Here is a 57671-nt window from a genome sequence, read left to right as displayed (position 1 = left end):
GACAACCGTTTTGAGAATCACCCATCGCAATACCTTCTTTATCATTCCAGAATTTCATAGCATCATAAAAAACCTTTTCTCCTTCTTCTTTATAAACAAGCTCCATATTTCCTGTATCGCCCGTTTTATACAACAAAGCGGGATTAGCGATACTCAACATAAAGAAATCTGTCGCAGTATGCGCAACTGCTCTAAAGGCCGGCGTGATGCTATCATATTGTTGCACTTTTGTATTCCAAGTCTTTGTTTGTAGATTGTATAAACCAAATTTCCCATCACTTCCTGCAAAAGCAAGACTACCGTCATTCAATAATTCTATCGCGCGTATACTTACAGAATCTTCATAAATGGTCTCAATCTCTACAGATTGCACGGTCAGTTTAGGCAACTGTTTCTCTTCTTTATTTTTACAGCTTATCGCAAAAAGGACTACAACAAATAAAATGATGCGTTTCATAAATCTAATTTTGCGCTAAAATAAACCTAATGTCGCACAAAGCCTTACCTTTGCAGACCTTAAAATTATCTTATGCGCTTACATCGTAACCTTGTATTTGCCGTTGTTGATGGACTTCTTCAAATTTTTAATGAAGGAGAATATGCTGACAAGGTCATTGAAAAACTACTTAAACGTGATAAACGCTGGGGTTCTCGCGACCGCAGTTTTATTGCAGAAACCACGTACGACATCGTACGCTGGAAAAGACTTTATGCAGAAATAGCAGAGGTTAAAGAACCTTTTGAACGCAAAGATATTTGGAGACTTTTTGCCGTTTGGGCAACGCTTAAAGGCATTCATTTACCAGACTGGCCACAGATCGAAGAAACGCCTACACGCCGTATTAAAGGCCGTTTTGACGCGTTATTGAAGGAGCGTAAATTTCGCGAAAGCATACCAGACTGGATGGATGAGCTTGGTGCAAAAGAACTAGGCAAAAAATGGGATGCAGAGATCGCTGCACTTAACAAACAAGCTCCTGTAGTTTTACGTGTTAATGCGCTTCAAGCGAAAATCACTGAGCTACAAAAAGATCTTAAGGAAGCAGAGATCATAACTCACACCATTAAAGGTTATCCTGAAGCACTTGAACTTGATGAACGTGCAAATGTCTTTATTACTGAAGCCTTTAAAAATGGACATTTTGAAGTTCAGGATGCATCTTCTCAACTAGTTGCTCCTATGCTAGATGTAAAACCAGGAATGCGCGTTATTGACACATGCGCTGGCGCTGGTGGTAAAACCTTACATCTTGCAGCTTTAATGGAAAATAAAGGCCAACTGATCGCTCTTGACATTTATGCAAATAAATTGAAGGAACTAAAACGCAGAGCACGCCGTGCTGGCGCTCATAATATTGAGACTCGCGCAATAGATTCTACAAAAGTAATCAAGAAGCTTAAGAACTCTGCAGATCGTGTTTTAATTGATGCTCCTTGTTCTGGTCTTGGCGTTTTAAGTCGCAATCCAGATGCAAAATGGAAACTAGAACCAGAATTCTTAGAGCGTATTAAAAATACCCAACAAGAAATTTTGCAAAGCTACTCTAGCATGGTAAAAAAAGGTGGAAAAATGGTTTATGCCACATGTTCTATTTTACCTTCAGAGAATCAGCAGCAGGTTGACTTTTTCTTAGCTTCAGAAGCTGGTAAAGATTTTAAAAAAGCAAACGAGAAGATTGTTCTTAGCAGCGAGTCTGGTTATGACGGCTTCTACATGGCTTTGCTTGAGAAGGCTTAAGATATTATCCTGTTTTATAGATCACGGTTTAAGAAATTAACAATCGTTAAAAAAACACGGTGCGCAGCGATTTAAGAAGGTAATTTTTAGGGAAGAATTCCTTAAATTTGCAGCTTAATCAGCACACCGTCCATGATACATTTTTTTGGGGCAAAAGACAGTAAAGTCTTTGCCGTTCAAACTACACAGGAACTATCACAAGAAGACATTAGCAAGCTCATCTGGCTCTTTGGCGGCCAGCCAAAAATACAAGCGTCCACTCTCGACGCTTTTTTTATTGGTCCACGCGCCACAATGATCACGCCTTGGAGCACAAATGCCGTTGAGATCACTCAAAACATGGGGATTTCAGGCATAATTCGTATTGAGGAGTTTATCGCTTCCGCGAAAGATGCTCAGGATTTTGACCCTATGCTTTCGCAAAAATATGCAGCGCTGGATCAAGAGATCTTCCTTATAGATATCAAACCAGAAGAAATTCAACAGATCACAGATATCGCAGGGTATAATGAGCAAGAAGGTCTGGCATTGAGTGAGGAAGAAATAGGATATTTGAACTCGGTTGCAGAGCGCATCGGGCGACCGCTAACTGACTCTGAAGTTTTTGGCTTTAGCCAAGTAAACTCTGAGCATTGCCGTCACAAGATCTTTAATGGAACTTTTGTGATCGATGGTGAAGCAAAACCTTCTTCGCTTTTTAAATTGATCAAGCGCACAAGTGAAGAAAACCCTAACGAGATCGTATCTGCTTACAAGGACAACGTAGCCTTTGTAAACGGACCAAAAGCAACGCAGTTTGCACCAAAAAGTCCAGAAAAACCCGATTTCTACGAAGAAAAAGAATTTGAGAGCGTGCTTTCGCTTAAAGCGGAAACACACAACTTCCCAACCACTGTTGAGCCTTTTAACGGTGCGGCGACAGGTTCTGGAGGTGAGATTCGTGACCGTCTTGCTGGTGGTAAAGGTTCGCTTCCACTTGCAGGAACTGCGGTGTATATGACAGCCTATTCCCGCCTTGAGGAAAACCGCCCATGGGAAAATGGTATGGATGCCCGCAAATGGTTATATCAAACCCCTATGGATATCTTGATCAAAGCTTCAAACGGAGCGTCAGATTTTGGGAATAAGTTTGGACAACCATTGATCGCTGGTTCTGTATTGACGTTTGAGCATGAAGAAGATGCTCGTTTGCTAGGTTTTGACAAAGTGATCATGATGGCCGGCGGCGTGGGATACGGTAAGAAAAACCAAGCCTTAAAAGACACTCCAGAAACTGGAGATAAAATTGTTATCCTTGGCGGCGAAAACTACCGAATCGGGATGGGTGGCGCTGCTGTAAGTTCGGCTGATACAGGTGAATTCAATTCTGCAATTACCTTGAATGCTGTGCAGCGTTCTAACCCAGAAATGCAAAAACGTGCTGCTAACGCCATCCGCGGGATGGTAGAAAGCGACCATAATGATATCGTTTCAATTCATGATCACGGTGCTGGTGGACACTTAAACTGCCTATCAGAACTTGTTGAAGAAACTGGTGGATTGATCGATCTTGATAAATTACCTGTGGGTGATCCTACCCTTTCGGCAAAAGAAATTATAGGTAACGAATCGCAAGAACGTATGGGTCTTGTGATAGGACAAAAAAGTATTGAAAAGTTAAAAACTATCGCTGATCGTGAGCGTTCGCCCATGTATGAAGTGGGCGATGTAACTGGCGACGACAGATTTACTTTTAAATCTGCTAGCTCTGGAGCTTCACCAATGAATCTAGAGTTGAATGACATGTTTGGCAGTTCACCAAAGATGATCATGAACGATACAACCGTAGATCGCAAATATGCTGATGTTGATTATCAACTTCAAAACTTCAACGATTATCTAGAGCAAGTTTTACAGCTTGAGGCTGTTGCTGCAAAAGACTGGTTAACCAATAAAGTAGACCGTTGTGTGGGTGGTCGCGTGGCAAAACAACAGTGTGTGGGTAGCCTGCAAATCCCGTTGAACAATTGCGGTGTAATGGCGCTAGATTACAAAAGCACAAACGGTATCGCGACTTCTATCGGGCATTCGCCTGTAAGCGGATTGATCGATCCTGTAGCGGGTAGTAAAAACTCAATTGCAGAGTCTTTGACAAACATCGTTTGGGCTCCACTTGAGAAAGGTTTAAAGTCAGTTTCCCTGTCTGCAAACTGGATGTGGCCGTGTAATAATCCTGGTGAGGACGCACGTTTATACGAGGCTGTGCAAGCGGTTTCAGACTTTGCAGTTAACTTGGGCATCAATATCCCAACGGGTAAGGATAGCCTTTCTATGAAGCAAAAATATCCAGACAAAGAGGTGATTGCTCCGGGAACGGTAATCATTTCTGCGGCTGGTCATTGTGATGATATCAATAAAATAGTTGAGCCTGTGCTTGACGTTGAGGAAGGTGCAATTTACTACATCAACCTATCTAACGATGGGTTCAAATTGGGCGGTTCTTCATTCGCGCAGATTCTTAACAAAATTGGTCAAGAAGCACCAAGTATTCAAGATGATTTGGCTTTCGCCAAAACGTTTAACACGCTTCAAGACCTGATCAAAAACGATATGATCGTTGCTGGTCACGATGTGGCTTCAGGAGGATTGATCACCACGCTTCTTGAAATGTGTTTTGCAGAGGTAAATCTTGCAGCTAATTTTGATTTTTCAGCTTTCGCGGAAAGCGATATCATGAAAATCCTTTTTGCTGAAAATGCAGGTATTGTTTTTCAAGCCAAAGCAGGAAGCGATGTTGAAGCTGTTTTAAATGAAAACAGCATTGAATTCTTTAAGATTGGTGAGGCTGTTGAAGGCAATGAACTTACGATCAAAAAAGATGGTGTTGAGATAGGTTTAAATATCGCCTCGTTGAGACAAACTTGGTTTAAGACATCATATCTTTTAGACAGCAAACAGACCGCAAATAATTTGGCGGAAGCCAGATACAACAACTTTGCGCAGCAGCCGCTAAACTTTAATTTCCCAGAACAGTTTACAGGTAAAAAACCTATCATCAATAGCTCAAAACCAAGACCAAAAGCCGCTATACTTCGTGAAAAAGGAAGTAACAGTGAGCGCGAAATGGCAAATGCGATGTTCCTCGCCGGTTTTGATGTAAAAGACGTACACATGACCGACTTGATAAGCGGCCGTGAAACGCTGGAAGATATTCAGTTTATTGGTGCTGTGGGTGGATTCTCAAACAGTGATGTGCTTGGGTCGGCAAAAGGTTGGGCCGGTGCATTTTTGTACAATGAGAAGGCAAACAAAGCGCTGAAAGATTTCTTCGCAAGACCTGATACGCTTTCGGTGGGGATTTGTAATGGTTGCCAACTTTTTGTGGAACTTGACCTTATCAATCCTGAGCATGAGGATAAACCAAAAATGCTACACAACGATTCTCACAAACACGAAAGTAATTTTACGAGCGTGACCATTGCAGAAAATGATTCTGTGATGTTGAAGTCGCTTGCTGGAACTACACTTGGAGTTTGGATCTCGCACGGTGAAGGAAAATTTCATTTACCGATGGCTGAGGAGAATTATAACATCGTGGCAAAATATGGCTATGATGCGTATCCAGCAAATCCTAATGGCAGCTCATACAACACCGCAATGATGACTGATAAAACCGGTCGTCATTTGGTGACCATGCCGCACGTTGAGCGTTCTACATTCCAATGGAACTGGGCAAATTACCCAAAAGGACGTCAGGACGAAGTGACTCCATGGGTTGAAGCATTTGTAAATGCTAGAAAATGGATCGAGGAGAATAAATAATTATTTCTCATAATATGTAAAGACCATTTTATATCTTAAATTATAATTAAGGTCCAACATATGATTAATATTATTCAATATTCTAATACTGCTGTCTTATTCCTTTTATGTCTAACTTGTACTTCTCAAAATTCAACTAAACTCAGTGGTAAATACAGCTCGCTAATAGACACCCAAGAATATTATGAAAATTATGTTTTTAAAGATAATGGTACTTTTCAATATCATAAAGGTGCTAGTCTAGGTGATGATTTTAATGGAGAAGGTATATATGTATTGAAAGATGACTTTCTAGTTTTAGAATACTTTTATTCTAAACCACTAGAAAAAGGATACCATAAAAGTGAAATATGGCAAAATAATTCAGATAGCATAGCTATCACCGTAAGAATTGTTGATTTTGAGGGCAATCCCATAAAAAATGCAAACGTAATTTTTCCAGACGCTAAAAAAAGAAATGGTATTAAAGGCAAGATTGCTGATAAATATGGTAAAGTTCATTTAGCTCTTAAAAAGGGTGATAATAACATTAAAATTCAAGTATCTAACATAGGGTTTGAACTATATACATTTAAAATTTCAACAGCCTTTAATCAAGAAATCATGATTAATCTTGCTCCCGCGGGAAGAGGTACTCCTCTACTAAATCAAACAGAAACTTACTCTGTATTAGAAAAAAAATCAGATTTCTTAAGATTAGAAGACAGTACAGGTAAAGAGATACTATGGAAGAAAAAAAATGAGAATTAATATTAATTGGTTTTGTTTAGCTAATGGCTGTATTTTTCTGTGTATAGTCTTAATTCCTTTTTTGGGTCGCGCCCAAAATAAAAATATATCAGCTATTATCAATGCAACTTTTAATGAACAAGAAGTTTTCCTTTCGGCAAAAACAATTGCCTTAGAGTCAAGAAATATTGAGGCGTTAAGATCTCTTTCCAATTGGGAATCCGCTAAAGAATCTCTCGCTAATTCGCAATATCCGGAGATTAATTTTCATAAGATTTTCTCAAATAAAGATTTAGTTCAATTAGTTAATTCATTGCAAAAGCAGGAATCAGAGAATTTTGATAATTTAAGTTGTGAAGAAAATATACTGTTAGTCTCCAGTATCGATGACCGTGATTTTTTGAAGAGTTTTTCAATATCTCTCCCTTATTTTTTTAAAGGAAATGACAAGGCTGATTATGCTTTATTCTATAAGCAGAAAATAAGTAAAGATGGACTTACTGGCGCAGGCAGTTTTCTCTTATTTAAAAAGGAGGGTGAAAAATGGATTGACATTTTTGTTTTCCCACTTTATATCGCTTGATATTTTTTAAAGTAAAAAAATATTTTCTAGATCAAGAACAGTAATCTTATTAGCAAAACAAATAGTGACATGATTTTAATGTCTAGAGATCACTCATCTTTAATTAGTGTAAAAGTATTAATAAACATGTAGGAATTTCTAGCTAAAAATTGAGTAACTTACTCAAAATTAAGAGCATGCCCCGTTTTTTATTTTTACTTATCTTCTTTTTTATTAGTCCGTTTTGGGCACAGCAACCGCATTCTGTAAGGGCAAAAATCTACTTTGATAATGCGCAGCAGCTTCAAAAATTGATCGATGCAGGTATTGCTATTGATCACGGCATTCGCAAGGAGAATATTTTTATTCTTTCAGATTACAGCAGCGAAGATTTGGCGAAAGCCAAAAAATTAGGATCCCGAGTAGAAACCATAATCCCCGATCTTGAGAAACACTACTCAAATAGACGTCCCATAAAAAATGGGATGATTGAAAATACTTGCCCGGGAATTATTGATTTCACCACGCCAGCAAATTATCGCAACGGCAGTATGGGCGGCTTTCTTACCTACCAAGAAATTCTGGATGAACTGGATAAAATGGCCAGCCTCTACCCTAACCTGATCACTGCGAGAACTCCTATTTCAGATTTTAAAACTGAGGGCGATCAACCAGAAAATTACAATATCTCGCCTGGCATTGGTGGCAATTCGATTTTTTGGGTAAAGATCAGTGATAATCCAGCCGCTGAAGAACAAGAAAATGAAATTCTTTACACTTCATTACATCACGCTCGCGAACCATTATCTGCACAAGAATTGATCTTCTACATGTGGTATTTGCTTGAGAATTATGCCACAGATGATGAGGTGAAATTCATTCTCGACAACACAGCTTTATTTTTTGTACCCGTTGTAAATCCTGATGGATATTTGTACAATCAATTCACACATCCTGACGGCGGCGGTAACTGGCGCAAAAACCGTAAAAACGGCTACGGTGTTGACAATAATAGGAATTATAACTACTACATAAACGGCAATCCTAACAACGGCACTTGGGGCGGCGAGGGCGCTTCTTCTAGCTTGGGAAGTGAGATCTATCACGGCCCTTCACCATTTTCTGAAATTGAAAATCAAGCGATAAAATGGTTTGTTGAGCAACACGATTTTAAAGCCGCTATGAACAGTCACACCACGGGTAATTATTTACTGTTTCCGCTGGGATATGAGAACGATGTTTACACGCCAGATTATGCCTTATATCTGGACGCAACAGAATTTTTGATCGGGCAAAACGGGTTTGACAACAAGCTGTCGTCTGAGTTGTATCCCGCGGCTGGCGACAGCGATGATTTTATGTATGGCACCATCGGCACGCAAGACACAATTTTTGCGATGACGCCAGAGATTGGTAGAGAATTTTGGCCAGAAGAATCACAAATCGAGAATCTGTGCAAACAGATGGTTTATACCAATCTTAAGTTGGCAAGAATGGTTAATACTTTCGCTTTCGCGAAAGAAACTACGGCTCAATTCATAGATGCTGCTCATCCAGAAATTAAGTACGAACTCACAAACCTGAGCCTCAAACAACCCGAAAAAGATTTTACCGTTTCAATAGAACCTTTAAGCAGCAATCTTAACGCTAGTTTTTCAACAAATCTGCATGAAAACATGTCGACTGGCGAAAAGATTTCAGGTGAATTAACGCTTAATCTTAAAGATAATATCAACCCCGGAGAACGCATTGCCTTTAATCTGGTTATAATTAATGAACTTGGCTTTAAAGACAGGCAATTGATAGAGAAAACATTTGGCAAAAGCCAAATACAATTTAATCCAGAAGACAGCGCGATCGTTGAAAATTATAGCAGTAACGGTTGGCAAACCACGACAACTGATTTTTATATAGGTGAAAACGCAATTACAGACTCACCTGATGGGAATTACGGCTCTGGCGATGATAAGACAATTACTACACTTACACCCATTGATCTAAGTAATGCGCTTGGCGCGCAGATTACTTTCTGGGCAAAATGGGAAATTGAGGACAATTGGGATTTTGTGCAATTTGAAGTTTCAACAGACGGTGGTAATTCTTGGATCGCTCAATGTGGAAAACATACAGAACCGGGCAGTGAAAATGGTTTTCAGCCGGCTGGTGAACCGGTTTATGACAGCACTCAGGCCAATTGGGTTCAAGAAATTATTGATCTGAGCGATTATCTGGGAGAAGAAATTATGCTGAGATTTAGATTAAGATCTGATGAAGCGGTTGAAGAAGATGGATTTTATTTTGATGATCTTACAGTCTCTATCATTCCTGATAATTCTTTCTCTATTGATGAAACTCACATTGATCAATTTACCGTATTTCCTAACCCAGTGAAGGATAATATCAAGATCTCAAACATCCCACAAAACGCTTCTCTCTCGATCTATGACATTCAAGGAAAATTGATAAAAAGTCACCTTTTACATCAAGAATTATCGAGTGTAGATCTTTCATATTTAGATGCCGGAGTGTATATTTTAGAACTTACATCCACTGATCTCAGAGAAAAAAAGAAGATCATTAAACTTTAAGAATTGCTTTTGAGCCATTTGCAATAAAATGAAAAGTTTTTCAGGTTTTTTTATAAAATTCTAATTTTATGGTGTAAATTTTGTTAACACAAAAATTAAACGCGTGTATTTTTTATAATTTGCATGTAAAACTTGTTTAAAGATGGATATTAAAAGGCTTTTCGACTTCCCCTATTACCAACTTGAAAAGTATAATTTAAAGGAAGCACTAGTAACTAAATATAATGGAGAGTGGCAGGCGACTTCAACAAAATCATATGTTGATCAAGCAAATGCCATAAGTCGCGGTTTATTAAAGTTGGGCGTTCAACCCAATGATAAAGTTGCCGTGATCTCTACAAACAACCGCACAGAATGGAATATTATGGATGTGGGAATTTTACAGCTTGGTGCTCAAAACGTTCCTATTTATCCCACAATTTCCTCAGATGAATACGAGTATGTATTGAATCACAGTGGATCTGTTTATTGCTTTGTAAGCGATAAAGAAGTTCTGGATAAGGTCAATAAGATCAAAGGAAATCTGCCTTCTTTAAAAGAGGTATACTCCTTTGACGAAATCGATGGATGTAAAAACTGGAGCGAAGTAAAAACACTTGGAGCAGACGAAGCCACTCAACCAGACGTTGAAGCTCGCAAAGCAGCCGTTCAAGAAGATGATCTGGCAACTTTGATCTATACTTCTGGTACAACTGGTCGTCCTAAGGGTGTTATGCTTAGTCACAAAAATCTTGTGAGCAATGCATTAAACAGTACAACTCGCTTCCCGATAGATCGCGGAGATAGTAGAGCCCTTAGTTTTTTACCTGTTTGTCACGTGTATGAGCGCATGTTGATTTATTTATATCAATATATGGGCGTGAGTATTTATTTCGCAGAATCCATAGATACCATAAGCGACAACCTTAAAGAAGTAAAACCTCACGTGATGACAGCCGTACCACGATTACTCGAAAAAGTGTACGACAAGATCATCGCAAAAGGAACTGATCTAGATGGTGTGAAAAAGAAATTATTTTTCTGGGCTGTTGAGCTTGGTTTACAATACGAACCATACGGTCAAAACGGCTGGTGGTATGAAACAAAACTTAAGCTTGCGCGAAAATTAATCTTCAGCAAATGGCAAGAGGCCCTAGGAGGAAATATCGAAGTCATTGCTTCTGGTAGTGCAGCATTACAACCCAGACTTGCTAGAGTTTTTAATGCAGCAGGAATCCCGGTTATGGAAGGTTATGGATTAACTGAAACTTCACCTGTTATCTCTGTAAATGATGAGCGTAAAAAAGGATTTAAGATCGGCACCGTGGGTCGTCCTATTCCTGATACGATCGTTGAGATCGCTGAAGACGGCGAGATCTTAGTAAAAGGTCCGCAGGTCATGATGGGATATTATAAGGATCAAGAAAAAACAGACGAAGTTCTCAAAAACGGATTCTTCCACACAGGTGATATAGGTGAATTAGATCACGACAATTTCCTTAAGATCACAGACCGTAAAAAAGAAATGTTTAAAACAAGTGGCGGAAAATATGTTGCACCGCAGCTTATAGAGAACGCCATGAAACAATCTCGTTTCATAGAACATATTATGGTTGTGGGTGAAGGCGAGAAAATGCCAGCAGCTTTGATACAGCCTAACTTTGAGTTTGTACAAGATTGGGCTAAAAGAAAAGGCCTTAATCTTAAATCAAACAAAGAGATCGCAGAAAGCGAGGATGTAAAGCAACGTATTCAGGAAGAGGTTGATGTTCATAATGAGCACTTCGGTAAATGGGAGCGCATCAAGAAATTTGAACTTACTCCAGATGAGTGGACAATTGATGACGGTCACCTCACTCCTACCATGAAACTTAAGAGAAGGATCGTAAAGGAAAAATATATAGAATTATACAATCGCATTTACGAGAGATAGACTTCTCAAGACCATAACTCATAAGGCTTCAGGAAACTGGGGCCTTATTTTTTTGGCTTAAAGCCAAAACATTTAAAGTTTTATTGATACTTATTTAACTATTTTACTATGCGTGCATAATAAATTTTTTATAACTTTACGAAAACGTATGAGTAAAAAGGAATTGACAATAGATCATGCTCTAAGAGCTACATGGCAAGCGGTCGCTAAAATGTACAATGAGCAGGCGTCAGAGTTTGATAGCACGATGTCTACAGGCTTTGCTTTGCTGAGCATCGATCCTGAAGAAGGCACGCCATCTACCGCTCTGGGACCTAGAATGGGGATGGAAGCGACAAGTTTATCACGCACATTAAAATCTATGGAAGCTCGTGGCTTGATAGAGCGAAAGCCTAACCCAAGCGACGGTAGAGGTGTTTTAATACATCTCACAGATTTTGGCCGTGAGAACCGCAGTTATAGTAAGAATAAGGTGCTTCGTTTTAATGATGCTGTGCATCAAAATATTTCTGAAGAAAAAATTGAACACTTTTTTGATGTGATCCATGTGATCAACGATCTCATACAGAACAAGAAGATATTTAATCAACAAGAGAAAATAAAAAATGAGTAAAAGAAGAATCAACAAAGTGGCTGTTATCGGTTCCGGGATCATGGGAAGCGGTATTGCATGTCATTTTGCAAATATTGGTGTAGAAGTCTTGCTACTCGATATCGTTCCGCGAGAGCTTACCGATAAGGAAAAAGCTAAAGGCTTAACACTTGAGGACAAAGTAGTGCGTAATCGCCTTGTGAATGACCATTTACAAACGGCGCTTAGATCAAAACCATCTCCTATTTATCATATAGATTTCGCTAAGCGAATCACAACGGGTAATATGGAGGATGATATTGCTAAAGTTAAAGATGTAGACTGGATCATTGAGGTTGTTGTAGAACGCCTCAATATTAAGAAAATGGTTTTTGAAAACCTTGAGAAATACCGCACGCCAGGTACGTTGATCACTTCTAATACTTCTGGTATTCCTATAAAATTTATGAATGAAGGTCGTAGTGAAGATTTCCAGAAGCATTTCTGCGGAACGCACTTCTTTAACCCTGCACGTTACTTAGACCTTTTTGAGATTATTCCAGGACCTAATACTTCGCAAGAGGTTCTTGATTTCTTGAATAATTATGGAGATAAATTCTTAGGTAAAACTTCTGTTGTTGCAAAAGACACTCCGGCATTCATCGGTAATCGTATCGGGATTTTCAGCATTATGAGCCTTTTTCATGCGGTAAAAGAAATGGATATGACCGTTGAGGAAGTTGATAAACTTACCGGTCCTGTAATTGGTCGTCCTAAGTCGGCTACATTTAGAACCGTGGACGTTGTAGGTCTTGACACGTTAGTCCATGTAGCTAACGGACTGTATGACAATGTTCCTGATGATGAGCGTCACGAACTTTTTAAACTCCCTGCTTTCATCCAGACTATGATGGATAACAAATGGTTGGGAAGTAAAACAGGACAAGGTTTTTACAAAAAAATAAAGAAAGAAGATGGTAGCAGCGAGATCCTAACATTGGATTTAGACAAGATGGATTATCGCGATTCTAAACGCGCAAGTTTTGCGACTTTAGAGCTTACAAAATCCATCAGCAGTGTTCCTGAGCGCTTCCCTGTTCTTGTAAACGGAAAAGATAAAGCTGGGGAGTTCTATCGCAAGATGTTCGGAGCTCTTTTCGCCTACGTGCAAAATAGAATTCCAGAAATCACTGACGAACTTTATAAAATCGATGATGCCATGCGCGCCGGTTTTGGATGGGAACAAGGTCCGTTTGAGATTTGGGATGCAATAGGCGTTAAAAAAGGTATTGAGCTTCTTGAGGGAGAAGGTTTCGCTGCAGCGAAATGGGTACAAGAGCTTGCCGAGTCTGGCGAAAACAGTTTCTACACTGTGAAAGATGGAAACACCTACTACTACGACATCCCGAAAAAGGAATTCGTTAAAAAACCAGGGCAAGATTCATTTATCATTCTCGATAACATCCGCAAAAGCAAAGAAGTTTGGAGCAATAGCGGTGTAGTGATTGAAAATTTAGGCGACGGAATCCTAAACTGTGAATTCCGTTCTAAAATGAACTCGATAGGTGGCGATGTACTTGCAGGTATCAATAAGGCAATTGACCTTGCCGAAAAAGAATACGACGGACTCGTTATCGCAAATCAAGGGAAGAATTTCTCTGTAGGCGCAAATATTGGGATGATATTCATGATGGCGGTTGAGCAAGAATATGATGAGCTCAACATGGCTGTAAAATACTTCCAGGATACATGTATGCGCATTCGCTACTCCTCTATTCCGGTGGTTGTTTGTCCGCAAGGAATGACACTGGGCGGTGGTTGCGAGATGACCTTGCATGCCGACCGTGTTGTGGCTACCGCCGAAAGTTACATCGGTTTGGTAGAATTTGGTGTAGGTGTAATTCCAGGCGGTGGAGGCTCTAAAGAAATGGCCCTTCGTGCTTCTGATACGTATAAAAAAGATGATGTTGAGTTGAATCGCTTACGCGAACACTTCTTGACCATCGGTATGGCAAAAGTTTCAACTTCTGCTTACGAAGCGTATGATACAAATATTCTTAAGCATGGTAAAGACATCGTGATCGTGAATAAAGACCGTCAAATCGCTGCTGCGAAAGACGTTGCACGCATGATGGCAGACCAAGGTTATACAAAACCTATTCAGCGCACAGATATCAAGGTTCTTGGTAAGCAAGCTTTAGGAGCATTCTACGTAGGAACAGACCAAATGAACGCTGGTAAATACATCAGCGACCATGATAAGAAAATCGCTAATAAATTAGCTTATGTGATGGCCGGTGGTGATTTGTCAGAAGCTTCTTATGTGAGCGAGCAATACCTGCTAGACCTTGAGCGCGAAGCATTCTTAAGTCTTACTGGTGAACGAAAAACCCTAGAAAGACTTGAGCATATGATTAAGAAGAATAAACCATTAAGGAACTAGAATTCTGAGACGTGAGATTTAAGATATGAGACTATAGATAATCAAAAACATGCACAATTTTCAGGAATTAAAAATTTGGCAAAAAGCGATTGAAATCGCTGAGAAAGTTTATCAAATTTCAACTGAGTTTCCCCCTGAAGAAAAGTATGGATTAACAAGTCAAATAAGAAGAAGTTCAGTGAGTATTGCCTCAAATATAGCAGAGGGTGCTGGGAGAAATAGTGATAAAGAATTCAATTATTTCTTGGGTATTGCTAATGGTTCTGCAAATGAACTTTTCACACAACTTGTTCTTGCTTATCGTCTTGATTTAGTCAAACAGAATAAAATAAATCCACTTTTAGAAGAATTAACCGAAATACAAAAAATGAATTATTCACTGATGCAGAGATTTAGAAAATGATGCCAATCTCATATCTAAAATCTAAAATCTAAAATCTTCAGAATGAAAACAGCATATATAGTTAAAGCATATAGAACGGCAGTGGGTAAAGCACCCCGCGGATTGTTCCGGTTTAAGAGACCTGACGAACTCGCCGCTGAGACCATTAAATTCATGATGGACAAACTGCCAGAACTAGACAAAAAACGCATCGACGACGTCATGGTTGGTAACGCCATGCCAGAGGCTGAGCAAGGGCTTAATATGGCCCGTCTAATCTCACTTATGGGACTTGAAATTAAGGATGTTCCAGGGGTGACCGTTAACCGCTATTGCGCATCTGGTATAGAAACTATCGCTATGGCTTCCGCCAAAATACAAGCCGGTATGGCCGATTGTATTATCGCAGGTGGTGCCGAGTCGATGAGCTACATACCCATGGGCGGATACAAACCTGTACCCGATTATAAACTGGCCAAAGAAGGTCATGAAGATTACTATTGGGGAATGGGACTAACCGCTGAAGCCGTTGCAAATGAATTTAATGTGAGTCGTGAAGACCAAGATGAATTTGCATACAACTCACATCAAAAAGCATTGAAAGCACAAGCTGAAAATAGGTTTCAAGACCAAATCGTGCCCATCGATGTAGAATATACCCATGTGAAAAATGGTAAAAAAGTAACAGATACGTACACTGTTAAGCAAGATGAAGGTCCGCGTGCGGATACGAGCTTAGAAGTTCTTGGTAGACTTCGTCCTGTTTTCGCTGATGGCGGAAGTGTAACTGCGGGTAACTCTTCTCAAATGAGTGATGGTGCTGCTTTTGTAATGGTTATGAGTGAAGAAATGGTAAAAGAACTAAATCTTGAACCCATTGCTCGCTTAGTAAATTTTGCCGCTATGGGCGTTGAGCCTAGAATTATGGGAATTGGTCCAGTAGCTGCAATTCCTAAAGCTTTGGCGCAAGCCGGATTAAAACAAGACCAAATTGAATTAATAGAGCTTAATGAAGCCTTTGCTTCACAATCACTTGCAGTGATACGAGAACTAGGGTTAGACCCAAATATTGTTAACGTAAATGGCGGCGCGATTGCATTAGGCCACCCACTGGGCTGTACAGGAGCTAAATTATCAGTGCAATTGTTTGACGAAATGAGTAAGCGTGACATGAATGGCAAATACGGTATGGTAACCATGTGCGTAGGTACAGGTCAAGGTGCAGCGGGGATATACGAGTTCTTAAATTAAGATTAAAGACTAGATGACATAAGACTTTGGACTAATGGCTAGGCATAATTTTAGAAGATTGAATATATGGAAAGAAAGTCTTGAGCTTTCTAAAGAAATATATGCAATAACAGAAAATTTCCCAAAGTCTGAAACTTATGCTTTATCCAGTCAAATACAAAGAGCTGTTGTTTCAATTCCTTCAAACATTGCGGAAGGAACTGCAAAAGGAAGTGATAAACATTTTATACAATATTTAGAAACGGCATTAGGTTCAGCCTTTGAAGTAGAAACGCAATTGATCATAGCCCATGAAGTTGGCTATATTAAGGACCTTAGATTTGAAGAATTAGAAATATTAATACAGAAATTACAAGGTATGATTACAAGGTTTATTGAGAGTTTAAAACAATCTTAAATCCTACGTCCTACCATCATAAGTCAAAAGAAAACTATGGAAGTAACTGAAGAAACAAAAAAAAATATCCTTCGCGGAGGGCAGTTCTTAGTAAAAGAAACTCCGTGTGAGGATGTATTTACTCCTGAAGATTTTAGCGAGGAGCAAATAATGATGAAAGAATCGGTTAAGGAATTTGTTGACCGAGAAATCTGGCCTAATAAGCCAAAATTTGAAAAGAAAGATTACGCTCTTACTGAAGAAATCATGCGAAAGGCTGGTGAGCTGGGATTCCTTGGAGTTGCAGTGCCAGAAGAGTATGACGGTCTGGGAATGGGCTTTGTCTCTACAATGCTCGTTTGCGATTATATCTCTGGAGCAACGGGTTCTATCGCAACCGCTTTTGGTGCGCATACCGGGATTGGTACGATGCCAATCACGTTATATGGAACTGAGGAGCAAAAGAAAAAATATGTTCCTAAGCTCGCTACTGGCGAATGGTTTGGTGCTTATTGCTTAACTGAGCCTGGAGCAGGTTCTGATGCAAATAGCGGTAAAACTAAGGCTGTACTATCTGACGATGGTAAATATTACAGCATCAGCGGACAAAAAATGTGGATTTCTAATGCTGGTTTTGCTAATCTTTTTATCGTTTTTGCTCGTATTGAAGATGATAAGAACATCACCGGATTTATCGTTGAGAATGACAAAGACAACGGAATTTCCTTTGGTGAAGAAGAGCACAAACTAGGTATTCACTCCTCTTCTACGCGTCAGGTTTTCTTTAACGAAACTAAAGTTCCTGTTGAGAATATGTTGTCTGAGCGTGGCAATGGTTTTAAAATCGCCATGAATGCTTTAAACGTAGGCCGAATTAAATTGGCTGCGGCTTGTCTTGACGCACAACGTCGTGTGATTGACGGTTCGGTTAAATATGCTAATGAGCGTGTGCAGTTTAAAACTCCGATTGCAAAATTTGGTGCTATCAAGCAAAAACTTGCCGAAATGGCGACTTCTGCCTATGCCGGCGAAAGTGCTTCATATCGCGCTGCAAAAAATATTGAGGACAGGATTAATATTCGCTTAAGCGAAGGAAACTCACACTCTGAAGCTGAGCTCAAAGGTGTTGAAGAATATGCCATTGAGTGCTCTATTCTTAAAGTTGCGGTTTCAGAAGATATCCAGAATTGCTCTGATGAAGGTATCCAGATTTTCGGTGGGATGGGCTTTAGCGCAGATACCCCGATGGAAGCTGCGTGGCGTGATGCGCGTATCTCTCGAATCTATGAAGGTACAAACGAAATCAACCGTATGCTTGCAGTGGGAATGCTCGTGAAAAAAGCTTTTAAAGGTCATGTTGATTTATTGAATCCGGCGCAGGCGGTACAGGAAGAATTAACGGGTATTCCATCATTTGACACGCCAGATTATAGCGAGACGCTTAGCGAAGAAAAAGCGATGGTGGCAAAGCTTAAAAAAGTTTTCTTGATGGTGGCTGGTTATGCCGTTCAAAAATATGGAACTGAGCTTGAAGAACATCAGCAATTGTTGATGGCTGCTTCAGATATCTTGATTGAGATTTACATGGCTGAAAGTGCGATTCTACGTACTGAGAAAAACGTAAAACGTTCAGGCGCAGACGCTCAAAAAGAGCAAATCGCAATGTCTCAGCTTTACCTATATAATGCGGTTGATAAAATTTCGCTTAAAGCGAAAGAAGCAATCGTATCAGCAGCTGAGGGCGATGAGCAACGCATGATGTTGATGGGACTTAAGCGTTTCACAAAATATCAAAATATGCCTAACGTGGTTGCTTTGCGCAACACAATCGCAGAAAAAGTAACGGAAGAAAATACCTATCCGTTTTAAAATTTTGGTTGGTTAGTTATTGAAGAAGTCCGGCGCTTTAAAACGTCGGGCTTTTTTTTGCTTCAATCTCGGTACGGATTTTGACCCTAATTTTTCATAATTTCACAGCTATGAAAAACCTGCTCTTTTTGCTTTTTCCTTTTTTGGCTTTAAGCCAAAACAACGAAGTCTATCTTCTTGACCTTAATATCGATGGCAATACCGTAAGTGTCGCAAATGGCAAAAACATCTCGATGAACGATGGTTATGATAATCAGCCGTCTTTTTATGATGACGAGACTATTCTCTTCTCAAGTAATCATGATGGTCAAAACGATGTCGCGAGTTATGACATTAAATCTGGTAAGAAAACTTGGATAACAAACACAGCAGAGGGCGGCGAATATTCTCCTCAACGCATCCCTGAGACTAATGAGATTTCTGCCGTAAGGCTTGATACGACTGGGCTTCAATTGCTTTATAAGGTTGATGAAAACGGCAAGAGCGAAGTGCTGGTTCCTAATCAAGTGATTGGTTACAGTGCGTTTTATGATAATGAAAAAATGATAAGCGCTGTATTAAATAGTGGTACGCTAGACCTTATTTTTAATGACCTTTCGGCGAAAAGAAATGATACGATTATCTCTGGCATAGGCCGTTCTTTGCACAAAGTTCCCGGCACAGAATCTATGAGTTATACGCTGATTAACGAAGATGGAAATATGGATGTTTACCTCCTAGAAATGGACAGCCTTGAAAGTTATTATGTTTGTGAACTTCCTATCGGGATTCAGGATTATGCGTGGATTGACCGAGATAGAATGATTCTGGGAAGCCGTTCTGGATTGTTTATGTATGACCTTATGGGAATTACAGAATGGAAGCAAATTGCAGATTTGAGTAATTTGAAACTTGATACAATCACAAGAATTGCTGTTTCTTCAAATAAGAAAAAAATTGCCATTGTAGCTGAAAAGCAGTGAAAAAAATTGTCCTTTTTATCGTTCTTGCGCAGTTTTTTGGCACTTCGCTGTGGTTTGTAGGAAACATTGTGATTCCGCAATTGCCGGGGGCGCAAGACAATCCTGATGTAGTTTCTCAAGCATTGAGCGCCGTGCAAATAGGGTTTATACTCGGGACGTTGATTTACGCATTTCTGGCCATTGCAGATAGGTTTTCTCCTAGCAAGGTTTTCTTCTTTTCGGCGGTTTTTGCTGCCTTAGCAAACGCGCTACTCATCATCCCAAATCTCCACGTAGATTTGCTCATAAGCACCCGATTGATCACCGGTTTTTTCTTAGCAGGAATTTATCCTGTAGGCATGAAAATCGCCTCAGATTATTTTGAAAAAGGTCTTGGCCTTACGCTAGGTTTACTCGTCGGCGCACTGGTACTGGGCACTGCCCTGCCCTACGCAATCCAACTGGGCGACATAAGCTATGACCCCAAAATCATAGTGCTCACAACCTCAACGCTGGCAATTCTCGGCGGAATTTTAATTCTCATTTTTGTCCCTGACGGGCCGTTTAGAAAAAAACAAAGCAAACTGGATTTTGGGCTGTTGCCAAAAATCTTCAAACAAAAAAACTTTAGAAAAGCCGCCTTCGGTTACTTCGGGCATATGTGGGAATTGTACACCTTCTGGGGATTGTTACCATTGTTTTTAATTTCGCTTAAAGCGAAAACGAATCTGCAATTTGATTTACCACTGTGGTGTTTTGCAATAATCGGGATTGGTTGTATTTCTTGCTTTATCGGCGGATTTATCAGCATGAAAAAAGGTAGTAAATGGGTTGCTAGTCTTGCACTTATTCTTTCTGGGATTTGCTGTTTTGTATCGCCGCTTTTGTTCACCTTTGGCCCCATGCCTGCGGCTTGGCAAGTAAGCCTAATCTTTATCATTTTACTTATTTGGGGATTTGCCGTGGTGATGGATAGTCCGCAATTATCAACGCTTGTCGCTCAATCCACCGCGCCAGAATTACGAGGGACAGCGCTAACCATCACAAATTGTATAGGTTATGCGATTACCATTGCGAGCATTCAAGTTGTGACATGGCTAAGTGATTTTATCGAGCCGCAATACTTCTTTGACGTTCTTGGGCTAGGGCCTATATTTGGGCTCATCAATCTGCTAAAACTTAGGTCTCGATGACCAAAAAAATCTATTTTCTCTTTCTTGTATTTCTTGTTTTCGCTTGTGGCGAAAAGCAGCCTGAATTTGTCGTTAAAGCAGACCAGCAACTTCGTGAAATAAAGATGGCGAACATCGCTCCAGATGTTGACGGGATTGCGGATGACCCAACTTGGCAAGACAAAACTTGGTATCCCATAGACCAACGCTGGCTAGGAAAAAAGTATAAAGAAGATGATTTTTCTGGCAGATTCAAATTGACCTGGACGCCAGATGCGCTCTACGTTCTTGCCGAAATCACAGATGATAAATTATATGACGCGCATGAGAATCCGCTAGAGCGATTTTGGGATGATGATTGTCTGGAAATTTTTGTGGATGAAGACAACAGCGGCGGCGACCATCAGTACAATTATTCGGCATTTGCGTATCATGTAGCGCTTGACGGAAATGTAGTTGACACCGCTGAAAACGGCAATGCGCAACTCTTTAATAATCATGTTTTCTCCCAGCGCAAAACCACGGGAAACACTACGATCTGGGAAGCTCGTATCACTATTTTTGACAAAGATTTTAATCCTTGTGAACCCTATCTCGCAACCGATTTAAAACCGGACAAGAAGATGGGATTTGCAATCGCGTATTGTGATAATGACGGCAGCACTGAGCGCGAAAATTTCATCGGCTCTCTTGAAATTAAGGGCAAAGACAAAAACCGCGGATGGATTGACGCTGGTGTTTTTGGAACGCTTTTTCTTGTAGAATAACTTCTATTTTCTTGAAAAGATGTGATGCTGCGTTGCAGTAAAATAATCCCGAAAAATCACATTTAATTGCTCTCCATTTGTACTCGCTTTCACACCTAATAATGGGTAAAGTTCAATGATTTTCTGAGACATTTCTTTCACATTTACAGAAGCTAATTGATGAACTTCTTTAATGAAATCTTCAGTAAACTCTGGATTAACACTGACTTGAGATTCTATTTTTTTGGCTAAACCAAAAACATCTCTCTCTGTTTTAGCACAAAAATCTTTTAAATCTGTGGCTTCATCTGTTTTGCCAATTTGCTCAGCTTCTTCAACAAAATGTTGCGCCATACCTAGATAATTAACCCACAGCGTTAAGTCAGCAAAAAGGGAAAAATGGATTTTAAAAATATCCTGTGGTAAATGAAACTCATTGTACACAAAACTTAAATCCTCATTAACCTCAACATTCTCAATTTTAAATGAATGTGTCACGCTGGCCTGCATGCCAATGGTGTCCCAATCTTCAATTATCTCAACATTTTCCGCAGGAATCACAAAGGATAAAAACTTAGGTGAACCATCTGGATTTGTAAGTTTTTCTGCGTTTTCTGTGATTTGAGCGTTGAGTGTAAAATGCGTGAGATAATTTGCTCCTGTCGCATATTTCCAAGTGCCGTTGAGGATATAGCCTTTTTCTGTTATTTCTGCGGTACCAAATAGTCCGCCGCTACCGCCTAAAATGGTTTGCCGCCCTTTTTGAAACATTTTCTCTGCAGTTTCGGGCGTGAGATTACCGATGAAAAAATTAGCTCCGCTGCATAAAGTTACCGTCCAGCCTAATGTCCCATCAATTTTGGCAAGTTTTTGAAGTTGCTGTAACCCTTCAGTAAAAGAACATTCAAGGCCGCCGAAGGCTTCTGGAACCCAGATATTCCACAGATTCTGACTTTCAATCCACTCAAGAACTTCTGTCGGGAAAATTTTCGCGCCGTGCCTGCCGGCAGGCAGGGAAGCGATAATATCTCTAAGCTGTTGCGTATTCATTTTGCTGTTCGGTTTTGATGATCTTTCTCCATTTTAAGTAGCCGCTGCATCCCATGATGAATAGGAAAATGCTCATTGCGCCGTAGATGTGGAGGTCTTTGTAGAACATGAGCGGGATGGAAATGATGTTGCTGATGTTGAGGAAAATCCAGTTTTCCATCTTTCTTTTGGCCATGAGCCACATTCCTGCCCAGGCAAATGCGCTTACGACTGAGTCCCAATACGGCACGTCGCTGTCTGTGTGGTTGACGAGCCAGTAACACATGAGGATGAAGCAACCGATGACGATTCCGCTGGCTTTGAGCAAATCTGTGCGGTCTGAATATGTGATGGGAGCTTCGGCTTTTTCTCCTCCAAATTTCCAGAAAAAGTAGCCGTAAATACTCATCACGAGGTAATACATGTTGAGTAGAATGTCAGCGTACAGTTGGCTTTGATACAGCACCCAGATACTGAGCAAAATAGCCGCGATACCAAAAAGGTAATTGTTGATGTTGTTTTTTCGTGCAAGCACAACCTGCACAATTCCTAGTGCGGTGCCTATGGCTTGTAACCAAGTTAATTGTTTGAGAAGTTCCTCTATCATTGTTTTTATTTTTCAATGAAATGAGGAGATGACAGCGATTTTACGGCTGTAAAACCAACTTAAAATCCCTACGCCAGTATTAGCTGGATCAGGTCCCGAGCGTGTGCTCATGGGTATCATCTCAGCCCGCCGCGGCGAGCACCCCATTTGTTTTACAAAGCTAGGTTTTAGTTTGTAAAATGCTCTGATGAGAAGGATAATTTTCAATTTAACAATTGACAACGATGTAGTAGGCTGAGCGCCAAAAAGTTTTGAATTCTCTTAACCTTTTGGCGGTGAAAATACATTTAGTTTTAAAGCAAAGTCTCAAACTATGCAGCAAATTCTAGATTCTCAAACGGTAAAATTTCTTCTCATAGGACTTGTCGTTGCCGTGGTACTTTATGTGATCACTTTTTTCGCGTTAAGCAAACTGGGCAAAAACCCTAAGAATGTTCTACCCTCAAATATCGCACACAGGATCAAGTATCCATTTGGGGTTTTGATCATCGCGTTGTTCCTCAAATACGCAAAGAATATTGAGGCTCTAGAAGATATTGTAGATACTTATGCTGTCGCGAAAATTAGCACCGTGATGATAATTTTTGCCGTCACGTGGATTCTCATCATAGCCCTGAAAGTGGGAAAAAGTCTCATTTTACAGAATTATGATATCAATACAGATGATAATTTTTCTGCACGGAAGGTTTACACACAATTTAATGTACTAGAAAATGTAGTAGTTTTTATCCTGATAACTCTTGCCATTGGGGTTACATTAATGAGCTTTGATAACATTAGAAGCATAGGTGTTAGCATGCTTACCTCTGCCGGAATCGCCGGGATAATAATAGGTTTTGCAGCACAAAAAGCATTAGGAACATTGCTCGCGGGAATACAGATCGCGATCACGCAACCTATTCGTATAGACGATGTAGTCGTGGTGGAAGGAGAATGGGGCCGAATAGAAGAAATAAACCTTACCTACGTGGTTGTGAAAATTTGGGATAAACGCAGACTTGTTTTGCCCACGCCCTATTTTATAGAGCAACCTTTTCAAAACTGGACTCGTAATTCTTCAGACATTCTCGGAACTGTTTTTATCTACACAGATTATAACGTGCCTTTTGATGCCCTGCGAAAAGAACTTTCTCGAATTCTTCAAAACACAGATCTCTGGGATGGTGAGGTGAACGTACTACAAGTTACCAGCGCAACTGCAGAAACCGTGGAAAGTCGGGCATTAATGAGCGCAAAAGATTCTCCCACCGCTTGGGATCTTAGAGTTTTAGTACGAGAAAAATTGATCTCTTACATTCAGAAAAACTATCCTGCAAGCTTGCCTCGCACACGTGTAGAAATGCTAGCAGTAGATGATACTCCGCTAGAAAAAACAGAATCTAAAGGTCCTGAAGAAAGCAAACTGCTTGAAAAAGACGAATAAGCCTATTAATAAATAATAGGCTTAAACATATCTTTTATATTGTCTTTATCTCCGCTTGCAAGAACGGTAGCTGTCTCTATTAACGCAAGATGACTATATGCTTGCGGGAAGTTACCCAGCAGTCGTTTTGTTTTAAAGTCAATGTCTTCACTGAATAATCCTAAGTGATTACTGTAAGAAAGCAGTCTATCAAAATACTCTTTAGCCTTCTCCTTCTCTCCTATTTTGTACAAACTCTCAATAAACCAAAAGGTGCAAATAGTAAAAGACGAACTTGGCTTCCCAAAGTCATCATGATTTTTATAACGGTATAATAAGCCGTCATTACAAAGTTCCTGTTCAGTAACATTCACGGTAGATACATAACGCGGATCATCAGCTTTAATGAATCCGTATTGCTCCATTAATAATATAGAAGCGTCCATATCATCAGAACCGTAAGATTGTGTATATGCCTGCATTTTCTCGTTCCAGGATTTCTCATAGATCTCGTTATAAATCTCTGATCTAAGCGATTTCCATTCTTCTACGCAGTGACTTCTGCCTAGAACATCACCTATTTTTATCGCGCGGTCTACAGCAACCCAGCATAAAAGTTTAGAGAATGTGAAGTGTTTATCCTCTGTTCTTAGTTCCCAGATACCTTTATCTGGTTCGTGCCAGTGATTTTCTACAATATCAACGATTCCCTTAACGATGCTCCATAGTTGCTCGCTATTCTCTAAAGTGGTTTCAAACTGTACAAACTGCTGATAAATAACCTCCATAAGAATACCGTAGATGTCATTTTGCTTTTGCACATAAGCGGCATTTCCTATTCTTACAGGTTTAGAACCTTTGTATCCATCAAAGTGATCTAATGTTTCTTCCGTGAGTATCTTTTCACCATTAATACCATACATGATCTGCATTTTTTCATCCTTGTATGGTATGATGTTTATTATGAATTTTAAGAAGCTTCGGGCAGATTTTACGTGCCCCAATCCAGAGATCACTCTAATTACCATTGATGCATCTCGCACCCAGCAAAATCTATAATCCCAGTTTCTTACTTCTCCTATCGTTTCGGGTAATGATGTTGTGGCTGCCGCCAAAACCGCTCCGCTTTTCTCATACGTGAGTGCTTTTAGCGTAAGCGCGCTTCTCATTATTTGCTCTTGATACATGGGATACTTTGTGGTGATCTCTGCCCAGTTCATCCAATAAACCTTTGTACGCTGATATTTAAGATAGGTTCTATCTAGCGTTTGTGGCATAAGCTTCTCATGATATGAGATCACAACAAAATGATTACTCTGTATGGTAACCTCGTTTTGCTGAAGAATGTCTTGATAGTTTATATCGCTATAAAAATAGATAGAGTCAAACTTGTCGCCTTTAGTAACGCTCTCTATATACTCGCCTTTATCTGTATTTACAGTTTCTTGACGGGCATATTCAAGTTTAGGATCGTAGATAACCTTAAAGGTAGGTTTGCCTTTGATATGCCTTATAAAACGGATAATATCTGGCGGAGCGTAAAAAGAGCCTCCACGCTTTTCATATCTGGGCATGAAATCAAACACTTCAAAAGCATCTTCCCCATTAGTATAATGGGTTTTTAAAATGTTTGTATTCCATATATATTCTTGTGTTATTCTGTAATCGTCGCCAACTACAAAACCCATTGTCCCGCCTTTTTCTTCGTCAAGTAATTTGGCGAAAACCGAAGGAGAATCAAACGTGGGCAAACAACACCAATCTATAAAACCATATTTTGAAATTAATGCTGAGCTTAGGCAATTGCTCACAATGCCGTAATCTAAATTATCCATTAAATCTTAAAGTTATTGTAAAATCGGGGGTTCGTCAGACCTTTATTTCCGAAATTTAAAACATATATAATCAACCTTAAAAGTTTTAACCATTCTATGGCAAAGACGATAATCGTTTCAAACAGATTACCACTCCAATTAAAAATAGAAAACAAAGAAGTACATGCTACTCCTAGTGTAGGCGGTCTCGCCACAGGGATGAAGTCCGTACATAAAGACAGTAACGGCCTCTGGATAGGCTGGACGGGACTTACCGAAGAGGAAATCCCATCTGATCTTGTGGACGATGTAAATGAGGCTACAATACATGAGCAATGTATACCTGTAAGCCTTACAGAAAAAGACATCGAAGGATTTTACTACGGCTTTAGCAATCGCACGATCTGGCCGCTGTATCATTACTTTATGGAGTTTACTGAGTTTGAAAAAGACAGTTGGCAAAGCTATAAGGAGGTTAATGAGAAATATGCTGAAGTAGTTCTGGATCATCTTGAAGATGATGACACAGTATGGGTACACGATTATCAATTAATGCTACTTCCTGCACTTATCAAGAAAGAAAGACCTGATGTTTCTATTGGTTTCTTTCTACATATCCCGTTCCCGTCTTATGAGGTGTTTAGAACATTGCCTACCAGAGAAGCAATATTAAAAGGTTTATTAGGCGCAGATCTTATAGGCTTTCATACTTATGATTATGAGCGTCACTTCTTGAGTTCTGTGAGTCGTATTCTTCGTCTGGATGTAAGTTTTAACTCTATTACTTATAAAGACAGGCTTGTAACTGTAAACTCATATCCTATGGGTATAGATTACAGCAAGTTTGAAAACGCAGCACTAGAACATAATAAAAAATCCCTTAATGATAAATCTGAGTTACAGCGCAGATTAGACATGCATCTTGATGCTACGGCTAATGCCAAAATGATACTGTCAATAGACCGTCTTGATTATACAAAGGGTATCGCAAACCGTATAAGAGCCTATGAATATTTCTTAGAGAAGTATCCTGAATTTAAAGAAAAGGTACGCCTCGTTATGCTTGCCGTTCCTTCACGAAGTAATGTACCGCAATATCAATTATTGAAAAAGGAAGTTGACGAACTCGTGGGGCGTATTAACGGTAAATTCTCTACTGTAAGTTGGACGCCTATCTGGTATTTCTACCGCTCTATGCCGTTTGACAACCTGATAGATCTCTATACTTCTTGCGATGTCGCCTTGTTAACGCCTATACGCGATGGTATGAACTTGGTTGCAAAAGAATACATCGCAACCCGCACAGATCAAAAAGGAGTGCTTATCCTTAGCGAAATGACTGGTGCTGCGCAAGAAATGAACGAAGCACTACTGATCAACCCTAACAACTTTGAGCAGATCGCAGATACGCTTAAACAAGCGATAGAAATGCCCGAGGAAGAACAGATCAAAAGAAACACATTACTTCAAAAGCGTTTAAAGCGTTACAACGTAGAAAAATGGGCGCGCGACTTTATGTCTGGACTAGAAGAAACAAAAGAAAAATCAGATCACGTGAAGGCTTTAAAACTTAACGAGAATAGACAAAGTGAGATGTTTAAGGCTTACGCCGAAAGTGACCACCGTATCTTATTCTTAGATTATGACGGCACGCTGCGTGGCTTCGTTAAAAATCCAGAAGACGCAAAACCAGATGAAGAACTACTAGAGTTGGTAGATAAACTTCAACAACAAGAAAACACTGAAGTTGTTATCATCAGTGGTCGTGATAGAAACACACTAGGAACTTGGTGGCAAAACGTGCCAATCACACTCATTGCAGAACATGGTGTATGGAAGCGTGAAGTAGGCAAAAACTGGGAAGTGACCGAAAATGTAAAGAAAGACTGGATGCCGCTTATTCGCCCTGTGCTTGAGACGTATGTAGACCGCACGCCAGGTACTTTTATAGAAGAAAAGAACTATTCTTTGGCTTGGCATTACCGCAACGCCGATCCAGAATTGGGAGAGATCCGTGCTAACGAATTAAGCACCACGCTTAAAGAACTTACCAGCAATCATGAACTGGGCGTTCTAGACGGCAATAAAGTACTAGAAATTAAAAACAGCGGAATTAACAAGGGTAAAGCAGTTACAAAAGAGATCTTTAAAGAAGATTACACCTTCATATTTTCAATAGGTGATGACTGGACAGATGAGTTTATGTTTGAAGAACTACCAGACGACTCATACACAGTAAAAGTGGGCATCCAGCAAACCTCAGCTAAATATTATGTTGATGATACCGAAAGTGTGCGTAAATTGCTTCAGGCGTTTCTAGACGCTAACTAACCCCTAAAATTCCATTAAATGACTAGATTTTTTACGCTATTTACTGTCGTAGGTATTTTGTTTATCGCTTCCGCGAAAGCGCAGCAGACTGCACCACCTGCAACAGATTCAAGATTTTATGACATAATAGATGCTATTTCTGCCGAAAGAATAGAGCAAGATATTAGAACACTTGCCGGTTTTGGGACGCGTCATACGCTAAGCGACACCGTTTCTAACACGCGTGGAATAGGTGCTGCTCGCCGCTGGATCAAGAGCGAGTTTGACAAAGTTTCTTCTGACTGCGGGAACTGCTTAAATGTATTTTATCAAAAGAACTTTATTGAAAAAGGTGAAGGTTCGCGCATCGTTAAGGATGTTTGGATCAATAATGTGGTAGCCGTTCAAAAAGGAACAAAGTACCCCAATAACTTTATCATCATGAGCGGTGATATTGATTCGCGTGTGAGTGATTCCAACAACTATACAGATGATTCTCCTGGTGCGAATGATAATGCCAGCGGTATGGCCGGAACTATCGAGGCGGCTCGTGTACTTTCAAAATACAAGTTTGAGAACAGTATTATTTACGTAGGTCTTTCTGGTGAAGAGCAAGGTTTATATGGCGGTGCTGGTCTTGCAGAATATGCTAAAGAAAAAGGCTGGAATATCGTTGGTATCATGAACAATGACATGATAGGAAACATCAAAGGTGTTGATGGTGTAATAAGCAATCGTGATTTCAGGATCTTTTCTGAGCCTGTTCCTCCTACTGAGACAGAACAACAAAGAAGAATGCGCCGTTTTTATGGTGGTGAAGTTGATGGCATTTCGCGACAGCTTGCTCGCTATATCTATAAAAACACAAAGCAATACATGCCAGAGATGAACCCTATGATGATCTATCGTCTAGACCGTTTTGGCCGTGGTGGTCATCACCGTCCGTTTAACGACATAGGCGCTGCAGGTGTTCGTATCATGGAAGCGCATGAGAATTACACACAGCAACATCAAGATCTGCGCACAGAAGATGGTATTGAATATGGCGATCGTGTAAAACATGTAAACTTTGATTATGCTGCAAAACTGACGGCTGTAAACGCTATAAATCTTGCAAGCATCGCTTGGGCTCCACCAGCTCCAGAAACTGTAAAATTAGGCGGTGCTGTAGCTCCAGCTGCAAAAATGGAATGGAGCAAAGTAGATGGTGCCGTAGGATATAAGATCTACTGGAGAGATACTACTTCGCCAACTTGGGACAACAGTCGTTATGTGGGCAATATCAATGCATTTACTTTAGAAGGCATTGTGGTTGACAATTTCTACTTTGGTGTAGCTGCTGTGGGAGCTGATGGGCACGAGAGCCTTGTGGTTTTCCCTAATGGTATCTTGCGATAAGAACATTTATTTTTTTCGGTATGGCATTTGTATATTGCTAACCAAATACATCGATCAATGCAAAAATTATTTATACTAGCGGCCGTTCTTTTTACGGCCGTTCTTTCTGCTCAAGAATCTAAGAAATTCACGCATATGGACACTTTGCGTGGAACGATAACTCCAGAGCGCGCGTGGTGGGATCTAAGTCATTATGACCTCAAGGTTTCGGTTAATCCAGAGACACAATCTCTAGAAGGTACAAACACGGTTACTTACAAAGTTTTGAAGCCATTTCAGGTGATGCAGATCGATCTGCAAAAGCCTATGGAACTTGTATCTGCGACTCAAGACGGTAAGACGCTTGAGATCAAGAAAGAAGGTCTAGCGCATTTTATTTCGCTTAAAGCGAAACAGAAAAAAGGAGATGTAAAACAAGTAAAACTCACTTTTAAAGGTAAACCTCGTATTGCGAGAAATCCGCCGTGGGATGGTGGCTGGACGTGGCAAAAGGATAACAACGGTAAAGTTTTTGCCGCAAATGCAAATCAAGGAATAGGCGCTTCTATATGGTGGCCTAACAAAGATCACCCGTATGACGAGGTTGATAGTTTAGATCTTCATGCAACGGTTCCTGCGGGACTTGTGGCCGTAGGTAATGGTCGCTTAGTAGATTCGCTTAAAGCGAATGGAAAGACCACATATCATTGGAAGGTCGTTAATCCGATCAATAACTACGGGGTTAATATCAATATTGGTGATTATAAGCATTGGCATGAAACTTACGCCGGTGAAAAGGGTGAATTGGATACTGATTTCTGGGTGTTGAGAGAAGATTTGGCGAAAGCCAAAAAGCAATTTAAAGACGCGCCAAAAATGCTTAAGGCATTAGAATACTGGCTAGGCCCGTACCCATGGTATGAAGACAGCTACAAGTTAGTACAAGTGCCATATCTTGGGATGGAACATCAAAGTAGTGTAACCTACGGAAACAAATTTATGAACGGTTATCTAGGCCGCGACTTAAGTGGTTCTGGATGGGGCGAAAAGTGGGATTATATCATCATTCATGAGAGCGCGCACGAGTGGTTTGCTAACAATATCACAGACTATGATGTGGCAGATATGTGGATACAGGAGGGTTTCACTACCTATGCTGAAAATCTGTTTGTAGATTATTACTGGGGTAAAGAAGCTGCTTCTGACTATGTAACTGGCATGCGCCCTAATATTCGTAATGATAGACCGATAATTGGTACATACAACGTGCGCCATGAAGGTAGCGGCGATATGTATTTTAAAGGTGCGAATATCTTGCATACGCTACGCCAACTTATCGAAGATGATGAGAAATGGCGTTCCATTTTACGTGGTTTGGGTAAGGAATTCTATCATCAAACTGTGACTTCTGAGCAGGTTGAAAATTACATCAGCAAGCAAAGCGGGATCGATCTTACCGAGTTCTGGGATCAATACCTAAGAACTACCATGATCCCTAAGCTAGAGTATAAGGTGGACGGAAAAGATCTAAAGTTTAGATACGTAGATGTTGTGAAAAACTTTGATATGCCTATTCAAGTTGAAGCAAATGGTAAAACCGAGTGGATCTACCCATCTGCAGACTGGAAGACAAAAAACTTTGACGCTGCGATCAATGACTTTAAAGTAGATAGAGACTTCTATATCTACGCTGAAGCGAAATAAAATCTGATAAAATTCATGCGACCACTTCTCTATTTTAAGAACGACAAAGAATGGCGTGAGTGGTTGCATGAAAATCACAATACCAGTACTGGCGTTGATCTAGTTTTTTACAAAGTAGAAAGCGAACAAGAAAGCATGCGCTGGGAAGAAGCCGTGCGTGTAGCCATTTGTTACGGGTGGATAGACAGTACCGTGCGTAAGATAGACGATGAAAAACGCAAGCAATACTTCTGCCCTCGTAAACCAAAAAGCGTCTGGAGCAAAGTAAACAAACAGCATATTGAAGAACTTATCGCCGCAGATCTAATGCACGATAGTGGTCATAAAAGCATTGCTATAGCAAAAGAAAATGGCTCTTGGTCAGAACTTGACGATGTAGAAAATGGAGTGATACCACAAGATCTGCAAGAAGCATTTAACTCAAATCCTACAGCGTTTACAAACTACGAGAACTTTGCCCGGGGCTACCGCAAGAGTTATTTATACTGGCTTAATCAAGCAAAGCGTGAATCAACCCGACAAGCTAGAATTGCAGAGATCGTAAGACTCTGTGAGGCAAATGAAAAGTCTAGAAGTTAATTAGCTATTCAAAAAAGAAGCGGCATGCGCTGGTAGTTTTTCTACTAACTGTACTTTGATCGCTTCCACAACTTCAGGAAAGATCACCCCCGTAAGCTCATCACAATATATCTTAGAAAATTCTGTAGCGAGAACAAGTGTGTTTTTACTATTGTTCGTTATGAATTTCAGGAAATAACCATTCCCTTGAAAGGTGTCGTTAATGGCTGCTGTGGTTTTTATACCATGAGGTAATTTGATGTCGGCCAAGGTCTCACACCAACTTTCCGCGAAAGCGTCAAAACGGGCATTATCAATATTTGAAGTTCCCAGATTCACCACCGGCACTTCCCTATCCCATCGCTTCCAGTTGTAAGAATGCATATCATAAACGATCACTTTATCATGCAACGCTTCTAGCTTTGAGGTCAACGCATAAACCACCTCATAAAACGCCTCATGCTTCGCTAAACTCTTTGCCTTCTCAGTTTCTTCTAGTGGCTTTCGCCAAAGTTTCTTACCCCAGGCATCTTCATAAATCGCATTGTCTGGCGCACGGTTAAGATCATATTCAAAACGGCTATCACGACCGGCAATTACTATGGGTTGCGTTTCCACGAAATACTTTGTGCAAGGATCTTCCTCATACCAGCGTTCGTATTCTGTATGCAGGCAATTCTCCCAAAGCTCTTTGCGAAACTGATGACCATCATGCACAGCACCACAAACCATGGGCGCATATTCTTCGATCTTTAAGGTAAAGGAATAATCTTCTGCAACAGCGTGAAAAGGCTCAGCATCATTGATCTTAGCGATCATTTCTTGAATAGATAATCGTAGCATGGTGATGGTTTAGAGTGTAAAGAAAAAATGAACCGTTCTATGAACAGTAAACTGATCTATGCTTCGTCTACGTGCTTGCGTAATTGCGCTCTACGGTCTAGTCTAGAGACTTTAGCAACCACCATATCTTCAACGAAGTTGATGATCTTTTCTTGAACTTTAGCTTTATAAACGCGGTTCATATACGTGATACCGCCTGGGCTCATCACGTTTACCTCAACAAGCATCCCGTTAATAACATCTATTCCCACGAAGTAAAGTCCGTCTTTTACAAGTTTAGGACCTATACGGCGACAAAGTTCTTTTTCGCGCTTGCTTAAACTGTGTTTTTCTACAGTACCGCCGGCGCTTACATTAGAGCGATGATCATCATCTCCTGGTACACGCTTCATTGCACCAATAGGTTTACCATTAAGCAATAAAATACGCACGTCTCCTTGATCTGCACCCGGAATGTAATCTTGCAGGATCACATAATTAGAAGAACCATCTTTGTTGTAGATATAGAAATCAAGCAACGAACTAATACTATTCATCGCGCTTTTTTCGATAAGGATCACTCCGCTTCCGCCAAAACCATTGAGAGGTTTAAGAATCATCTTATCTTCTTTAGACTCTTTAATGATATTAATTAAATAATCTTTGTTCTTAGTAACGTGCGTACGCGGAATGAACTCGGTTTTATCATCTTCAAAAACCGCGGTGTACAGTTTGTTATTCGCTCTACGAATACCATCTACACTGTTCATGATAAACACGTCATCTTTCACAGAATCTAAGAAGTTAAGCATGATCGTATCTAGCGGCGGATTAGATCTTAAAATAATAACATCAAATCCTGCCAGCGGCAACATCTCGTCTCTAAATTTCGCTTTAGCGTGAAAACCCTTTAGCGTAGGTGAAACTTTTTCCTGGCGTTCTATTACTCGGCAAAAAGCAAAGGTCACACTATCACGAATCGTAAGATTAGCCGGAGTGGTCATCGCCACACCATGGCCTCTTTTTACACATTCTCTTACAAGGGCTAGTGAAGAATCATCCTCTGGCTTTTTAATATCCTGCCAGGGATACATCAGGAAACATACGTTCATTGAGTCTTTGGTTGTTTGTTGAAGTTTAAATATAGGTATTTGCGATACAAACTTTCTTAAGAAAGCGTCAAAACCTATTTTTCATCAACTTCCCAAGCTGCGTCTGGATCTTTATTAGGGTTGTAATTAAACATCCCTTCGCTCTTAGCGATGATAGAAGATACAGTAGCATCACCGGTTACATTCACAACCGTACGACACATATCAAGAATACGATCTACCGGGAAGATGATAGCGATCCATGCTGGGTTTAAACCAACAGATTCTAATACAATGATCAACATTACAAGACCTGCACTAGGCACAGCCGCAGAACCTATAGAAGCTAGCGTAGCCGTTAGCACAATAGTTAATTGCTGACCTATTGTTAAGTCTATCATATGCAGTTGCGCTAAGAATACTACAGCTACAGCTTGATACAAACAAGTACCATCCATATTTACTGTAGCCCCAATAGGCAATACAAAACTTGTGATCTTTTTATCTACTCCCAGATTATCTTCTACACACTCCATAGTAACAGGAAGTGTCGCTGCACTACTTGAAGTAGAGAAGGCTAGTGTTTGCGCAGGCCCCATTGCTTTAAAGAAGCCAAAATAAGATACCGCACGCACAAATATTTTAAATAAAAATGGGTAGAATGCAAATATCATAAACGCCAATCCTGCGACTACCGTTAGTGAATACCAACTTAAGCCTTTAAAGATCTCAACCACTTTGCCTACATCGTCTCCTGCCATCTGACTTACCACACCCGCTAGAAGCGCAAATACAAAGAATGGTGCAGCTTTCATGGTGAGGTCTACCATCTTTAAGAAAACCTCCATTATACCATCTACCGCTTTCTCTACAGGTCTTGATTTCTCATTAGGTATAAACAATAGTGCGATACCAAAGAAAAGTCCAAAGAATATCACCTGTAGCATCAAACCATTATCTGCCAAAGATGCAAAGAAGTTAGAAGGCACAATATCCACAAGCGGCTGTAATGGTCCGCTTGACTTTGTTTTATTCGCTGTTTGCATTTTATCGCTTACCGTCGCATCTGCGATCTCAGAGCGACTAAGGTCTGTAATGCGTTGCGCACGCTCAATAAAAGCAGGATCTTCCAGATAGTTTATACCATCTTTAATTTCATATCCATTATCTGCTGCCCAAACTTCATAACTTATACGGTTATCGATACGGGCTTCTTCATCAATAAGCTTACCTGGCTTAATAAGGTTTACAAGCACAAGACCTATTCCCACAGCCATGATCGTAGTTATGAGATAGGCAAGTAAGGTCTTCCCTCCCATTCTACCCAGACTTTTTGGGTCGCCTATATTCGCCACACCATTGATGATAGAAAATAACACTAGTGGCACTGCGATAAGTTTCAGTAGGTTGATAAATATGGTACCAAACGGCGCTATCCAGTCTATCGTAAATTCACTCCAGCCCAATGCACTGCTCAGTAAAGCCCATACTATACCAAGAACTAATCCTATAATAATTTGCCAGTGTAATGCTAATTTCTTCATGTAGTCATCGTAAAATTAAGGCCAAAAGATACTCAAAGTTGAGGGATTTTGGCTGCAGCCAAAACATTAAACCTTTGCCGTCCTGTTAAGCAACACATAATCAGCTAGAACCAAGGCTGCCATTGCTTCTACAATAGGCACAGCACGTGGCACAACACAAGGATCATGACGGCCCTTACCCATCATTTCGGTAGTGTTACCCTCTTTATCTATGGTGGGTTGGTTTTGCATTATGGTCGCCACAGGTTTAAAAGCAACTCTAAAGTAAATATCCATACCGTTGCTGATTCCACCTTGTATACCACCGCTTAGATTGGTTTGTGTACTTCCGTCTTGATTAAAGATATCATTATGCTCACTTCCTATCATTGCCGCTCCTGCAAATCCGCTACCGTATTCAAAACCTTTTACAGCATTGATAGACAGCATGGCTTTACCAAGCTCTGCATGTAGTTTGTCAAAAACAGGTTCGCCAAGACCCACGGGAACATTCTGTATCACGCACATCACCGTACCGCCAATGGTGTCACCGGCTTTGCGTATTTCTTTGATCTTATCGATCATCTTTTCGGCGAAAGCCATATCTGGACAACGCACGATATTTTTCTCAATGTTATCAAAATCTACCTCTTGATACGGCGTTTCCATACGGATGTCGCCTACTTGATCAACAAAGGCTGTGATCTTAACGTCTTTTAAAAACTGCTTTGCAAGCGCACCTGCCGCAACACGGCTAGCTGTCTCACGCGCAGAGCTACGACCGCCACCGCGATAATCGCGTATACCATACTTCTGATCATAGGTATAATCTGCGTGACTAGGACGATAGGTGTCTTTTATGTGACTGTAATCGTGAGATTTTTGATTTGTGTTCTCTATAACAAAACCTATGGGGGTACCGGTAGTTTTGCCCTCAAAGATCCCCGAAAGGAATTTTACCGCATCTGGCTCTTTGCGTTGTGTAACGATCTTAGATTGTCCTGGTTTGCGACGTTGCATATCAACTTCTATCGCATCAAGATCAACTTCTACACCCGCAGGGCAACCATCTATTATGCCGCCCAATGCTTCGCCATGTGACTCACCAAAAGTGGTCAACTTAAAAATCTTACCAAAGGTATTTCCTGCCATTTTGCTTGTTTGAGCAACGAAAATAAAAGCTTTTGACTTAAAAATTTACCTTATCTCTAAACATTTGTTCAAAACATTGTTAACGAAACCCTATTATTTAATCTTGAGGTAATGATGCGGTAATATGAATTGCTGTAATTTGAACAAAATGTAACTGTTGAAACGTAAAGTAGAACTTGTTGTAATAAGCGATGTGCATCTGGGAACTTACGGCGCTCACGCTAAAGAACTGCTGTATTATCTACAAAGCATAAAACCGAAAACACTTATACTTAACGGTGATATCATCGATATCTGGCAATTCAGGAAGCGTTATTTTCCCAAGTCACATTTGCAAGTCATCAAGAAGATCCTCTCGCTGGCTACAAAAGGTACGCGTGTATATTACATCACCGGCAACCATGACGAGAAGCTGCGTAAATTCAGCCCTGTGAAGTTGGGTAATATCTCTATTGTAGATAAGCTTACGCTAAATCTGGACGGCCGCAAGGCCTGGATCTTTCATGGGGATGTTTTTGACGCATCCATTCAACATACCAAATGGATCGCAAAGCTGGGCGGCTGGGGCTATGACTTCCTTATCCTGCTTAACCGGTTTATAAACTGGTGGTTGATCAAAATGGGCAGACCCAAATATTCACTATCTAAGAAGATCAAGAACAGCGTTAAAAAGGCCGTGAGTTTTGTGACCGACTTTGAAGAAACGGCAGCACAACTGGCCATTGAGAATAACTTTGACTATGTATTGTGCGGCCACATCCATCAACCGCAAATGCGCACTGTAGAACACAAAGGCGGCAAAACACTCTACCTCAACAGCGGCGACTGGATCGAGAATCTCACCGCACTAGAGTATCACAACGGCACCTGGTCTATGATGGAATATGAGTCTCAAAATCTACCAGAGATCACCCCTGCAGAAGACCTCACAAACATAGAGGTTGACCCTAAGGCTGTGCTAGCAAGTATTACCGCTTTCGCGAAATAAACTATGCTATTATTGTTATTGTTATTTTTATTGCTATTGTTATTGCTATTGTTATTATTAGGAACGATTAAAATACTGGTTTTACTAAATCAATTTACTGATTGTCAATTATTATTACTATTATTGAACCTAATAACCAATCAATCCATTCATCATGAAACGAATTCTATTTGTTCTAATTGCAGTTACTCTATTTAGTTGTTCTAAGTCTTCAACATCCTTTGAGGGAAGATATATGGTAAAAAACGACACTATTTCTATTATCAAGAATGACAAAAACTATTTTATCGAGTTAAAAAAGGATAATATGGCTAAGGCCGAGCTTGAAGGAGATAAACTAATTTTTGAAATACCAGGTGGTGAGAAGGCATCCGTAGAGATCATGGAAGACAATAACCTATATTTTGAATTGACTGAAAAAGAAGAGGCGGGCTTAAAGCTAACTCGTTTAGAGGAATAACACGCATCACCGTATCATTTAAAAATTGAGTAGATAGCATTTAACACAAGATTCTACAGCTCTTCTTAAACTTGGTCTTAAAAAAACTTACATATCTAGTACCCAATTTTTGTTTGCTTTTTCAAACAAAGAGCTTTGCTCAATCTGAAGGTTGGATCTCAGACCATGAAATGTCATTATTCAATATTTTATCTTATAACATTCCTAGTGGTTTGTTGACAACAGTACGTTTAAAGAGTTTATTTACTGTGTTTTAAATCCATTAATTAATCACGTTTACCATGAAAAAATTAATACTTATACTTCTTTGTATTGCCTTTATAGGATGCTCTAAGTCTTCAACCTCCTTTGAAGGAGAATATAAAATGGATGATGAGACGGTTATTATCACAAAAGGAGAAAATGCTTATTTTATTGAATTACCTGATCAAACAATGCTGAAAGCCGAACTAAAAGATGATATGCTTCACATAAAAAGTCCTATGGGCCCTGCTACGATCGAGCACATTGACGAAAACACCTTATATTTTCAAATAGAACTAGGAACGGCTGTTAAACTAATCCGCATAGAAGAGTAATACTTTTTCATCACTGCCCAACAGAAAAAGTCTCTGAATACACTTTTGATAATTACAAGTCAACCTCTTAGCGATCATTACTATAAATTATATTTACGATTAACAAAGCGCATTTTTATTAAAAAATTACGCTTTGTTTCTTCGTTTTAGGTAGGGGGATCCTTCGGGGTTTGTTCGGGGCTTCTTCGGGAAATGGGGTCTTTTCTTGAACCTACCCCGAAGGAACCCCGAACAACGTCCGAAGAAAGGCCTACGAATATATGGTTAGCGCTTCTAAGCAATAAGTGTATAATTCTACATAATCCACTTCTGCTTTTCTTATATATTTTATTACCTCCCTATAGTTAACTCATGAAATAAGGCCATCTTGTTAGCCTTCTTATAACTGATATCTTACTCAGTTTTTCATCTTATCCTAAGTATTTTCAACTTCCTAGAACTTCATTACACACTTAATAAATACGAAAATTGTGTGTTTCATCGATAAGACACACGTATAAACACCTGTTTTTCAAACAAAATAACTGATTTACAATTGTTTAAATTAAGTTTTACATAGTTTTAAGTAAACAAATAGAAAATTTTTAAATAATTAAAAACCTTATAAACAATTATTTAAATAAACTAAAAATACTCATTGATTCATATTAACACATTGCATGTAATAAAAGTCTTACTTGCAAATCCCCTTGTCATATACTAATCAATCAACCTATATAAAACTATGTTTTAAGCATCATTTGTTAGAAACCTGAATGTTCAAACTGGAAGCCAGTAATGATCTTCTGAGGAGCAACCTACCTCATCACCAAAGATTGTAGCACAATGCTGTGCTACACGATCTACTAAAATGACTCACACATTTAATCTTTTGTGAGGGCGATACCTGAAAAGCCTTATGAGTAGGGAATTAACAAAAAAACCAAATATTATGAGTACATATAGTTTTAGCGACGAAGCCGTTGCAAATGCAATAGCAGCAGCAAAAAAAACACATGAAGAAACACAACTTGACGCTACCGCAAGTAACTTTAACATCCACAAAGGTGGTTGTATGCTTGTAGCAGCAGAATGTATTTCTGTAACTACAGAAAATCATAAGGTATGCATCAATCTACCTTTAGGCCTAGGTAAACATTGTTTAAGTCTGCCTGTAAGTATTCCAGATGGTACAGCGGGTAAAGCTTGCCTAAGTATCTGTACTACATGGGGAATCCCAACAGGTGTGAAAGTTACTGTGACGATCGCAGGAGTTACCGTAGTAAGCCAATCTTTCGGTAAGTGCTAATACATACATTGAAGGCAGGATCTTCCTGCCTTCTTTTCCTTCCCTTTACAATCTTTCTCTTATTATCTCTTAAAACTTTTTTTCGTATCAATAGTTAAAATACATTAGTTTTAATGTGGTAAAAAAAGAACCATGGCACACATCAATCCGCATATAAATTTTAACGGGAATGCTGAGGAGGCATTTACATTTTACAGATCTGTTTTCGGCGGTGAGTTTGCTAAGATCGTGCGCTTTAAAGACATTGCTAGCGAGGCGTATCCTGTTGCTGAGCATGAGGCTGAGAAGATCATGCATATCGCATTACCCATAGGCAGCAATATACTACTGGCAAATGATGTGCCCGAAAGTATGGGCCGCACCAATGAGCAAGAACATCGCAGTAAGATCGCCATTACGGCTGCTAGCAAAGAAGAGGCAGAACACCTTTTTAACGGACTTTCAGCTGACGGAAACGTTGAGATCCCATTGTCTGAAGCTCCTACTGGCGCAAGTTTTGCCATGTTTAGAGACAAATACGGCATTGAGTGGATGATCAACTACGATCCTGCTTCTACTGTATAGCTTCCCTATTAAGTTTCTTGTTGTATCGCTTCAAATTGACTTCCAGATACTTTTCTTGAGGAGGTATTTTATGTTTTGGCTATAGCCAAAAAACCACACAGCGCACCCCTCGCCTACTTCTTGTTTTATGCAAAAACCAACCGTATGGCTTGCTGATGGATGGTGGCGGAAGCATTTTCACGGAAGTGAAACCCTGCGTATTATGCAGAATGACAGGCTTTATGTTAATTTAACTAAAAGGATTTACTCAAATCAATCGATTTACTAAGGCTTTTTTACTATCTTGTTTGTCTCAAAAAAGTTTAGGCAACCATATAATACAATGAAAGAAAAACCAAACTCTTCTAGTAGAAGAAAATTTATCAAGAATACCGCACTGGCTTCTGGTGTGTTTATCGTACCACGTCACGTACTGGGCGGAGCTGGATTTCTTGCTCCTAGTGATAAACTTAATATCGCTGCAATAGGTGCCGGTGGTAAAGGGGCTAGTGATATCGCTAACGCTTCTGTAAACGGTAGAGAAAACGTTGTTGCACTTTGTGATGTGCACTTTTCTGGTTCTGCACGACAGTCAGTTAAGCGTTTTCCTAAAGCAAAATTATTTAATGATTACCGCGAGATGCTAGACAGCATGAAAGATATTGATGCGGTAACCATCAGTACACCAGATCACGTGCACGGTCCTGCTGCAGCTTATGCAATGGAGCGTGGTAAGCATGTGTATGTACAAAAACCTATGACGCACAACATTAGCGAGGCTCGTATGCTTACGCACATGGCGCGTGACAAAAAGATCGTGACCCAGATGGGTAACCAGGGTGGTTCTAACCCATTGCTAGGCATGGTTCAAAAATGGGTAGACTCTGGTAAACTAGGTAATATTCATAAAGTAGAGATCTGGACTAACAGACCTGTATGGCCTCAAGGTGGTGCTATGCCACAACCTGACGCTGCAGCAAAGCCAGAAGATCTTTACTGGGATCTATGGTTAGGCCCAGCAGAATGGCGCCCATATACTCCTAATCTTGCTCCGTTTAACTGGAGAGGATGGTGGGATTTTGGTACAGGAGCGCTAGGTGATGTAGGTTGTCACCTTATCGATATTCCTTACCGTACGCTTAAATTAAAGTATCCTACAGCTGCTGAGTGTAGTGTGGGTACTGTATTCTCACAGATGTGGAATCCTGATTACAACCCAGAAGGATGCCCTCCTGCTTCATTTATCACGTTAAATTATGAGGCTACAGCCAAAACGGGTACGCCGCTAACGATGACCTGGAGCGATGGTGGTATACGTCCTGCACACCCAGAGATCATCCCTGCAGATAGCAATATAGGTGGTCCTGGAAGTGAAAATGGTGTACTTATACATGGTGAGCACGGTGTTATCTCGACTAACATCAATGATAGTTCGCCATTGACACCGAAGCTTTATCTTAACAATGGTGAGACAGAATTTGGTCCTGAGGTAGAAGATATGCCAGAACCAGAATATGGTCACCAGCGCAAATGGGTAGATGCTTGTAAGGCTGGATTTAACAGCAAGGAGCATAAGGCCCTTACTTCATCTTTTGACTACGCAGGTCCTATGACCGAAACTGTGCTTATGGGTAACCTTGCGATACGCAGTTATATGCTAAGACAGAAGAACGAAGGTGGTAACATGGAGTTCCACGGACGTAAGAAGTTGCTTTGGGATGGTGAGAACATGAAGATCACTAACTTTGACGAAGCAAACCAGTTTGTTACTCGTAAATACAGAGAAGGTTTTGAGATATCTTAATCTCTGATCTAATTATATTATTAAAAGACCGCAGCAATGCGGTCTTTTTTTTTTGCGCTATAAATACCACTGTGATCACTGTGCTTTATGGCTATGGATAAAGATGCTTATTTCATACACTCCTCATACACTATCCATGCTTTATCCATACAGTATCTATGGAGTATCTATATGCCATGCCTCGTCCTAAAAATGATTATAGGTTATTTATTAATTATTATTAACATTTACGGTATTCCGTATAAGCTATTAAGCTATTGAATTGTAGATTTATAGGCTGTATGGGAATTTGGGATATCCGGGCTGTATCATGGCAATTCTGCTATTAATATGTGGATATAACGAGTTGTGTGCAACCCAAAAAAGCGACACGATCGACAATAAACGAACAGTATAATGAAATACAAAATACCAACGCTTCAGCAAAATCAAATGTGCTGCATCCCTACGCTTAAAGCGAAATCAATGCAGCACATTTGCTTTTGCCTCAACCGCACAGCGGACAGTATTTAATCAGCAAGACAAAGACGAAATGAGCGAAATATTTGGAAAATTTGATACGCAAGACTTAAACAGAAAATCTGCACTTGACATATTCGAGAAACTTAGACCTATCCGACAAGGAATAAACAAAGAATTTATTGCAAGACGACTTATTTGGGAACTTATCCAAAATGCCAAAGACAACGTAGCAGTTTGCAATATAAATTCTGACAACAACCTTGTTGTTGATATAACCCTGACTGACGATAAATTCATTTTTGCACACAATAAAGGTTTTTTCAAGAATGAAAATGTAAGAGGCTTAATCAGACGGTATTCATCAAGCGACAAAGACAGAAGTGAAACAAATGCAGACGAAACACCAGCGACCACAGGTCGTTTTGGAACAGGTTTTATGACAACGCATTTGCTTTCTGAATTAGTTGAAATAAAAGGCGTGTTTCAAGAAAATGCCGAAACTTATAAAACTTTTGAATTAAACCTTGACCGAAGCGGACATAATGTTCAAGAACTCATTCAAGGAATAGAAAAGGCGTTTGCTTCTGTTGAAACAAGTGTTTCAAAGTCTTCAGCTATTTCTTCGCCAAATATCAGCGAGTTTAAAACGAAATTTATTTACCATTTAAACAATGGTGGACTTGAATTAGCAAAAATTGCAGCCGAAGAACTTAAAAATACCGCAGCTTATGCTTTGATAAATCACCCAAACATTAAATCTATTCGGTTTGACAGCAGTAACAGTAAATTCAATTTTTCTCTTTCAAAATTAAAATCAACACCATTTGAAGAAACGGAAATCACTACTTATGAATTAAAAATTGGCGATAATCAAGAAAGTAAATACTACGTTTCTGTTGGAGTTGACGAAACAAAAATCATTCTTCCTATTCAAATAATCGGAAACGATTATTTTCTGTTGCCTATCGAAAAGGAAGTTCCAAAAGTATTTTTAGATTTTCCGTTAATCGGAACAGAAGAATTACACATTCCTTTTGTCGTAAACAGCCCATTCTTTGAGCCGACAGAACCAAGAGATGGAATAAGTCTTACAGGTGGAACAGATGAGGACACTCAAAAAAATGTAGACGTTTTCAACGAAGCATTTAGGCTTTACAATATTCTAATTAACTACGTTGAAGATAAAGCCAAATGGAAAAACCTTTACAATCTTGCTTACATCAGAAAACCCAAAGAGAAAGATTGGATAAACAATTCTTGGTATGAAAAGACATACATAAAACCAACAAGAGAAACCTTGCTTTCAAAAAGTATTGTTGATACGGTTAGATACAGCCGTAGAGCGATAACAGGACAAGGAACTGTTGATTTTCCGAGTTCAAGTAAAAATGAAATCAGAGAAAAACTTTGGACGCTTTGCAATATTGGAGAACATTTTATACTTCCAAGCCAAGAACATATTCATAAATGGTATGAAATTATTTGGGATAAAGAATATGAGTTAACAGTAGAAACATTGGTTAAATGGATAGAAACCAATCAAAATGTGAGTCGGCTATCAACTTCTCTTGGAAAAACAGAATCCGAAACGCTTGATTGGTTAAATGAAGTGTTTTTATTGGTTAACGATGATGAAACATTATTAGCACAGCTCAACCAAGACAAAATAAAAATACTACCTAACCAAAACGGATTGTTTCAAGCAAAATCAAAACTTTTTAAAGATAGCGGCATTGACGAAAATCTTAAATCTGTAATGATTACACTTGGACCTGATTGGAAAAACTTCTTACTACACCAAAGCATTTGTGATTTTACAGCCATTATTTTCAATTCAAAAGACCAAGATTCTATTATAGTGAAAATCAATAGTATTTTGAATGACGGAAAAAATCCCAACATCAACAAGGCTTGCAGTCAGTTAGCTTGCTTGTTTCCTCCTTCTGAAAATAAAATCAGAAGTAATATTTATAGTTTTTCTAAAAAGTTATTCCCAAATGAATTTGGCAAAAAAACATCTGTAACTATTGACAATCCAAGTATTTGGGAAGTATCAGACAAATTAATCACAAAAAGAATCGTTACAGTTATTGCTTCTTATAACAATGTTGAAAATTTTAAAACAAATATTAGCTTTCAAAGCCATTCAGAAACTCTCAAATGGCTTGATGAGTTAATAACTTTCTTAGACAAGAACCAATACGAAAACTTATTAAATCTAAAAACCGCACCAATACTGCCAAATCAAAACGGAGATTTCAAATACAAAGACATCTTACAGACAGATAATGCAGAAGAAGTTGCAGAAGAATTAAAAGATATAAGCGAACTGTTGGATTATGATTTTCGCAAAGAATTATTGGCAAAAGAAATTTTTCCTGTTCTTCCAGAAAAACAAGCTGTTGAAATTAAAGCAATAGCGGATAAAATTACTGAACTGATTGAGCCAAAATTTGGAAGCATTGAAAGAGATGAGGCACTACGAGAGTTATTTCGCAAACTGTATTTGTGGTTCAATAGAAACAAACATTTAGCCGAGCAGATATTTACGAAACTCTATGAACGCAAACACAGACTAATTGACGATGACGAAATTGCTGTAAACCTTGAAAAAGCAGAGATATTAGATGAAATTATTGGTGAAATAGGTTTGTCAGCCAAAGAGATAAAGGATAAATTAAAAGCCCTTTTAACCAATCCGAACATTACAGACATTTTAAAAACAACATCAACTGAACAGCAAGTTGCAGTTTCGGGTAGTTTGTATCCTGTCGGTTCGGAAGATGATATTAAAATTTTAACTCTAACAGATAATTCAAGTGAAAAATCAAGAATTTCATTAAGTGAGGACGCAAAAGAAATTATCTTTCAAGAATTAAGAGAAAACAGTTTTAATGTTCCTGATACTATTCAAATAAATTATACGATAGTAGAAGGAGTTACAAATCCGTTGGGAAACCCTATCAAATTAGTAGTAAAGAGTGCCAAAGCGGGAAAAATTTATTTCAATCCAAATGAATGGATTGCATTGACAGAAACCGACACTCAATTATTTGTAGTAACGAGAGGCAACGTAGTTAGAAACGTAACGCTTTCAGATATTGAATCTCTTAATGACACATTTCATATGAGATTAAACACCCAATCTTTTGCAATGACCAATTTGAAAGCGTTTGCCAAATTCTTTCAATATCTGCCTTATACGCACTTTATCTTTGAATCACCTGAAAGCACAACAGACTATTTGCAACAGTTTGGTTTGAGTGAACGAAATCCAAGTGCAAACGAGTTATCTGCGGACGATAAAAACTTATTGCTTTAATGATTTACAGCCGAGAAGAACATACAAGATTTTTAGAAGAAGAACTTCGGGCACAAACAGAAGCCTACAAGCAAAAGTTAGATACTTCTGCCCTTTTTCTGTTGCAAGACCGTGAAGAACTTTTTGTTGCACAATTCCTGAAATTTCAGGACGGAGAAATGATTTTGAAATTTCCCAACACAAGAGGAATACCAAGACAAGGCGAATATCTTTATTGTTTTACTGTTCCAAAGGAGTTAAGAAATTATAGGGATTGGGGAAATAAAACGTATGGCGATTTAATTAAAGCTAAAACCAATTATTCTGAAATTGTTTGCATTTGGCAAACACCATCAAACGAAAAAGATTTCAGCATTGCAGGTTTCAGAGGTGTGGAACTTGAATTTGCAATTCACATACAAGAAGCAGAAGGAATGATTCTTCTTTTGGGACCAAACAAACCACCATTTGAATACATTGCAAATCTTCAAAGTATTATTCAAAACCAAAACAATGAATCTGTAAATAGAATTCTTGACCAAGATTTTCAAGCTTCAGATTGGACACCTTCACTCCTTGACAATAAAAACAACATTGCTGATTTTGTTTTATCTCAATTGGCATTGCAGGATAGTCTTATTATTCAAGGGCCGCCCGGAACAGGCAAAACATATTTGATTGCTGAAATCTGCGAACAGCTTTGTAATCAAGGAAAATCTGTATTAGTAACGGCATTAACAAATAAAGCGCTAATTGAAATAGTTGAAAAACCAGCATTGAAAGGACTGTTAGAAGAACATCGTATTTTCAAAACAAAACTCTCAGTTGACGAAGCAAAGGCATTTAAAGATTTACAGCAAACAAAAGAAGTTAGTCCGCAACCTTACAATTTAATTCTTTCAACTTTTTTCATTACAAGCGGACAAGCAGCAAAAACTTTTAATGTGCCACCTTTTGACTACGTTATTGTTGATGAAGCAAGCCAGGCATTACTAGGAATGTTTGGGGGTGCAAAACTTTTAGGAAAGAAAAATATTTGGATTGGCGACACAAGCCAATTACCGCCTGTTGTTTCATTAAGCGATGATAAAGTGAGTCGCAAAAATTACGGTGCTTTGGTTGACGGCTTAAAAGCACTTTCTGAAACCGCATCTATACCAATATTTCAGCTATCTGAAACACATCGTTTAACGGACAGAGCAGCAAAGTATTCAGGATTTTTCTATAAAGGCAGTTTGAATTCAAGAGCTAAAAAAGATATTCGCCTTTCCTACTCGGAAATGGACATTGATTTTGGAAGGTTTTTCAATCCAAGTGGTGGTCCAACTTTGATAAAAACCGATTTAAAAGCAGGCGAGTTCAAACCAACCAATGCCTTGAAACTTGCAACTGACATCGTAAAACACCTATTAGAAACCAATGAAAAATTACATATTTCAGTATTGACATACTTTGTAGAAACTACAAAAGCATTACAAAAAACAATTTTTCAAACAATCAGCTATCATAATAATTTGTTGATTGAAACGGTTTCAAGAGTTCAGGGTTTGACAACTGACGTGACAATTTTTGTTGTTCCGAATTCAAGCTATCATCGCTCATTAGAAAACCGACTTTTCAATGTGGCAACAAGTCGCTCAAAACGACACACACTTATTATTACGGACAAGGGTGTTTTAACACGCTCACAGATTAACAATGAAGTGAAAACCTATCTTCAAAAACTTGATGAAGATTTTTCATTTCACATTCAATTTGACGGTTTGGATATTGCAAACATTAGCGAAGCTAAACAAGAACCAGTTGAAACAGAAAATGCAGAAACTACTCAAGCAGAAACAGAAAGAAAAGTTGGTTTAAAAGTTCTTGGAAAAATAGATCTTTCAAAATTTGAAAAGCCGAAAAAGGAAATCAAAAAGGACAAAGAAAACATTTACATCATTGACACAAATGTATTTGTTGATTACCCCGATATCATTTCAAAAATTGACAAGAAGTATCAAGTGATTTTATCGGCAAAAGTCATTGACGAGTTAGACAAATTGAAGGTTACGCTATCAGAAGAATACAAGAAAAATGTTCAAAGGGCAATCAAACAAATCAATGACAGTTTTGATAAACGAAATATCAAAATGAACACAGCCGACCTCACTCTGCTGCCAAGCGACTTTGACAGAAAATCGCCTGACAATTTTATTTTATCAGTCGCACTGAAATACATAGATGAAAATCCAATTATGCTGACATCTGACAATGGGTTACAAGTAAAATCAAAAGGTTTCGGTATAACGACAATAACATTAAAAGACTTTTTAAAACAAACTAGATATTAGCCAACGCTATTGGTGGCACATTTGCAAAACCGCACAAGCCCACACTAAAGCCAAGTTTTGCAAAAGAGCCACCAAGCCATCGCAACGACAAACAGACACCAAATGATTGATGCAGAGATAAAAAGAGAAAAAGGGCAGCACACAACAATGGCTATACGTAATGCGGGCGAAAGTGCTAATATGAAAGTAATTACATTAAAATAACTTTTCGGTAGGCGGACAGTGAAGTGCCTTAAATTCCCTCACTACGCATAGCCGAGCCGTTATATGCAAGGTAAAAATAGCATATGGAAGAAATCAAACAACCAATAGAAGAATTAAGGACGCTTGAAACAGAAGTTAAAGCGTTTGTAAAAGATCAACCATATTGGGCAAAATACCTTTGTTCTGAAATTTTAGCAGGTAATGAAATTACGGAATCTATAATTGAATCAGCTTATTCTTATTTGTTAGAAGAGTTAGGTCTTAAAGGAGAAACTGATAAACCTGAGCTTTCTATTTCATACAACCCAAATGCCTCTGACGATTATAAAGAAAACCTGTCTTTTGACTCGATTGAAAAAGTTGAAGGGGTTAATGCTCTTACTGAAAATCAAACTATTGAGCTAACACCAAATTTGACCATCATATATGGAAAAAATGGTGCAGGGAAATCTGGTTATGTTCGTCTTTTAAAAAACGTATTTTATTCCAAACATAAGGAAAACATTCTTCCTAACATCAACATTGATTCCGGACACAAAGCAATAGCAGCAACCTTTAATTTTTCTTCGGAGGGAATTAATATTCCTCTGAAATATCCTGATGACATCGATAATGGAATTTTTAATCAGTTTGCAATTTTTGATGGAGATATAGGGAAAAAACACCTTAGCTTAAGAAATGATTTTAGCTTCCGTCCTGCTGGATTGCAATTGTTTAATGAATTTAATACTGCATTAGAGAGATTAAATGGCAAGTTAAATATTGAAATTCAATCTAAAAATATTGCCAATCCCTTTACAGATGATGATATTTTTCAAGGAGAATCTGAAATCAAAACATGGTTAATTCAGCTTTCGCATAATTCAAGACTTCTAGATTTAAATGCTCATTTACCTTATAGCGAAGAGGAAAAAGTAAGAAAAGTTCAATTAGACAAAGAATATGATGATTTAAAAATTGCTTTAGCTCAAAAAGACAAGGCATTGAAAGAGTTGCAGACTATAAAAGCCCAATTAGCAGCTCGAAAACAGAATTTAGTAAATACGAACACTTGGTTTGCTCAAGACCAACTAAATAACGTAATTAAGGGAATTACCAATTGTAAAATCAAAGAGGATACCGCAAAAAATGAAGGCATAGAAAAATTCAAAACAGATAAAATTGAAAATATTGGTTCTACAGAATGGAAAAAATTCATAGAAGCGGCTGCAAAATTTGCTTCTACTCAAAAGGAAGGTGAATACCCTTCAATTGGTGACAATTGCTTATTGTGTCACCAAGCAATTAATGATGATGTTCCTAAAAGCTTAATTAGTGGCTATTGGGCTTACATTAAAAGTGTTGCTGAACAAGAAGCTAAGACTGCTAATGAAAAGCTTGCAAAGTTTAAGGTGGATTACGAAAAATTAAACTTCAATCAGTTTCCTGAAACAGACACTTTAGCCAATTGGTTAAAAGACAGGTACGAGACGGCTTTAGATAATTTAAAAGCTGAACTAAAGAAACAAGAAACATTAAGACAAATACTTGTAACAAATATCACTGAAAAAAAGGATTTTTCGCAAGCTGAAGTTCAACTAGATTTAACTGCTTTAGATGCCATAAGCGAAATAGTAGAAAAAGAAATTAAAGCGTTTGAAGAAGATGAGCAGAGCAAAAAACTTGGCGAACTGTTAAAAACGAAAACTTATTTAGCTCACAAAGAAAAACTGGAAGCTCGATACCCAGATATTGAATCCCTACATAAAAACTTGCTATGGGTAAATAAAGCCAACCAGTTTAATAAACGGGCAACAAAGAAATCATCCACAGATACTGAAAAGAGACTTTCCGAAGAATATTTCAACACCGATTATATCAACGAATTTAATAATGAATGTGAAAAACTAAATGGAAAGTTTGGGATTGAAATAGATGCAAGAAGTTCAGATGCACAATCCAACCGCCAACTTCTTCTTAAAGGCAATGACCCTTCTGCAATTTTAAGTGAGGGAGAACAAAAAGTAATTGCTCTGTCTGACTTTATTGCAGAAACCAATATTACCACGATTAACAGAGGAATCATTCTTGACGATCCTGTTAACTCGCTTGATGAAGAACGAAAGAGTTTAATTGCCAGTAGGCTCGTTTCAGTTTCAGAAACTAAACAAGTACTCGTATTTACTCATGATTTAGTTTTTGTCTCTTGTCTTCTTAATTATGCTCAAGACAAATCTTTAACTCACGAGTGCCATTGGATTGAAAATAGAAACGGCAACCCAGGTCAAGTATGGTTAAGAAATTCACCTACGTATGAAAAAATTTATCGTAATGCTGAGCCAGTAAAGAAGCTATACTCTGAAGCCAATAAAGCCGAGTGTCCTCCTTCTCAAAGAGAATTTTTAGTTAAAAGTGGATTCACTGCATTACGTACTTGTTATGAGGTTTTAGTAATTAATGACTTATTTAAAAATGTCGTTCAGCGATACAATGAACGTGTAAGCGTTGATAGTCTTTCTAGTGTCAATTTTGACGAAGAATTAATAAACGAACTTCTTGAAAGTTTTGCTCAATGTTGCAGATACATGGAAGGCCATACACATAGTGATAAATATGCGTACATGAAACCAGAACCTTCAAACCTTAATGAAGAAATTCAAAGATATGAAGCGTTAAGAAGTAAAATTCGAAAATTTAAAAAGACATAAAGCCAGCATACAACAACACCTAAACGCAATGCCATTCAGGTAACTGAGTAGAGCCAAAGAGTTCTAAGTAATTTAAAAAAAACAACTACAAATCAATTCAAACTATTGACACCAAATTACACAAACAATCGGGAAAATAATGGTGGACAAACCATTGTTATACAGCAACAAAGTAATTCTAATGGTACTGGAGTTGCAGGTTTTATTCTAGCCATTTTAGGAATGTTTCTGGGATGGGTCCCAATCTTGGGTTGGATCTTATGGTTTCTAGGACTTGTATTGTCATTCATAGGTATTTTTAAAAAGCCAAATGGTTTAGCGATCGCTGGTCTTATAATTTCCTTAATTGGGATCGTATTAATCATATTCTTTTTCGCCGGTATAGGTATATTATTAGCCGCAGGAAGTTGATCGTAGAAACCTTTAACTATCACTGAGAATAGCTCAATGTGGCTGAATTGCTAATCGGGATTCATTGCTAATAGCCGATAGCGTTAGTATTAAAAAGTAAACTCGACACAATGAACAATAGAGCGTCGTTAGTCAACTTTATTTTAAGTGTTGTCACTATTCCACAAGATGATGCTGAGCAAATTGCAAAAAGCTTTCATCCCATTGAAATAGAGGAAAAAGACTATTTGCTAAAGGCAAATGAAGTAAGCGATGATTATCTCTACCTAGAAACTGGATTAATGCGTACGTTTCTCTACGACCTAGAAGGTGAAGAAGTTACCACTGATTTCTTTACCGAAAATAACATTGTCTTTGAAATTACTTCTTTCTTTAATCGAACCCTTTCAGAAGCATATATACAAGCTATTACTCCCTGTAAAGGGTTTCGAATTTCGTATGAAGAACTAAATACACTATTTCATAATAAACCAGCTTTCAGAGATTTTGGAAGAGCTATTCTAGTAAAAGAATTTATTGCTTCTCAAAGCAGGAACTATGGGATGATCAACAGAACCGCTAAAGAGCGGTATCAGCATCTTCTAAAAACAAAACCTCAAATACTACACTATGCACCACTAAAGTACATTGCTTCGTACTTGGGTGTTACTGATAGCACTCTGAGCAGATTACGTAAAAAATTGTAGCTTTTTATTAATTGCCTTTTGTCAAGTGGAATGCAATGTCACTTATTGAACTTTGCTTTAAAGTTTAAGAGACATGGCCGCAATTTCTACTTCAATACAACTAGTGTTCATTTTTACAACCTTAGCTACTTTATTGTGTTTTTATAAAATCACTAAGAGTAGCAAGCAACTTGCAGGTATTCTCATTTGGATGGCTGTAGTGGGGATCTTGGGATATTTAGGATTTTACCGCGTTCAAAATTCGATACCGCCGAGGTTTGTTTTTCTTTTGGGGCCTGGTATCCTTTTCGTTATTGTCTATTTCTTGCTTGCAAGAAATAGAACTGTTCACAATGAGCAGCATTTAAGGTGGTTGACGTTATTACATACGGTAAGGATTCCTGTTGAGATCGTATTGTTTTATGTTTTTATCGAAGGCCTTATACCTGATTTGATGACATTTGATGGCTATAACTTTGATATTCTTTCAGGCATTTCAGCACCCATAATGTACTATGCGATATTTGTGAAAAAATGGATTAGTAAAAAGGGGCTTTTACTATGGAATTTTATTTGCCTAGGACTGTTAATTAATATTTTGACTATAGCGGTTTTAAGCGCTCAAACACCTATTCAGCAATTCGCATTTGACCAGCCCAATATTGGTGTAACTTATTTTCCTTTAGTTTGGCTTCCTGCTGTTATCGTACCCATTGTTCTTTATTCGCATTTAGCGAGTATCAAAATATTGCAGGAAGTCCGTAATAAGAACACTTCAGATAATCGCTAGGCATGCGTGTGATATATACTATCTAGCGTGAATGATGTGTTGATTAAACCAGTTAATCATAGGATCAGCTTTTAATGGTCCTTATTAAGAGGTATTAGTCGTTGACCTAATTTTAGAATTTAAGGCTGTAGTGATGTGAGATTATTTTTAGTTTTATTCTCAAAGGAAAAGATGTGATTTAGTTATTTTCGCTCCAGTTATCTTCTACTCTCACAATGAACGACCTTCTTAAGAAACTAAAACTCATACAAACGCTTACCACGCGCGTTGAGATGCAACAGCAAGACTTTGTTGCTAAACTAAGAGAACATGTGGATGAGGGTTCTCTAGGTATTTTTTCAGACACCTTTGATGTGTTCTCTACCACAGACAATGAGTTTAAAGGACATGTAGGTCCTCAGGATTTTAAGATCAAGCGCAGGAAAAAGCTATTTAGTGGGAATGCTAATTTCGCTATTGCGAAAGGTACTTTTAAACAAGAATACGAAACCCTGATCATTCATACTGAGATCAATGGCTTCAGGAAGTTATTTATACCATTCTTCATATTTGCACTGATCATTTATCCTACATTAGTCGTTACATTCTTAAGCTCAGACACTGATAATGGCAGTGGGCTTGCCTTCGCGCTTCCATTTATTCTTATTCATGGTGCGTTTATGTTTGGACTCCCCTACTTCATCATGCGCAGAAGTGTCAAGAAAATGAAATACGACCTGGAACGAGAGTTTCATTATATGACAAAGAGATAGGTCTTAAACTACTTCGGTTTCGGCTTGGTTTATTAAAACCATAAATGAAATTTTGAAATACATACTTTCCGAACCACTTCCGTTTCGGCTCCGCTCAACGTACGCTGAAGTCAGTTTTCAGTTGGCAGTCGCGGTTTTCAGTCTCAGTTTTCAGTTGGCAGTCGCAGTATGCAGTATTTGCCATTCGCTAATTCCCTCATTTGCTAATTGAACAATACATATCCTCTTCGGTTTCGGCTCCGCTCTACCTCCGTTAAAATGTCGTTCACTGAGCGGAGTCGAAGTGAAATGATCAATGTTACCAATACAAATAAATTAAAAAAGAACCAGGAAGAAGTTTGAAAATAAATACTTTCCGAACCACTTCCGTTTCGGCTCCGCTCAACGTACGTTAAAATCGCGTTCACTGAGCGGAGTCGAAGTGAAATGATCGATGTTACCAATACAAATAAATTAAAAAAGAACCAGGAAGAAGTTTTGAAATAAAAACTTTCCGAACCACTTCCGTTTCGACTCCGCTCAACGTACGTTAAAATCGCGTTCACTGAGCGGAGTCGAAGTGAAATGATCAAAGGTTAGTATTCTTATTAATAAGTAGCGTTGATAATATTCATTTATTCTTGAAATGAGAAACGTTTTTACATTCTGAGAGTTTATTCAAATCTTGTGTTCTACTTTGAATGAGCGCTTCTTTCTTTTTTCGGCTCCATCCTTGTACTTGTTTCTCACGGCTAAAAGCTTCAGAAATTTTAGAGTATTCTTCAAAGTAAACCAGTTTAACCGGTAATCTTTTTTTAGTATAATTGGCTCCTGCTCCATTTTGATGTTGACTCAATCTTTTCTCAATATTTATTGTGCTTCCTACATAATAGGTTTCATCAAAGCATTCTAAAATATACATATACCCTTTTCTGTCAGACATATATAAATATAATAAATACTCATATTATACCACTTCCGTTTCGACTCCGCTCAACGTACGTTGAATTACGTTCACTGAGCGGAGTCGAAGTGAAATGATCGAGGTTACCAATACTAATACATTAAAAAAGAACCATGAAGAAGTTTGAAAATAAATACTTTCCGAACCACTTCCGTTTCGGCTCCGCTCAACCTCCGTTGAATTTCGTTCACTGAGCGGAGTCGAAGTGAGATGATCGATGTTACCAATACAAATAAATTAAAAAAGAACCATGAAGAAGTTTTGAAATAAATACTTTCTAAACCACTTCCGTTTCGACTCCGCTCAACGTACGCTGAATACCGTTCACTGAGCGGAGTCGAAGTGAAATAGTTGATGTTACCAATACAAATACATTAAAAAAGAACCATAAAGAAATTTCGAAATACATACTTTCCGAACCACTTCCGTTTCGGCTCCGCTCAACGTACGTTGAATTACGTTCACTGAGCGGAGTCGAAGTGAAATGATCAATGTTGCCAATACTAATACATTAAAAAAGAACCATGAAGAAGTTTGAAAATAAATACTTTCCGAACCACTTCCGTTTCGACTCCGCTCAACGTACGTTGAATTTCGTTCACTGAGCGGAGTCGAAGTGAAAAGTTCAGTTTTCAGTTTTCAGTCTCAGTTTGCAGTGATCCCATTTGCTAATTCTCACATTCGCTAATTTGCTAATTCTATAATTAAGCAATACTCGTATTCTCCCGTTTCGGCTCCGCTCAACGTCCGTTGAATTCGGTTCATTGATTGAAATCAGTTTAGAATACTAAATTTGCAGGCATATAATGCTATGGCTGGAATTACCGAAACACATATTGCTACCTTTCTTACAAAACCTTTACGGCTTCAGGAATATGGAGTAGATATTTTTCATGCTGTACCAACCAAGTCGGCTTTAAAGAAGGCTATTAAAAAGCGCCAAATAACCGTTGATGGAAACATAGGCAGTACGGCTACCTATATTTTTGGAGGAGAAAAAATCGTTCTCAGCATCCCAGAGCAGACAGTAGAAGATACCAAACTCAAGTTGGCGTTAGATATACTCTATGAAGATGATCATCTGGCAGCCGTAGATAAACCCGCAGGCATAAAAGTAAGTGGTAACCGTTTTATGACGATCGCTAATGCCCTATCACAAAATCTTAAAGCGAGCAGTTTAGAAGATGTGTGCATTCCGCAACCGGTGCATCGTCTAGATTATCCCACAACCGGAATTTTACTTAGCGGTAAAACCAGTAGCAGTATTAGAGCGCTTAACCAATTGTTTAAAGACAAAAAGGTTCAGAAAACCTATTATGCGGTGACCATTGGCAAAATGCCAGTAAGCGGCACGATCGATCGCCCTGTTGATGATAAAGAATCAACGTCAACTTACGATGTAATCGCTTCAATAAATTCAGAGCGATTTGAGCGATTGAATTTGGTAAAACTTCAGCCATTTACTGGCAGGAGACATCAGTTGCGCAAACATATGTTCAGTTTAGGCAATCCTATTCTGGGGGATCGAGATTATCATCTTGAAGGTAAACTTCTCAAAGGCAAAGGACTTTATCTTCATGCATATTCGGTGAGTTTTAAACATCCATTTACTGAGGATCATATTGTGATAGCGGCTCCATTTCCTAAAAAGTTCAAGAAACTTTTTGATGTAGATACACTTTTGGGATAAGCGAGATCTGGTATTTCTTCTTTTGGCTTAAAGCCAAAAAACTTAAAACACAATAACTAGTAACCGAAAACAATAGCAATAAATTATTATATTCGTTAACGTTACAATTTATACGATCATAACTATGCAGCGAATTATACTTACCCTTGGTTTTGTTTTTACTTGTGCTTTGCTTAGCGCTCAAGATGGAAGTTTTGATGAACACTTTAAAGCTGGGATCACCTTTCATGATGCAGGTGAGTATGACAAAGCGATAGCCGAGTACGAGAAAGCCATGGCTATTGATCCAGATGTAAGTGATGTGTATTATGAGATCGCCTATTCTAACTTTGAAAAAGGCGAGTATGAAAAAGCGGTAGAGTATTGTAAAAAGTCACTTGCCATTGATGACAAAAGTGCTTTAGCCTGCTACATCGTTATGGGTAGCGCTGAAGATATGTTGGGGCAGCCACTGCAAGCGCTTAAAACCTATGAAGAGGGAATGGCAAAATTTGAAAACTATTTGCTGTATTACAATTATGGGTTGACCAGTTACAATGAGAATCTGCTAGATCAAGCAGAAGAGGCATTGATCAAAGGAATTACAATAAACCCAGATCATGCTAGTAGCCATCTAGTGCTTAGCGATGTGATGCGTAAAAGAAATAAAAGAGTACAGGCATTATTATCTTTGTATTACTTCTTGCTTCTTGAACCAAATTCTGAGCGTTCGGCCATTGAATATGAAGATCTTTTAGAACTTTTAAAGCAAGGTGTAAAGAAAAAAGATGAAAAGAATATAGATGTGAGTATCGCATTTGACGGTGATTCATCATTTAGCGCTGCAGAACTTCTTATTAGCATGCAGCAAGCCACAAACCTTGCAGAAGGTAATGAAGACAAAACAGATCTAGAGTTATTTGCTGAAAGGAATCAAGCCATATTCAGTACGATAGCAGGCTTAGACAAAAAAGGCAACAACGACGACTTCTGGTGGAATTTCTATGTACCTTCATTTTCAGATTTTGTAGAGGCAGATATTATTGAGCAGCTTAGTTATTATATGTCACTGTCTCAAGGCGAAGAAGCTAGAGCGTGGTTTGATGAAAATCCTGAGAAGACTACTAAGTTTCAAGATTATTTTGCAGAAGAGTAAGCTTTGGTTTAGTTAAGTGAGATCTAATCTGGGTTAGATTTTTTGGCTTAAAGCCAAAACGAGAATACAAGGATACCTTTACTTAAACGAGAGAAAGAAGAAACTCACGATCTTAGGCCCTAGATGCTCCCGAAGAATTGAATAGGCCTTAGTAAGATGACCTTCTA

The 57671-nt window shown here is 38.8% G+C and carries 45 protein-coding genes and 1 riboswitch (2 of these 46 only partly in view); of the genes, 35 read left to right on the top strand and 10 right to left on the bottom strand.

Annotated elements, in window-relative coordinates:
- Nucleotides 1-457, bottom strand: the beginning of a protein-coding gene (locus ACZ5L8_RS03835; protein WP_464439900.1) for a WD40/YVTN/BNR-like repeat-containing protein. 608 nt of this gene lie to the left of the window's left edge; only the first 457 of its 1065 coding nucleotides appear in the window; it begins with the start codon at nucleotides 455-457; its stop codon lies beyond the left edge, outside the window.
- 72 nt (nucleotides 458-529) lie between these two features.
- Between ACZ5L8_RS03835 and ACZ5L8_RS03830 the strand changes: the two genes are divergently transcribed.
- From ACZ5L8_RS03830 to ACZ5L8_RS03760, 15 genes are all read left to right on the top strand, one after another.
- The gene (locus ACZ5L8_RS03830; RefSeq protein ID WP_464439899.1) at nucleotides 530-1738 is read left to right on the top strand and encodes an RsmB/NOP family class I SAM-dependent RNA methyltransferase; all 1209 of its coding nucleotides are present in this window, start codon (nucleotides 530-532) and stop codon (nucleotides 1736-1738) included.
- Nucleotides 1739-1870: 132 nt separating this feature from the next.
- Complete coding sequence (purL, locus tag ACZ5L8_RS03825) at nucleotides 1871-5539, top strand: phosphoribosylformylglycinamidine synthase (RefSeq protein WP_464439897.1); 3669 nt, start codon at nucleotides 1871-1873, stop codon at nucleotides 5537-5539.
- A gap of 60 nt (nucleotides 5540-5599) precedes the next feature.
- On the top strand, nucleotides 5600-6289 hold the full coding sequence (locus tag ACZ5L8_RS03820; protein WP_464439895.1) for an Ig-like domain-containing protein: 690 nt from the start codon (nucleotides 5600-5602) through the stop codon (nucleotides 6287-6289).
- Complete coding sequence (locus ACZ5L8_RS03815) at nucleotides 6279-6851, top strand: hypothetical protein (RefSeq protein WP_464439893.1); 573 nt, start codon at nucleotides 6279-6281, stop codon at nucleotides 6849-6851. The genes ACZ5L8_RS03820 and ACZ5L8_RS03815 overlap by 11 nt, the downstream gene beginning before the upstream one ends.
- Nucleotides 6852-7027: 176 nt before the next feature.
- Nucleotides 7028-9418: a M14 family zinc carboxypeptidase gene (locus ACZ5L8_RS03810; RefSeq protein WP_464439891.1), complete on the top strand. Its 2391-nt coding sequence runs from the start codon at nucleotides 7028-7030 to the stop codon at nucleotides 9416-9418.
- Nucleotides 9419-9560: 142 nt separating this feature from the next.
- Nucleotides 9561-11330: an AMP-dependent synthetase/ligase gene (locus ACZ5L8_RS03805; protein WP_464439890.1), complete on the top strand. Its 1770-nt coding sequence runs from the start codon at nucleotides 9561-9563 to the stop codon at nucleotides 11328-11330.
- Between the two features lie 148 nt (nucleotides 11331-11478).
- Nucleotides 11479-11943, top strand: a complete 465-nt coding sequence (locus tag ACZ5L8_RS03800; protein ID WP_464439888.1) for a MarR family winged helix-turn-helix transcriptional regulator — start codon at nucleotides 11479-11481, stop codon at nucleotides 11941-11943.
- Nucleotides 11936-14344: a 3-hydroxyacyl-CoA dehydrogenase NAD-binding domain-containing protein gene (locus tag ACZ5L8_RS03795; RefSeq protein ID WP_464439886.1), complete on the top strand. Its 2409-nt coding sequence runs from the start codon at nucleotides 11936-11938 to the stop codon at nucleotides 14342-14344. The genes ACZ5L8_RS03800 and ACZ5L8_RS03795 overlap by 8 nt, the downstream gene beginning before the upstream one ends.
- A 49-nt stretch (nucleotides 14345-14393) precedes the next feature.
- Complete coding sequence (locus ACZ5L8_RS03790) at nucleotides 14394-14747, top strand: four helix bundle protein (protein ID WP_464439885.1); 354 nt, start codon at nucleotides 14394-14396, stop codon at nucleotides 14745-14747.
- A 42-nt stretch (nucleotides 14748-14789) separates the two neighbouring features.
- Nucleotides 14790-15977, top strand: a complete 1188-nt coding sequence (locus ACZ5L8_RS03785; protein WP_464439883.1) for an acetyl-CoA C-acyltransferase — start codon at nucleotides 14790-14792, stop codon at nucleotides 15975-15977.
- Between the two features lie 34 nt (nucleotides 15978-16011).
- Nucleotides 16012-16374 (top strand): four helix bundle protein, encoded by a 363-nt coding sequence (locus ACZ5L8_RS03780; protein WP_464439881.1) that lies wholly within the window; start codon nucleotides 16012-16014, stop codon nucleotides 16372-16374.
- Between the two features lie 36 nt (nucleotides 16375-16410).
- On the top strand, nucleotides 16411-18222 hold the full coding sequence (locus ACZ5L8_RS03775) for an acyl-CoA dehydrogenase family protein (protein ID WP_464439879.1): 1812 nt from the start codon (nucleotides 16411-16413) through the stop codon (nucleotides 18220-18222).
- A gap of 110 nt (nucleotides 18223-18332) precedes the next feature.
- Nucleotides 18333-19184, top strand: a complete 852-nt coding sequence (locus ACZ5L8_RS03770) for a TolB family protein (protein ID WP_464439878.1) — start codon at nucleotides 18333-18335, stop codon at nucleotides 19182-19184.
- Nucleotides 19181-20356 carry an MFS transporter gene (locus ACZ5L8_RS03765; protein WP_464439876.1) on the top strand — a complete coding sequence of 392 codons (1176 nt, stop codon included), beginning with the start codon at nucleotides 19181-19183 and terminating at the stop codon, nucleotides 20354-20356. Before ACZ5L8_RS03770 ends, ACZ5L8_RS03765 begins: the two co-directional genes overlap by 4 nt.
- Entirely contained in the window at nucleotides 20353-21102 is a 750-nt protein-coding gene (locus ACZ5L8_RS03760) for a CBM9 family sugar-binding protein (RefSeq protein ID WP_464439875.1), read from the top strand. Before ACZ5L8_RS03765 ends, ACZ5L8_RS03760 begins: the two co-directional genes overlap by 4 nt.
- 3 nt (nucleotides 21103-21105) lie before the next feature.
- On the opposite strand, the gene ACZ5L8_RS03755 is transcribed toward ACZ5L8_RS03760, so the two are convergent.
- Together ACZ5L8_RS03755 and pnuC are read right to left on the bottom strand one after the other, a co-directional pair.
- On the bottom strand, nucleotides 21106-22131 hold the full coding sequence (locus ACZ5L8_RS03755; protein ID WP_464439873.1) for an acyl-CoA dehydrogenase family protein: 1026 nt from the start codon (nucleotides 22129-22131) through the stop codon (nucleotides 21106-21108).
- Nucleotides 22112-22717 carry a nicotinamide riboside transporter PnuC gene (gene pnuC, locus ACZ5L8_RS03750; RefSeq protein ID WP_464439872.1) on the bottom strand — a complete coding sequence of 202 codons (606 nt, stop codon included), beginning with the start codon at nucleotides 22715-22717 and terminating at the stop codon, nucleotides 22112-22114. The genes ACZ5L8_RS03755 and pnuC overlap by 20 nt, the downstream gene beginning before the upstream one ends.
- A 48-nt stretch (nucleotides 22718-22765) precedes the next feature.
- A riboswitch (TPP riboswitch) is annotated at nucleotides 22766-22873 on the bottom strand.
- 157 nt (nucleotides 22874-23030) lie between these two features.
- Between pnuC and ACZ5L8_RS03745 the strand changes: the two genes are divergently transcribed.
- Nucleotides 23031-24140, top strand: a complete 1110-nt coding sequence (locus ACZ5L8_RS03745) for a mechanosensitive ion channel family protein (protein ID WP_464439870.1) — start codon at nucleotides 23031-23033, stop codon at nucleotides 24138-24140.
- A gap of 5 nt (nucleotides 24141-24145) precedes the next feature.
- Here ACZ5L8_RS03745 and ACZ5L8_RS03740 read toward each other — a convergent pair whose 3' ends face one another.
- On the bottom strand, nucleotides 24146-25954 hold the full coding sequence (locus tag ACZ5L8_RS03740) for a glycoside hydrolase family 15 protein (protein WP_464439868.1): 1809 nt from the start codon (nucleotides 25952-25954) through the stop codon (nucleotides 24146-24148).
- 96 nt (nucleotides 25955-26050) lie between these two features.
- Here ACZ5L8_RS03740 and ACZ5L8_RS03735 point away from each other — a divergent pair, with 96 nt between their 5' ends.
- The 4 genes from ACZ5L8_RS03735 to ACZ5L8_RS03720 are packed head-to-tail and all read left to right on the top strand — an operon-like array spanning nucleotide 26051 to nucleotide 31903.
- A complete protein-coding gene (locus ACZ5L8_RS03735) occupies nucleotides 26051-28264 on the top strand; it encodes a bifunctional alpha,alpha-trehalose-phosphate synthase (UDP-forming)/trehalose-phosphatase (RefSeq protein WP_464439866.1) in 2214 nt (737 codons plus the stop codon).
- A gap of 18 nt (nucleotides 28265-28282) precedes the next feature.
- Nucleotides 28283-29641, top strand: a complete 1359-nt coding sequence (locus ACZ5L8_RS03730; RefSeq protein WP_464439864.1) for a M28 family peptidase — start codon at nucleotides 28283-28285, stop codon at nucleotides 29639-29641.
- Between the two features lie 57 nt (nucleotides 29642-29698).
- The gene (locus ACZ5L8_RS03725) at nucleotides 29699-31324 is read left to right on the top strand and encodes a M1 family metallopeptidase (RefSeq protein ID WP_464439862.1); all 1626 of its coding nucleotides are present in this window, start codon (nucleotides 29699-29701) and stop codon (nucleotides 31322-31324) included.
- 15 nt (nucleotides 31325-31339) lie between these two features.
- On the top strand, nucleotides 31340-31903 hold the full coding sequence (locus ACZ5L8_RS03720; RefSeq protein WP_464439860.1) for a YdeI/OmpD-associated family protein: 564 nt from the start codon (nucleotides 31340-31342) through the stop codon (nucleotides 31901-31903).
- On the opposite strand, the gene ACZ5L8_RS03715 is transcribed toward ACZ5L8_RS03720, so the two are convergent.
- From ACZ5L8_RS03715 to aroC, 4 genes are all read right to left on the bottom strand, one after another.
- Entirely contained in the window at nucleotides 31904-32725 is an 822-nt protein-coding gene (locus ACZ5L8_RS03715; protein WP_464439858.1) for an N-formylglutamate amidohydrolase, read from the bottom strand. It abuts the gene before it with no gap.
- Between the two features lie 56 nt (nucleotides 32726-32781).
- Nucleotides 32782-33816 carry a glutathione synthase gene (gene gshB, locus ACZ5L8_RS03710; protein WP_464439856.1) on the bottom strand — a complete coding sequence of 345 codons (1035 nt, stop codon included), beginning with the start codon at nucleotides 33814-33816 and terminating at the stop codon, nucleotides 32782-32784.
- Nucleotides 33817-33890: 74 nt separating this feature from the next.
- Nucleotides 33891-35339 (bottom strand): dicarboxylate/amino acid:cation symporter, encoded by a 1449-nt coding sequence (locus tag ACZ5L8_RS03705; protein WP_464439854.1) that lies wholly within the window; start codon nucleotides 35337-35339, stop codon nucleotides 33891-33893.
- 66 nt (nucleotides 35340-35405) lie between these two features.
- Nucleotides 35406-36470: a chorismate synthase gene (gene aroC, locus ACZ5L8_RS03700; RefSeq protein WP_464439852.1), complete on the bottom strand. Its 1065-nt coding sequence runs from the start codon at nucleotides 36468-36470 to the stop codon at nucleotides 35406-35408.
- A gap of 154 nt (nucleotides 36471-36624) precedes the next feature.
- Between aroC and ACZ5L8_RS03695 the strand changes: the two genes are divergently transcribed.
- The 13 genes from ACZ5L8_RS03695 (at nucleotide 36625) to ACZ5L8_RS03635 (ending at nucleotide 53736) form a co-directional block, all read left to right on the top strand.
- Nucleotides 36625-37458: a UDP-2,3-diacylglucosamine diphosphatase gene (locus ACZ5L8_RS03695; protein ID WP_464440910.1), complete on the top strand. Its 834-nt coding sequence runs from the start codon at nucleotides 36625-36627 to the stop codon at nucleotides 37456-37458.
- Nucleotides 37459-37612: 154 nt separating this feature from the next.
- Nucleotides 37613-37918: a hypothetical protein gene (locus tag ACZ5L8_RS03690; RefSeq protein ID WP_464439850.1), complete on the top strand. Its 306-nt coding sequence runs from the start codon at nucleotides 37613-37615 to the stop codon at nucleotides 37916-37918.
- A 281-nt stretch (nucleotides 37919-38199) separates the two neighbouring features.
- The gene (locus tag ACZ5L8_RS03685; protein WP_464439848.1) at nucleotides 38200-38496 is read left to right on the top strand and encodes a hypothetical protein; all 297 of its coding nucleotides are present in this window, start codon (nucleotides 38200-38202) and stop codon (nucleotides 38494-38496) included.
- Nucleotides 38497-39427: 931 nt separating this feature from the next.
- On the top strand, nucleotides 39428-39784 hold the full coding sequence (locus ACZ5L8_RS03680; protein WP_464439846.1) for a hypothetical protein: 357 nt from the start codon (nucleotides 39428-39430) through the stop codon (nucleotides 39782-39784).
- Between the two features lie 132 nt (nucleotides 39785-39916).
- Nucleotides 39917-40348 carry a VOC family protein gene (locus ACZ5L8_RS03675; RefSeq protein WP_464439845.1) on the top strand — a complete coding sequence of 144 codons (432 nt, stop codon included), beginning with the start codon at nucleotides 39917-39919 and terminating at the stop codon, nucleotides 40346-40348.
- Nucleotides 40349-40670: 322 nt separating this feature from the next.
- Nucleotides 40671-42131, top strand: a complete 1461-nt coding sequence (locus tag ACZ5L8_RS03670) for a Gfo/Idh/MocA family protein (RefSeq protein ID WP_464439843.1) — start codon at nucleotides 40671-40673, stop codon at nucleotides 42129-42131.
- A gap of 532 nt (nucleotides 42132-42663) precedes the next feature.
- Nucleotides 42664-45915 (top strand): sacsin N-terminal ATP-binding-like domain-containing protein, encoded by a 3252-nt coding sequence (locus tag ACZ5L8_RS03665; RefSeq protein ID WP_464439841.1) that lies wholly within the window; start codon nucleotides 42664-42666, stop codon nucleotides 45913-45915.
- On the top strand, nucleotides 45915-48227 hold the full coding sequence (locus tag ACZ5L8_RS03660) for an AAA domain-containing protein (protein ID WP_464439839.1): 2313 nt from the start codon (nucleotides 45915-45917) through the stop codon (nucleotides 48225-48227). Before ACZ5L8_RS03665 ends, ACZ5L8_RS03660 begins: the two co-directional genes overlap by 1 nt.
- Nucleotides 48228-48514: 287 nt before the next feature.
- Complete coding sequence (locus ACZ5L8_RS03655; protein ID WP_464439837.1) at nucleotides 48515-51118, top strand: AAA family ATPase; 2604 nt, start codon at nucleotides 48515-48517, stop codon at nucleotides 51116-51118.
- A 105-nt stretch (nucleotides 51119-51223) separates the two neighbouring features.
- Nucleotides 51224-51529, top strand: a complete 306-nt coding sequence (locus ACZ5L8_RS03650; protein ID WP_462598791.1) for a hypothetical protein — start codon at nucleotides 51224-51226, stop codon at nucleotides 51527-51529.
- A 110-nt stretch (nucleotides 51530-51639) separates the two neighbouring features.
- Nucleotides 51640-52215 (top strand): Crp/Fnr family transcriptional regulator, encoded by a 576-nt coding sequence (locus ACZ5L8_RS03645; protein WP_464439836.1) that lies wholly within the window; start codon nucleotides 51640-51642, stop codon nucleotides 52213-52215.
- 73 nt (nucleotides 52216-52288) lie between these two features.
- Complete coding sequence (locus ACZ5L8_RS03640) at nucleotides 52289-52984, top strand: hypothetical protein (protein WP_464439834.1); 696 nt, start codon at nucleotides 52289-52291, stop codon at nucleotides 52982-52984.
- Nucleotides 52985-53199: 215 nt separating this feature from the next.
- Entirely contained in the window at nucleotides 53200-53736 is a 537-nt protein-coding gene (locus tag ACZ5L8_RS03635) for a hypothetical protein (RefSeq protein ID WP_464439832.1), read from the top strand.
- 610 nt (nucleotides 53737-54346) lie between these two features.
- On the opposite strand, the gene ACZ5L8_RS03630 is transcribed toward ACZ5L8_RS03635, so the two are convergent.
- Complete coding sequence (locus ACZ5L8_RS03630; protein WP_464439831.1) at nucleotides 54347-54658, bottom strand: GIY-YIG nuclease family protein; 312 nt, start codon at nucleotides 54656-54658, stop codon at nucleotides 54347-54349.
- 832 nt (nucleotides 54659-55490) lie between these two features.
- On the opposite strand from ACZ5L8_RS03630, the gene ACZ5L8_RS03625 reads away from it, so the two are divergent.
- Both ACZ5L8_RS03625 and ACZ5L8_RS03620 read left to right on the top strand, forming a co-directional pair.
- A complete protein-coding gene (locus ACZ5L8_RS03625) occupies nucleotides 55491-56369 on the top strand; it encodes an RluA family pseudouridine synthase (RefSeq protein ID WP_464439829.1) in 879 nt (292 codons plus the stop codon).
- A gap of 124 nt (nucleotides 56370-56493) precedes the next feature.
- Nucleotides 56494-57504, top strand: a complete 1011-nt coding sequence (locus tag ACZ5L8_RS03620) for a tetratricopeptide repeat protein (RefSeq protein ID WP_464439828.1) — start codon at nucleotides 56494-56496, stop codon at nucleotides 57502-57504.
- Nucleotides 57505-57582: 78 nt separating this feature from the next.
- Here ACZ5L8_RS03620 and ACZ5L8_RS03615 read toward each other — a convergent pair whose 3' ends face one another.
- Nucleotides 57583-57671 carry the 3' end of an RNA polymerase sigma factor gene (locus ACZ5L8_RS03615; RefSeq protein ID WP_464439826.1) on the bottom strand. The gene runs 478 nt beyond the window's last position, so 89 of the gene's 567 nt are visible here — the last part of the coding sequence; the start codon falls outside the window, past its right edge; its stop codon occupies nucleotides 57583-57585.

This window comes from Leeuwenhoekiella obamensis (assembly GCF_055391795.1).
Note: the sequence above shows the minus strand (reverse complement) of the source record. Positions and strands in the feature narration are given on the sequence as shown.

Bases quoted from the DNA above. Each gene is read 5' to 3' on its own strand.
- ACZ5L8_RS03690 (WP_464439850.1), top strand. From the start codon at position 37,613: ATGAAACGAATTCTATTTGTTCTAATTGCAGTTACTCTATTTAGTTGT.
- ACZ5L8_RS03680 (WP_464439846.1), top strand. From the start codon at position 39,428: ATGAGTACATATAGTTTTAGCGACGAAGCCGTTGCAAATGCAATAGCA.
- ACZ5L8_RS03760 (WP_464439875.1), top strand. From the start codon at position 20,353: ATGACCAAAAAAATCTATTTTCTCTTTCTTGTATTTCTTGTTTTCGCT.
- ACZ5L8_RS03735 (WP_464439866.1), top strand. From the start codon at position 26,051: ATGGCAAAGACGATAATCGTTTCAAACAGATTACCACTCCAATTAAAA.
- ACZ5L8_RS03625 (WP_464439829.1), top strand. From the start codon at position 55,491: ATGGCTGGAATTACCGAAACACATATTGCTACCTTTCTTACAAAACCT.
- ACZ5L8_RS03620 (WP_464439828.1), top strand. From the start codon at position 56,494: ATGCAGCGAATTATACTTACCCTTGGTTTTGTTTTTACTTGTGCTTTG.
- ACZ5L8_RS03685 (WP_464439848.1), top strand. From the start codon at position 38,200: ATGAAAAAATTAATACTTATACTTCTTTGTATTGCCTTTATAGGATGC.
- ACZ5L8_RS03635 (WP_464439832.1), top strand. From the start codon at position 53,200: ATGAACGACCTTCTTAAGAAACTAAAACTCATACAAACGCTTACCACG.
- ACZ5L8_RS03805 (WP_464439890.1), top strand. From the start codon at position 9,561: ATGGATATTAAAAGGCTTTTCGACTTCCCCTATTACCAACTTGAAAAG.
- ACZ5L8_RS03745 (WP_464439870.1), top strand. From the start codon at position 23,031: ATGCAGCAAATTCTAGATTCTCAAACGGTAAAATTTCTTCTCATAGGA.
- gshB (WP_464439856.1), bottom strand. From the start codon at position 33,816: ATGAACGTATGTTTCCTGATGTATCCCTGGCAGGATATTAAAAAGCCA.
- ACZ5L8_RS03770 (WP_464439878.1), top strand. From the start codon at position 18,333: ATGAAAAACCTGCTCTTTTTGCTTTTTCCTTTTTTGGCTTTAAGCCAA.
- ACZ5L8_RS03645 (WP_464439836.1), top strand. From the start codon at position 51,640: ATGAACAATAGAGCGTCGTTAGTCAACTTTATTTTAAGTGTTGTCACT.
- ACZ5L8_RS03775 (WP_464439879.1), top strand. From the start codon at position 16,411: ATGGAAGTAACTGAAGAAACAAAAAAAAATATCCTTCGCGGAGGGCAG.
- ACZ5L8_RS03630 (WP_464439831.1), bottom strand. From the start codon at position 54,658: ATGTCTGACAGAAAAGGGTATATGTATATTTTAGAATGCTTTGATGAA.
- purL (WP_464439897.1), top strand. From the start codon at position 1,871: ATGATACATTTTTTTGGGGCAAAAGACAGTAAAGTCTTTGCCGTTCAA.
- ACZ5L8_RS03725 (WP_464439862.1), top strand. From the start codon at position 29,699: ATGCAAAAATTATTTATACTAGCGGCCGTTCTTTTTACGGCCGTTCTT.
- ACZ5L8_RS03720 (WP_464439860.1), top strand. From the start codon at position 31,340: ATGCGACCACTTCTCTATTTTAAGAACGACAAAGAATGGCGTGAGTGG.
- ACZ5L8_RS03740 (WP_464439868.1), bottom strand. From the start codon at position 25,954: ATGGATAATTTAGATTACGGCATTGTGAGCAATTGCCTAAGCTCAGCA.
- ACZ5L8_RS03800 (WP_464439888.1), top strand. From the start codon at position 11,479: ATGAGTAAAAAGGAATTGACAATAGATCATGCTCTAAGAGCTACATGG.
- ACZ5L8_RS03670 (WP_464439843.1), top strand. From the start codon at position 40,671: ATGAAAGAAAAACCAAACTCTTCTAGTAGAAGAAAATTTATCAAGAAT.
- ACZ5L8_RS03705 (WP_464439854.1), bottom strand. From the start codon at position 35,339: ATGAAGAAATTAGCATTACACTGGCAAATTATTATAGGATTAGTTCTT.
- ACZ5L8_RS03780 (WP_464439881.1), top strand. From the start codon at position 16,012: ATGGCTAGGCATAATTTTAGAAGATTGAATATATGGAAAGAAAGTCTT.
- ACZ5L8_RS03795 (WP_464439886.1), top strand. From the start codon at position 11,936: ATGAGTAAAAGAAGAATCAACAAAGTGGCTGTTATCGGTTCCGGGATC.
- ACZ5L8_RS03640 (WP_464439834.1), top strand. From the start codon at position 52,289: ATGGCCGCAATTTCTACTTCAATACAACTAGTGTTCATTTTTACAACC.
- ACZ5L8_RS03730 (WP_464439864.1), top strand. From the start codon at position 28,283: ATGACTAGATTTTTTACGCTATTTACTGTCGTAGGTATTTTGTTTATC.
- ACZ5L8_RS03660 (WP_464439839.1), top strand. From the start codon at position 45,915: ATGATTTACAGCCGAGAAGAACATACAAGATTTTTAGAAGAAGAACTT.
- ACZ5L8_RS03755 (WP_464439873.1), bottom strand. From the start codon at position 22,131: ATGAATACGCAACAGCTTAGAGATATTATCGCTTCCCTGCCTGCCGGC.
- ACZ5L8_RS03785 (WP_464439883.1), top strand. From the start codon at position 14,790: ATGAAAACAGCATATATAGTTAAAGCATATAGAACGGCAGTGGGTAAA.
- ACZ5L8_RS03815 (WP_464439893.1), top strand. From the start codon at position 6,279: ATGAGAATTAATATTAATTGGTTTTGTTTAGCTAATGGCTGTATTTTT.
- aroC (WP_464439852.1), bottom strand. From the start codon at position 36,470: ATGGCAGGAAATACCTTTGGTAAGATTTTTAAGTTGACCACTTTTGGT.
- ACZ5L8_RS03790 (WP_464439885.1), top strand. From the start codon at position 14,394: ATGCACAATTTTCAGGAATTAAAAATTTGGCAAAAAGCGATTGAAATC.
- ACZ5L8_RS03820 (WP_464439895.1), top strand. From the start codon at position 5,600: ATGATTAATATTATTCAATATTCTAATACTGCTGTCTTATTCCTTTTA.
- ACZ5L8_RS03665 (WP_464439841.1), top strand. From the start codon at position 42,664: ATGAGCGAAATATTTGGAAAATTTGATACGCAAGACTTAAACAGAAAA.
- ACZ5L8_RS03715 (WP_464439858.1), bottom strand. From the start codon at position 32,725: ATGCTACGATTATCTATTCAAGAAATGATCGCTAAGATCAATGATGCT.
- ACZ5L8_RS03810 (WP_464439891.1), top strand. From the start codon at position 7,028: ATGCCCCGTTTTTTATTTTTACTTATCTTCTTTTTTATTAGTCCGTTT.
- ACZ5L8_RS03830 (WP_464439899.1), top strand. From the start codon at position 530: ATGCGCTTACATCGTAACCTTGTATTTGCCGTTGTTGATGGACTTCTT.
- ACZ5L8_RS03655 (WP_464439837.1), top strand. From the start codon at position 48,515: ATGGAAGAAATCAAACAACCAATAGAAGAATTAAGGACGCTTGAAACA.
- ACZ5L8_RS03675 (WP_464439845.1), top strand. From the start codon at position 39,917: ATGGCACACATCAATCCGCATATAAATTTTAACGGGAATGCTGAGGAG.
- pnuC (WP_464439872.1), bottom strand. From the start codon at position 22,717: ATGATAGAGGAACTTCTCAAACAATTAACTTGGTTACAAGCCATAGGC.